This is a genomic window from Microbulbifer maximicatervae (SeqCode), from assembly GCF_052467385.1.
In genome coordinates, this window is the sequence record NZ_CP174311.1 from 4,266,414 (window position 1) to 4,324,084 (window position 57,671).

Annotated in this window: 53 protein-coding genes (1 of these 53 only partly in view); 35 read left to right on the forward strand and 18 right to left on the reverse strand. The window is 49.5% G+C overall.

Annotated elements, in window-relative coordinates:
* A protein-coding gene (locus ACJJIR_RS18215; protein WP_444906401.1) for a HupE/UreJ family protein crosses the window boundary here: on the forward strand, positions 1-1,028 show its 3' portion. It extends 25 nt beyond the left edge of the window; 1,028 of the gene's 1,053 nt are visible here — the last part of the coding sequence; its start codon lies off the left edge, out of view; it ends in the stop codon at positions 1,026-1,028.
* Positions 1,029-1,081: 53 nt separating this feature from the next.
* On the opposite strand, the gene ACJJIR_RS18220 is transcribed toward ACJJIR_RS18215, so the two are convergent.
* Both ACJJIR_RS18220 and ACJJIR_RS18225 read right to left on the reverse strand, forming a co-directional pair.
* Positions 1,082-1,558 carry an Lrp/AsnC family transcriptional regulator gene (locus tag ACJJIR_RS18220; RefSeq protein ID WP_108731811.1) on the reverse strand — a complete coding sequence of 159 codons (477 nt, stop codon included), beginning with the start codon at positions 1,556-1,558 and terminating at the stop codon, positions 1,082-1,084.
* A gap of 139 nt (positions 1,559-1,697) precedes the next feature.
* Complete coding sequence (locus ACJJIR_RS18225) at positions 1,698-2,897, reverse strand: pyridoxal phosphate-dependent aminotransferase (RefSeq protein WP_444906402.1); 1,200 nt, start codon at positions 2,895-2,897, stop codon at positions 1,698-1,700.
* 670 nt (positions 2,898-3,567) lie between these two features.
* On the opposite strand from ACJJIR_RS18225, the gene ACJJIR_RS18230 reads away from it, so the two are divergent.
* A complete protein-coding gene (locus tag ACJJIR_RS18230; RefSeq protein WP_444906403.1) occupies positions 3,568-4,497 on the forward strand; it encodes a S41 family peptidase in 930 nt (309 codons plus the stop codon).
* A gap of 190 nt (positions 4,498-4,687) precedes the next feature.
* A complete protein-coding gene (locus ACJJIR_RS18235) occupies positions 4,688-5,320 on the forward strand; it encodes a 2OG-Fe dioxygenase family protein (protein ID WP_444906404.1) in 633 nt (210 codons plus the stop codon).
* A gap of 127 nt (positions 5,321-5,447) precedes the next feature.
* On the opposite strand, the gene ACJJIR_RS18240 is transcribed toward ACJJIR_RS18235, so the two are convergent.
* Together ACJJIR_RS18240 and ACJJIR_RS18245 are read right to left on the reverse strand one after the other, a co-directional pair.
* Entirely contained in the window at positions 5,448-5,888 is a 441-nt protein-coding gene (locus tag ACJJIR_RS18240; RefSeq protein ID WP_444906405.1) for a YqaA family protein, read from the reverse strand.
* Positions 5,889-6,080: 192 nt separating this feature from the next.
* A complete protein-coding gene (locus tag ACJJIR_RS18245) occupies positions 6,081-6,554 on the reverse strand; it encodes a hypothetical protein (RefSeq protein WP_444906406.1) in 474 nt (157 codons plus the stop codon).
* Between the two features lie 139 nt (positions 6,555-6,693).
* Here ACJJIR_RS18245 and ACJJIR_RS18250 point away from each other — a divergent pair, with 139 nt between their 5' ends.
* Positions 6,694-6,894, forward strand: coding sequence for a CPXCG motif-containing cysteine-rich protein (locus tag ACJJIR_RS18250; protein ID WP_413664399.1), 201 nt, complete (start codon positions 6,694-6,696; stop codon positions 6,892-6,894).
* 21 nt (positions 6,895-6,915) lie between these two features.
* Here the strand turns inward: ACJJIR_RS18250 and ACJJIR_RS18255 are convergent, their stop codons facing one another.
* From ACJJIR_RS18255 to ACJJIR_RS18265, 3 genes are all read right to left on the reverse strand, one after another.
* Entirely contained in the window at positions 6,916-8,391 is a 1,476-nt protein-coding gene (locus ACJJIR_RS18255; RefSeq protein ID WP_444906407.1) for a cryptochrome/photolyase family protein, read from the reverse strand.
* Positions 8,388-9,263 (reverse strand): MerR family transcriptional regulator, encoded by an 876-nt coding sequence (locus ACJJIR_RS18260; protein ID WP_444906408.1) that lies wholly within the window; start codon positions 9,261-9,263, stop codon positions 8,388-8,390. Before ACJJIR_RS18260 ends, ACJJIR_RS18255 begins: the two co-directional genes overlap by 4 nt.
* Positions 9,264-9,337: 74 nt before the next feature.
* Positions 9,338-10,300 (reverse strand): YbgA family protein, encoded by a 963-nt coding sequence (locus ACJJIR_RS18265; RefSeq protein ID WP_108731802.1) that lies wholly within the window; start codon positions 10,298-10,300, stop codon positions 9,338-9,340.
* 242 nt (positions 10,301-10,542) lie between these two features.
* Between ACJJIR_RS18265 and ydiJ the strand changes: the two genes are divergently transcribed.
* The 3 genes from ydiJ (at position 10,543) to ACJJIR_RS18280 (ending at position 15,301) form a co-directional block, all read left to right on the forward strand.
* Positions 10,543-13,578 (forward strand): D-2-hydroxyglutarate dehydrogenase YdiJ, encoded by a 3,036-nt coding sequence (gene ydiJ / locus ACJJIR_RS18270; RefSeq protein ID WP_444906409.1) that lies wholly within the window; start codon positions 10,543-10,545, stop codon positions 13,576-13,578.
* Positions 13,579-13,652: 74 nt separating this feature from the next.
* Complete coding sequence (locus ACJJIR_RS18275) at positions 13,653-14,390, forward strand: tetratricopeptide repeat protein (protein WP_282934256.1); 738 nt, start codon at positions 13,653-13,655, stop codon at positions 14,388-14,390.
* Between the two features lie 506 nt (positions 14,391-14,896).
* Positions 14,897-15,301 carry a 3D domain-containing protein gene (locus ACJJIR_RS18280; protein WP_238152122.1) on the forward strand — a complete coding sequence of 135 codons (405 nt, stop codon included), beginning with the start codon at positions 14,897-14,899 and terminating at the stop codon, positions 15,299-15,301.
* Positions 15,302-15,393: 92 nt separating this feature from the next.
* Here ACJJIR_RS18280 and ACJJIR_RS18285 read toward each other — a convergent pair whose 3' ends face one another.
* Positions 15,394-15,927: a hypothetical protein gene (locus ACJJIR_RS18285; protein ID WP_444906410.1), complete on the reverse strand. Its 534-nt coding sequence runs from the start codon at positions 15,925-15,927 to the stop codon at positions 15,394-15,396.
* Positions 15,928-16,130: 203 nt separating this feature from the next.
* Complete coding sequence (locus ACJJIR_RS18290; protein ID WP_108731798.1) at positions 16,131-16,391, reverse strand: hypothetical protein; 261 nt, start codon at positions 16,389-16,391, stop codon at positions 16,131-16,133.
* Positions 16,392-16,588: 197 nt separating this feature from the next.
* Here ACJJIR_RS18290 and trhO point away from each other — a divergent pair, with 197 nt between their 5' ends.
* A complete protein-coding gene (gene trhO / locus ACJJIR_RS18295) occupies positions 16,589-17,590 on the forward strand; it encodes an oxygen-dependent tRNA uridine(34) hydroxylase TrhO (protein ID WP_444906411.1) in 1,002 nt (333 codons plus the stop codon).
* Between the two features lie 8 nt (positions 17,591-17,598).
* Here the strand turns inward: trhO and ACJJIR_RS18300 are convergent, their stop codons facing one another.
* Positions 17,599-17,991, reverse strand: coding sequence for a hypothetical protein (locus ACJJIR_RS18300; protein ID WP_282934259.1), 393 nt, complete (start codon positions 17,989-17,991; stop codon positions 17,599-17,601).
* Positions 17,992-18,583: 592 nt separating this feature from the next.
* Positions 18,584-19,735 (reverse strand): iron-sulfur cluster carrier protein ApbC, encoded by a 1,152-nt coding sequence (gene apbC, locus ACJJIR_RS18305; RefSeq protein WP_413664391.1) that lies wholly within the window; start codon positions 19,733-19,735, stop codon positions 18,584-18,586.
* Positions 19,736-19,946: 211 nt separating this feature from the next.
* Here apbC and metG point away from each other — a divergent pair, with 211 nt between their 5' ends.
* On the forward strand, positions 19,947-21,974 hold the full coding sequence (metG, locus tag ACJJIR_RS18310) for a methionine--tRNA ligase (protein WP_444906412.1): 2,028 nt from the start codon (positions 19,947-19,949) through the stop codon (positions 21,972-21,974).
* A 10-nt stretch (positions 21,975-21,984) separates the two neighbouring features.
* Here the strand turns inward: metG and ACJJIR_RS18315 are convergent, their stop codons facing one another.
* Entirely contained in the window at positions 21,985-22,887 is a 903-nt protein-coding gene (locus ACJJIR_RS18315; protein WP_444906413.1) for an EamA family transporter, read from the reverse strand.
* Positions 22,888-23,038: 151 nt separating this feature from the next.
* On the opposite strand from ACJJIR_RS18315, the gene ACJJIR_RS18320 reads away from it, so the two are divergent.
* The 4 genes from ACJJIR_RS18320 (at position 23,039) to ACJJIR_RS18335 (ending at position 25,255) form a co-directional block, all read left to right on the forward strand.
* Positions 23,039-23,986, forward strand: coding sequence for a D-2-hydroxyacid dehydrogenase (locus ACJJIR_RS18320; RefSeq protein ID WP_282934264.1), 948 nt, complete (start codon positions 23,039-23,041; stop codon positions 23,984-23,986).
* 260 nt (positions 23,987-24,246) lie between these two features.
* Positions 24,247-24,498: a hypothetical protein gene (locus ACJJIR_RS18325; protein ID WP_282934265.1), complete on the forward strand. Its 252-nt coding sequence runs from the start codon at positions 24,247-24,249 to the stop codon at positions 24,496-24,498.
* Positions 24,499-24,537: 39 nt separating this feature from the next.
* Positions 24,538-25,035 carry a hypothetical protein gene (locus ACJJIR_RS18330; protein WP_413664388.1) on the forward strand — a complete coding sequence of 166 codons (498 nt, stop codon included), beginning with the start codon at positions 24,538-24,540 and terminating at the stop codon, positions 25,033-25,035.
* Positions 25,013-25,255 (forward strand): hypothetical protein, encoded by a 243-nt coding sequence (locus tag ACJJIR_RS18335; RefSeq protein ID WP_413664387.1) that lies wholly within the window; start codon positions 25,013-25,015, stop codon positions 25,253-25,255. Before ACJJIR_RS18330 ends, ACJJIR_RS18335 begins: the two co-directional genes overlap by 23 nt.
* 125 nt (positions 25,256-25,380) lie before the next feature.
* On the opposite strand, the gene yghU is transcribed toward ACJJIR_RS18335, so the two are convergent.
* On the reverse strand, positions 25,381-26,259 hold the full coding sequence (gene yghU, locus ACJJIR_RS18340) for a glutathione-dependent disulfide-bond oxidoreductase (RefSeq protein ID WP_444895198.1): 879 nt from the start codon (positions 26,257-26,259) through the stop codon (positions 25,381-25,383).
* Positions 26,260-26,661: 402 nt separating this feature from the next.
* Here yghU and rsxA point away from each other — a divergent pair, with 402 nt between their 5' ends.
* From rsxA to ACJJIR_RS18375, 7 genes are all read left to right on the forward strand, one after another.
* On the forward strand, positions 26,662-27,237 hold the full coding sequence (gene rsxA / locus ACJJIR_RS18345; RefSeq protein WP_108731788.1) for an electron transport complex subunit RsxA: 576 nt from the start codon (positions 26,662-26,664) through the stop codon (positions 27,235-27,237).
* 9 nt (positions 27,238-27,246) lie between these two features.
* Positions 27,247-27,861 (forward strand): electron transport complex subunit RsxB, encoded by a 615-nt coding sequence (gene rsxB / locus ACJJIR_RS18350; RefSeq protein WP_444895199.1) that lies wholly within the window; start codon positions 27,247-27,249, stop codon positions 27,859-27,861.
* Between the two features lie 71 nt (positions 27,862-27,932).
* Positions 27,933-29,984 (forward strand): electron transport complex subunit RsxC, encoded by a 2,052-nt coding sequence (rsxC, locus tag ACJJIR_RS18355; RefSeq protein WP_444908434.1) that lies wholly within the window; start codon positions 27,933-27,935, stop codon positions 29,982-29,984.
* Entirely contained in the window at positions 29,984-31,036 is a 1,053-nt protein-coding gene (locus ACJJIR_RS18360) for an RnfABCDGE type electron transport complex subunit D (RefSeq protein ID WP_444906414.1), read from the forward strand. The genes rsxC and ACJJIR_RS18360 overlap by 1 nt, the downstream gene beginning before the upstream one ends.
* Positions 31,036-31,740 (forward strand): electron transport complex subunit RsxG, encoded by a 705-nt coding sequence (gene rsxG / locus ACJJIR_RS18365; protein ID WP_413664384.1) that lies wholly within the window; start codon positions 31,036-31,038, stop codon positions 31,738-31,740. The genes ACJJIR_RS18360 and rsxG overlap by 1 nt, the downstream gene beginning before the upstream one ends.
* Positions 31,740-32,453: an electron transport complex subunit E gene (locus tag ACJJIR_RS18370; RefSeq protein ID WP_282934271.1), complete on the forward strand. Its 714-nt coding sequence runs from the start codon at positions 31,740-31,742 to the stop codon at positions 32,451-32,453. The genes rsxG and ACJJIR_RS18370 overlap by 1 nt, the downstream gene beginning before the upstream one ends.
* 333 nt (positions 32,454-32,786) lie before the next feature.
* The gene (locus ACJJIR_RS18375; protein WP_282934272.1) at positions 32,787-33,494 is read left to right on the forward strand and encodes a TetR/AcrR family transcriptional regulator; all 708 of its coding nucleotides are present in this window, start codon (positions 32,787-32,789) and stop codon (positions 33,492-33,494) included.
* Between the two features lie 101 nt (positions 33,495-33,595).
* On the opposite strand, the gene ACJJIR_RS18380 is transcribed toward ACJJIR_RS18375, so the two are convergent.
* Both ACJJIR_RS18380 and ACJJIR_RS18385 read right to left on the reverse strand, forming a co-directional pair.
* On the reverse strand, positions 33,596-34,756 hold the full coding sequence (locus tag ACJJIR_RS18380; protein ID WP_444906415.1) for an SO2930 family diheme c-type cytochrome: 1,161 nt from the start codon (positions 34,754-34,756) through the stop codon (positions 33,596-33,598).
* The gene (locus tag ACJJIR_RS18385; protein ID WP_444906416.1) at positions 34,746-36,041 is read right to left on the reverse strand and encodes a parallel beta-helix domain-containing protein; all 1,296 of its coding nucleotides are present in this window, start codon (positions 36,039-36,041) and stop codon (positions 34,746-34,748) included. The genes ACJJIR_RS18380 and ACJJIR_RS18385 overlap by 11 nt, the downstream gene beginning before the upstream one ends.
* A 219-nt stretch (positions 36,042-36,260) precedes the next feature.
* On the opposite strand from ACJJIR_RS18385, the gene ACJJIR_RS18390 reads away from it, so the two are divergent.
* Complete coding sequence (locus ACJJIR_RS18390) at positions 36,261-36,773, forward strand: hypothetical protein (RefSeq protein WP_444906417.1); 513 nt, start codon at positions 36,261-36,263, stop codon at positions 36,771-36,773.
* Positions 36,774-36,775: 2 nt separating this feature from the next.
* Here the strand turns inward: ACJJIR_RS18390 and ACJJIR_RS18395 are convergent, their stop codons facing one another.
* The 3 genes from ACJJIR_RS18395 to ACJJIR_RS18405 all read right to left on the reverse strand — a co-directional run bounded on the left by ACJJIR_RS18395 (position 36,776) and on the right by ACJJIR_RS18405 (position 39,890).
* Entirely contained in the window at positions 36,776-37,804 is a 1,029-nt protein-coding gene (locus tag ACJJIR_RS18395) for an alpha/beta hydrolase (protein WP_444906418.1), read from the reverse strand.
* 76 nt (positions 37,805-37,880) lie between these two features.
* Positions 37,881-38,483 carry a Yip1 family protein gene (locus ACJJIR_RS18400; RefSeq protein ID WP_444906419.1) on the reverse strand — a complete coding sequence of 201 codons (603 nt, stop codon included), beginning with the start codon at positions 38,481-38,483 and terminating at the stop codon, positions 37,881-37,883.
* Between the two features lie 342 nt (positions 38,484-38,825).
* The gene (locus tag ACJJIR_RS18405; RefSeq protein ID WP_444906420.1) at positions 38,826-39,890 is read right to left on the reverse strand and encodes a branched-chain amino acid aminotransferase; all 1,065 of its coding nucleotides are present in this window, start codon (positions 39,888-39,890) and stop codon (positions 38,826-38,828) included.
* Between the two features lie 618 nt (positions 39,891-40,508).
* Here ACJJIR_RS18405 and ACJJIR_RS18410 point away from each other — a divergent pair.
* The 14 genes from ACJJIR_RS18410 to ACJJIR_RS18475 all read left to right on the forward strand — a co-directional run bounded on the left by ACJJIR_RS18410 (position 40,509) and on the right by ACJJIR_RS18475 (position 57,451).
* Positions 40,509-41,807 (forward strand): hypothetical protein, encoded by a 1,299-nt coding sequence (locus ACJJIR_RS18410; protein ID WP_413664377.1) that lies wholly within the window; start codon positions 40,509-40,511, stop codon positions 41,805-41,807.
* A gap of 548 nt (positions 41,808-42,355) precedes the next feature.
* On the forward strand, positions 42,356-43,150 hold the full coding sequence (locus ACJJIR_RS18415) for a hypothetical protein (protein WP_444906421.1): 795 nt from the start codon (positions 42,356-42,358) through the stop codon (positions 43,148-43,150).
* 17 nt (positions 43,151-43,167) lie between these two features.
* Entirely contained in the window at positions 43,168-44,388 is a 1,221-nt protein-coding gene (locus tag ACJJIR_RS18420; protein ID WP_444892784.1) for a hypothetical protein, read from the forward strand.
* A 101-nt stretch (positions 44,389-44,489) separates the two neighbouring features.
* Positions 44,490-46,046 (forward strand): tetratricopeptide repeat protein, encoded by a 1,557-nt coding sequence (locus ACJJIR_RS18425; RefSeq protein WP_444906422.1) that lies wholly within the window; start codon positions 44,490-44,492, stop codon positions 46,044-46,046.
* Positions 46,047-46,319: 273 nt separating this feature from the next.
* Positions 46,320-48,410 carry a PEGA domain-containing protein gene (locus ACJJIR_RS18430; protein ID WP_444906423.1) on the forward strand — a complete coding sequence of 697 codons (2,091 nt, stop codon included), beginning with the start codon at positions 46,320-46,322 and terminating at the stop codon, positions 48,408-48,410.
* 9 nt (positions 48,411-48,419) lie between these two features.
* On the forward strand, positions 48,420-48,629 hold the full coding sequence (locus ACJJIR_RS18435; protein ID WP_413664372.1) for a hypothetical protein: 210 nt from the start codon (positions 48,420-48,422) through the stop codon (positions 48,627-48,629).
* Between the two features lie 24 nt (positions 48,630-48,653).
* Positions 48,654-49,448: a MotA/TolQ/ExbB proton channel family protein gene (locus ACJJIR_RS18440; protein WP_282934287.1), complete on the forward strand. Its 795-nt coding sequence runs from the start codon at positions 48,654-48,656 to the stop codon at positions 49,446-49,448.
* A gap of 38 nt (positions 49,449-49,486) precedes the next feature.
* Entirely contained in the window at positions 49,487-50,791 is a 1,305-nt protein-coding gene (locus ACJJIR_RS18445; protein ID WP_413664371.1) for a hypothetical protein, read from the forward strand.
* The gene (locus ACJJIR_RS18450) at positions 50,781-51,863 is read left to right on the forward strand and encodes a VWA domain-containing protein (protein ID WP_444906424.1); all 1,083 of its coding nucleotides are present in this window, start codon (positions 50,781-50,783) and stop codon (positions 51,861-51,863) included. The genes ACJJIR_RS18445 and ACJJIR_RS18450 overlap by 11 nt, the downstream gene beginning before the upstream one ends.
* A complete protein-coding gene (locus ACJJIR_RS18455; protein ID WP_413664370.1) occupies positions 51,860-52,864 on the forward strand; it encodes a VWA domain-containing protein in 1,005 nt (334 codons plus the stop codon). Before ACJJIR_RS18450 ends, ACJJIR_RS18455 begins: the two co-directional genes overlap by 4 nt.
* 23 nt (positions 52,865-52,887) lie before the next feature.
* Positions 52,888-53,550, forward strand: a complete 663-nt coding sequence (locus tag ACJJIR_RS18460; protein WP_444906425.1) for a hypothetical protein — start codon at positions 52,888-52,890, stop codon at positions 53,548-53,550.
* A gap of 12 nt (positions 53,551-53,562) precedes the next feature.
* Entirely contained in the window at positions 53,563-54,225 is a 663-nt protein-coding gene (locus ACJJIR_RS18465; protein ID WP_444892778.1) for a hypothetical protein, read from the forward strand.
* A 30-nt stretch (positions 54,226-54,255) separates the two neighbouring features.
* Positions 54,256-55,719, forward strand: coding sequence for a M48 family metalloprotease (locus ACJJIR_RS18470; protein WP_444906426.1), 1,464 nt, complete (start codon positions 54,256-54,258; stop codon positions 55,717-55,719).
* 100 nt (positions 55,720-55,819) lie between these two features.
* Positions 55,820-57,451, forward strand: a complete 1,632-nt coding sequence (locus ACJJIR_RS18475; protein WP_444906427.1) for a long-chain fatty acid--CoA ligase — start codon at positions 55,820-55,822, stop codon at positions 57,449-57,451.
* The last annotated feature ends 220 nt before the right edge of the window (positions 57,452-57,671 follow it).

The following is a 57,671-nucleotide window of genomic DNA, read 5'->3' on the forward strand; positions in this document are numbered from 1 at the left end:
TCATTCTGCTCCTCAGCTTTACTCCAATACTATCTGCCCACGAACTGCGCCCGGCTTACCTGGGCATAACTCAAGTTGATGCACAATTATTTAAAGTACTTTGGCGATTGCCCGCACAAGGCGATCTTCGCCTCGCTCTGAATGTCCATTTGGACCAAGCTGCCTCCCCCCTAAGCCAACCCAGAGCGCAAATAAGTAAGGGCTACTACACAGAGCACTGGACCATCCATCACCCCAGGGAGCTACAACAGCTATCTATTCATATCGATGGCCTACAGAGCACAATGACCGATGCGCTAGTGTGGCTCTCCTGGCTAGATGGGCGCGAGCAAGTTATCCGACTGACACCGGACCAGCCAGAATGGACCCTTGACCAACCCACCAGCGAGTTCCAAGTCGCTCAAACTTACTTTGTGCTGGGCGTTGAACATATTCTTCTCGGTGTCGATCACTTGCTGTTCGTTTTGGCCCTGATCTTACTCAAACAAAACCTTCGCCAGCTGATCGGCACTATCACTGCTTTCACTATCGCCCACAGTATTACCTTGGCAGCTGCCGTACTGGGCTATATCCATCTGCCATCAGCGCCAGTGGAGGCGATTATCGCCCTCAGTATTTTACTGGCAGCCAGAGAGGCTGTACGCCAGAGGCATGGTGTTTTCAGTTTGACCAGTCGCTATCCATGGGCAATTGCCTTTGCTTTTGGACTTTTACACGGATTGGGTTTTGCCGGTGTACTGGGGGAAATTGGACTTCCCCTTGGGGCTATTCCCCAGGCATTACTGACTTTTAATCTCGGTGTGGAAGTGGGGCAATTAGTATTTATCACCGCAGCTCTTGCAGTGATCAACTTGTATCAAAAGCTCCTTAAACACTGGCCAGAGTATGCCATTCGGAACCGCGAACAATACTCTTTCGGGGAAGGTGGAGGTATCGGAATACCAGCCGCTACGGTGGTCGCCTATACGCTGGGGGGCATTGCCTGCTACTGGGTGATTGAGCGCAGCCTGCTTGTTGTTTTCCCATAACAGAGAACATTAACCGGCGCCCTGCAAATCACGGGCACCGGTTAATTTAAGGCTCAGTCCTGAAACAAGAGTTCCAGTGGGTAGCCGGTAAAAGGCTTGGTTTTCTCAATCACCAAATGAGAAGTCATACGGGAAATCGCCGCCTCTTCATTGGCCAACAACTGCTCTGAGACCCGATTAAAATCTGCTGCGTCCGGGCAGACGAAATGCAGCATATAGTCGAACTCACCAGACATCTTCACACAGGAAACAATCTGTGGAATATCGCTAATAATGCGGCGAAAGTTCTCACTGGTACGGGCATCCTGCCGCTTAAGCGCAACGTTTACATAAAACTCTGCATGCCGAACTTTATCCAGGTTTATCTCGGCAAAGAACTCGCGGATATAGCGCTCACTGGTCAGGCGTTTAACCCGGGCCAGGCAGGCACTTTCCGATAATCCAATTTTTTCACTCAAATTCAGGTTACTTGTACGTGCGTTTGATTGCAGGGCCTGCAAAATACGCAAATTATGCCGGTCAATTTTCACGGAGCTATTTTCTTTTGAATCTGAAAGGGGGCAAGGATAGCGGTATTCGCCGGTGGCATAAACATTACAGCCACCGGCATGGGAAACTTGTCATCACTTCAAAGGCGATTTTGGCGACAACCAGCCTCCCGGCAAAGGCCTAACCGGCCTGGCGGTTACCACTGGTGACGAACTGTTCAATGCGATCCAAGGCCCGCGACAACTCAGCCTCATCAGCCGCCAGGGTGAGGCGAACATGATTCACTGAACTGCTACCAAAGGGCGCGCCAGGCAGTACCGAGACCCGCTCAGCATCCAAAAGGGCTTCAGCGAAGGTTTGCCCGGAGCTGGATACCTTGGAGACATCCACCATTACAAACATCCCAGCCTCAGGGCTGTAGCAACTCAAGCCTGGTATCAGGCCAATCCTCTCAACAATCAGGTCTCGACGCTGCTGATAGGCATCCCGCATCTGCTTCACGAAGTAGCTATCAAACTCCAGGGCAAAGGCAGCGGCTTCCTGGATGAATTGCGGGCACCCAAAAATTGTCGCCCCTGCAAAAGCAATCAAACGATCTACCAGGGGACCACGAGCCACTGCCCACCCCAGGCGCCAGCCACTCATGGCGTGGGATTTGGACAAGCCATCAACCACAACAATATTATCCAGCGACTCCGCAGCCGTACGCAGAGAGGTGTGGCGGCGGGCAAAGGTGATCATTGAATAAACTTCATCACATACCAGCCAAATATTGCGCTCGCGGCAGTATGCCGCCAACTCGCGCAATTGTTCAGGGGTAGCCATCGCGCCAGTCGGGTTTACCGGCGTATTGATCATAACGACCTTGGTCTGCTCGCTGATCGAGGCCTTGATAGCCTCGACATCAAAAGCGAAATTGGTCTCCGCCGGGCAAGTCACTCGCTTTACGGAGAGGCGCAAGGCATCACAAATGGGGACATAGCCGATATACATCGGCTCGGGAATTACTATCTCCTCACCGGGGTTTAGCAGGCAGGCAAGTACTGCGTAGATAGCGTTGGTTCCACCGGGGAAAACAACAACATCATCCGGATTACAGGGGTGGGGAGAGACCTTGCTCTCGATGTCCGCGATAGCCCTGCGCAACATTGGCTCCCCGGCGGCAGGGGAATAGTGGGTGCGCCCCACTCCCAGGCGAGCGCGGGCAAAGTCGAGGATCGGCTCGGGGGTGTCAAAGTTGGGATCACCTACACAGAGAAAGATGACATCCTCCCCTTTATTGGCGAGATCGTGAGCTCGGTCACTCACAGCCCAAACATTGGCGTCCTCACCATTCAAAGCCTCACTTTGCAAGCTGAACCTGGGGGTAAAATTTGTCACGTTTTTCACTATTTAGCAGCCATTTATAGGGGCTAAGGTAACAACCATCTGGGTAATCGGTGCCGCTATATGACCGTCAATTTCGCATTAGAGGGAGCTTTTCTCAGGTATTCCCGCAGATAATGCGGGGGCCAGTGTGTTCGCGTGGATCGCGACTAGAAATAGATTTTTAGTCTCAGTTACTCAGGTCGATCCTGGCGCCCCAGAGAGAGCGAGTAATGAGTAAAACTTAAGCAAGGTATCACCCCATCCCACTGCAATTGAATACTATTAACCGGAGCCAGGAAAATCCCAGGGCTATGGACAAAGCTTCATTACGATGTTCTTTTTTGACATCCCGTCCGCGCCCCATACCCCTTTCACCTGGCTCGCAGCAATCTCCCTCAAGTTTTCGCTGTATTTAGATTAACTTTAATCTTCAAAGATGGAGGGCAAGCTCCAATCCCGGTATAGGTGCAAAACTGGCCCCTTAGCGCCTCTGGATATGCTTAATGTTAACCAGCTTTGGGCTTCCGAGACTATCTATTACGACTTGATTGCGTGTTATCGTTAACACCTGAAAACCAATAAGTAAATATAAATCATGGATAAGATGAAACAATTACTAACCTTACTTTTACTTTCCTGTTCACTTACGGCAATCGGCGCTGAAATTTATCAGTAAAGGAAGTTGAAGCTTATTAATTCTATCGAAAAAAAGATTGCCTCCAACTATGTCTTGCAAGAAAACCTAGGAGCTATTCACTCTTCATTAGATAAAGTTGCAGAATCAGAGGCATTCAGGCAAGCCTCTGATACAGAGTCAGTGGCTGGAATTATTAAATCCGCCTTAACAAAGCATGATAAACACTTTGGTGTAAGCTGGGATGATCCAGAATCTCCCCAACAGCAGCCGAAACACGAGGATTGGTTTAGTAAGCTCAGTAGAAAAAATTCTGGATTTACCCGAGTCGAAGTTTTAGAGGGTAACATCGGCTATATTGATTTCTGGGGGTTTGACCATGTTAACGAGGAGTCCCAAGGTCGAGTGGCTGCAGCTATGGCATTAATCCAAGATACCAGCGCTATTATTTTTGACCTGAGAAAGAATGGTGGTGGTAATGGCTTTATGGGCGGCCTTATCAGCGGTTATCTTTTTGATAAACCCACCCACCTCAATAGCATCCACTGGAAGCCCGCGGGCAATGTTACAGAGATATGGAGTCAGGAAAAGGTTCAGGGTAAAAAGGTAGCAGACACCCCGGTATATATATTAACCAGTAGCGATACCTTCTCAGCAGCAGAGGCCTTTGCGTACTATTTAAAGCACCTGGACCGTGCAACCATTATTGGAGAGGCTACCAAAGGTGGGGCAAATCCCTGGCAGTACTCCCCCCTTGGGAATGGCTTTAAAATAGCAATCCCTATCGCCAAGGCAGTTAATCCGATTACCAAAACTAACTGGGAGGGGACTGGTGTAAAACCAGATATCGAGACATCTCGGGAGAAAGCATTTCCAACAGCCTATAGGCTCGCCTTACAAGCGGCCAAAATTTCTACTGCACACCCGGAACATTTAAAAGAGATTCAACAAAAACTGCAGGATTTCGACAGCCTTTAAAATACCTTAACCCCTTTCAATAACTTTTCAGACTACTACTTCAGGAAGGGGTCCTAGTTATTAGCCACCCCTCCCAGATCAATTCAACACCCCATAAATAAAAAAACAGCCCTTAATAATTGTAAAAATCTTTCACTCACATTAACCTAAAATCATTCCCTTATCTTATTCGTGTAGCAGGGCGAATTGGATGTTTCAATTTACTCAAATCCTAAAGTACATTCCTGAAGAACTTGCGGACAGCTTTGCCCACCTCCCTCCAGATGAATACCTAAAATCCCAAAATCCATATCGCTACCGAACATATAGTTCAGGACTCTATAGTGGCAATTCAATTGAGTGGAGCAACAATACCATCTTCATACAGAGTAAAACAATCAACACGTACCTTGGGGATATAGAGCGTCACTACCCCTCATTAGGAGCAATCGCTCGAACATTCTCACAAAATATTGTAAGACACTTAATTTTCCAACAATATATACCGGCAAAAAAATATCAGGTCGGGTGCCACCAGATAAGAGTTCGTGCTACAGATGAATTCAACGCTTACCCCACCCCTGAGGGTTTTCATCAAGATGGGTTTGACTATGTAGCGATTAATTGTATTAATAGAAATAATGTCAATGGAGGCGAATCATTCATCAGCAACTTGGATGAAAATGAAATTATATTTCATGGCACACTAACCCCTGGAAAAGCTTTGGTTTTGAACGACAGGTCGCTCAAACACTACGTAAGCCCCATCACTCCTCTTTTTCCCGGGGAGGCTTTAAGGGATGTTGTGGTAATTACATTACATAACGATAGAAACACCACATGAAAACATGAAGCTTACCCAAACCAGATCCCAAAGAATTTTTTCAAGCTTAAAAAGATGACCGCCTAAATCAAACTTCAAATCCTCTCAAAATACCAAACCAAGATCTTTTATTAACTTAATATCCATATCAAGATGCTTGCAATACCATATAGCAAATCACCAGATAGCGTAGACATTTACCCATGGCAACCAACAACAAAAACCAAACCAAGCGAATTCTTAGAATACCAGCCATTACGGTAAGGGGATCACCAATAATAGGCACCCAGGAAAAAAACAGGGAGAATACCCCATATTTTTTAAATCTCTTTTCAGCCTTTACAAATTCCTCTTCAGACATTCTCAACCATTTCTTGATCATGCCCAAGCTGGCCCAGTAGCCTAATGCATAATTGAGAAGAGAGCCCGCTACATTCCCAGTAGTGGCGACTATTATCAGGGCCCAAGGGGAGAGCCCCTGGAGCAATAGACCAGTCATTACAATTTCTGAGCTTAGCGGCAGAATGGTCGCTGCCAGGAATGCTGATACGAAAAGCCCCAAAAATCCAAACTCAAGAAAGTTCCCCATAATGACGACTTATGCCTAGCTAAACTCGGCATTCCTTCTATCTATACTTATAATTGCGCCACTATAATCGAAAAAAGGGGGACATCCCAACAACCCCCCTCATCAGTGTTATCGATACTAGTCACAAGCCTCTACTTTTTATACTCACCCTTGTTAACACATTTTGGAATTCATAACCTTACACAGACTTACTTAGGCCCAAGTACAGACCCGCTCATCCGAAGTCGAAATCAGTGTCCACCCCATAATCCTCCAGCCACCTTCCAGTTTTGCTATCGACAAGATATTGCAGGCAGCTTTCCTACTCCTTTCTTTTGATTTGGATCGCTGAAAAACAACAAGCGATGTTGCTGAGCCATCTTCTGAAACATAAATTTTCTCTATATATAATCCAGAAAATGGATATGTCTCTAGATCCATAGTTTTACGCAGCTGGCCGATAATTACGGGGATTAAATCGGGATGATTAGACAACCCCGGCTGCTCACCGATAAAAAACAAAGGGGATTGAGCAAAGTACTTCTTCAAACTACTCGGCGGAGATGAACTATTAAATGTGCTGTAGAAATTTTTAATAAGATCAGAGACTTCACTACGCGAGCTTGCATACATCTCAGATGAAAAGACAATAAATACGACAACCAACAGCGCCATAGCAATTTTCATGGCTACCACTTCCTATTTTAAGGAGTTTCTGAGTAACTCTGCAATTAGAGGGGACTGACTAAAGGTTGAAGTATAGTTATGCTATTAACTCGCATGGACTAAAGAAGGAAATCTGACAATCACCAGACGGAGTTATCCTGTGCCAGAGGTAATAGTTGAGAGAAGTATTTACTGCCCTTATTGTGGTGAAATCATAAAAATACTGGTTGATTCATCAGTTTTGCCTCAACAGTACACTGAGGACTGCCAAGTTTGCTGTAGGCCTATCGTTTTCTCTGTGGAACTCGATTTAAATGGCGAGCTATCTATCGTGGCTCATACTGAGGATGAAGCGTTCTAAATCGCATTGTCGCACTCAAATTCACTTCAAATTGGCAAAAACTTCAATCGCTCGCTTCCGTCCAGCCCCCACATCGCAAATCACTTGAGGATAGCCTTGAGTCGGCGGTGGATCGTGTATGGCTTTGTCGCTTAGCTCCTTTAGCTCAGGTATAAATTTGCGGATAAAATCTCCATTGGGATCAAAACGTTGCGACTGACTATAAGGATTAAATACACGAAAATAGGGTGCAGCATCAGTACCCGTGGAGGCAGTCCACTGCCAGCCCCCATTGTTGGAAGCAAAGTCTGCATCAATTAAGCGCTGCATAAAGTAGCGCTCACCCCAGCGCCAATCTATCAGCATATTTTTACTGAGAAATGAAGCTACTATCATACGCAATCGATTATGCATCCAGGCAGTCTCATTTAACTGTCGCATCGCTGCATCAACTATCGGAATCCCAGTCTCCCCCAAAGTCCAACGCTCAAACTGATCCTTATTGTAGGACCAGGGGATTTGGTCAGTTTCCTGCTTGAATGGCCTCCCTTTACTCAGACGGGGAAAGTCCACCAACAAATGGGTATAAAACTCCCGCCAGATTAATTCGCTAATCCAACAGGCCGCCCCATCATCTCCATCCAGCCAACGTCCCTCGTTCATATCCAGCGCCATAGCTATACATTGGCGAATCGAAACAGCGCCACTATTTAGGTAGGGGGATAAACAGGAGGTACTATCGAGTGCTGGAAAGTCTCTCTCTGCCTGATAAGCAGATATTTTTCCACTGAACTTCTTGAGCCGTTTCAGTGCCGCCTTTTCTCCTGCTTGCCAACCTTTAATCAGGCCTTCATTGTCGATCTTATCTATCGAGTATGTCGACAGTTGCGCTGGAATCTTTTGGCTTAATTTCTGCCCTTCAGATAAAGAAAACCACTTTGGCCAATGTGCTCCATTTTCCCGGTTAGAAATTTTCCGAGGCTTAGGTAAGGTTTTTATTTCACTATCGGCACACAATTGAATCAGTGCACGCTTGAATGGGGTAAACACCTTGTAGGGTTCCCCTCCGCCGGTTCTTACTGCTCCCGGTGGAAGCAGGGTGCGGTCACTGTAGAATTGAACCTGAACCCCCTCTTTTGTCAGTAAATCTTTTACTGCATTATCACGGCGCAGCTCATTGAGAGGATATTCAGCATTCGCATAGAGAGCATTGATATTCAAGCGTTCAGCTATTTGCTGAAGAACCCCTGGAACCTGAGCAAAAGTAGGAACTTCAACGAAGTACAGCGGTATATTGCGCTCCTCTAATCCATCTTGTAATTCACGCAAACAGGCGATACGAAAAGTCACCAATGGATTGCCTTCATCCTGGCTCTGCCAGGTACCCGGACAGGCAATAAATACAGCAGCCACCTCCTGACATTGCATACTGGCTTGGTAAAGTGCTGAATTATCATTGAGGCGTAAGTCACTGCGTAGCCATACCAGGCCACGTGGCAAAGTCACTGGGCGACTCATAGCTTTAAAGACTCCCGCAATTGTGTAACTGCGCTCTCTGTATTTCCGGCAAGTACCCTTGTTAAAGGGAGTTGCTTTAAATCAGCCAAAGCCAAGCGCTGCACCTCAATAAAATCACCCGCAAGCCACAGAGGATCCGTCATCCCCTGAACAGCACTTGGTAGCTCACGTTCAAGAATATTTTTGGGCAGAGCCTTGTGGCTATAGCAAAGCACTCCCTGAGCACTCAGTTTTTTGACTGTACTTCCCAGCTCCAATAATCCCGCAGGATAAGCCAGGGTAACGACCTCTATTCCTGCGGCAAGGAGTACCGCAATAAACATCTGTATAAATGCCTGTTGGCCCTGAACGCCAATGTCCAGTAAAAGAATACGGGGCTTCGCCTGGGACTTGTCTTTGTCCAGGTTTTTCCTGGCAATACCATTAGCCAGGAGTAGCTGTTCATTTAACAGAGGCCAGAAAAATGTCTGTGCTCCATGGGCTTCAGGTAGGCGAAACCGCTCAAGCCGCACATGCAAAGGTTTTAACCAGTGCTCCAATAGCAAAGCGGCAGGGAATGAGGAAAACCACTGATCGAGACGGCGGCGCAGCTGGGGTTCTGCAAAGTCTCTGAGAAGACTGGAGGTTTCATCCAGTATCGCCTGCCAATTGTTTTTTCCATCGCCTGTAGTCGCTGGCAACCCCAATTTGTCCTGCTCTCTCGCTAACAAGTTTCGCACTTGACCAATGGAAACGCCCCTGGCGAGGCATTGCAGGACCTTTTCAATCTGCTCGACTTCCTCTTCACTATAAAGGCGATGCCCTTTGCTGGTGCGCATGGGTTTTAGTAAACCATAGCGGCGCTCCCAGGCCCGTAAGGTCACGGGGTGCACCCCGGTCCTCCGAGCTATCTCACGAATCGGAAAATAGTTTTTTTCAACAACTTCTGGGTCGGACATGACGCTCATTATCGAAATTCACATAAACCTAATTCAGCCGGCTCGGCAGCGAGCAAGACCTGGCTGTGGATAAAGTGGTGTGGGCTTCTCGGCAAGTAATGACGGAGCATAGTAAGCACCGCCGAAATCGGTTTATGCCCTTGCCGGTACTCCTCGATAAGCTGGGCCAATTCAGCCCGCTCTTCCCGGCTTAAATAGCCCTTTAAATGCCCCTGGCTGTGCATCAGTGCATTGGTTCGATCCTTGCGCGATGCATGTTGGGAGAGAATATCCATAATCCGCCCACGAATTTCATAAGCGAACTCTTCGGGGGTCACCGCACGAGAGTTGGAAACAAACTGACCCAAGGCACGGGTTAGAGGCTGGCTATGGGCTAACAAGAGGTACTTATAAGCGGTGTAAAACTCAATAACTTTAGCGGGTCGAGGATCCGGCGATACATAGCGATGCCAGGCATCGTAAGCGAATACTCGGGTTAAAAAGTTCTCGCGAATATCGCTGGCATTCAGTCGCCCTACTTCCTCCATAGGGAGGTGGGGAAAATTCTCTCTCACACGCGCAGCAAATAGACCTGCCGAATGCGCCAGTACACCGCGACCATCTTCTTTGTAATGGGGGGTAGTACGCACACCGCAGCTGGGAGACTTTTGCATCAGGATAAAACCGCGCAACTGCTCAACCTCCGGGCTTATCTCATCTGCGTAAGCCTCAAGGTCCTCTGTCACATCGATATTGGTGTCATCGCGCCCAACTGCGCGCAGGCGATCACTGACAATCAGGTGAATTGGCGGGCGGGGCACTCCCAAGCCTATTGCCACTTCCGGGCAGTAAGCTTGCAGATCAAAGCAATTACCCAGCAGCTGAGTGCAGACTTTGCTGTGCTTATGGCTACCGTTATATCGAACTGGATCACCCACGGCACAGCGGCTGATACCAACGGGAATCTTATGCGGCAGGAATTGAATATTCATAGTCACAAGGTGAGCAGGTAATGGCCTACCTTTTTTATAGCCCGCCACTAAAACTTATACAAGCTCTGCCTTTGTATAAGTTTTTGAAAATCTCCTGCAAGGTCGCCGTGGCTTGCGCAAATGCAAACCAAAGCTACAATGCAAAGCCGCGTTCATTCCGAGATTTAGCGCTGCGCGCACTCTTATCGCCAGTCCCCGGTCTGCGATGCGGCCCACACCTCCCGGAAAGTACGGATTAGCTCATGATTCCAGCATTGCGCGAAGTCGACGAGGTTCAGGCGCTCTATTTGCAGTTCTTGCAGGAACTGAAGGACGCAGGTTTCCGTGGCGATACCACCCCCAGTTATGCCAGCCGCACGGTCCTGGCTACCGATAATTCGATATACCAGGTCCTCCCCCAGGCCGTTGTTTATCCCCGCGACAGTCGTGACTTGCAGCTGCTCGCTGAGCTGGCTGACAGGGAGGAGTTTCACTCGGTAGTGCTATCCCCCCGTGGCGGTGGTACCGGTACAAACGGCCAGTCCCTGACCGATGGACTGGTTGTGGATATCTCCCGCCATATGAACCAGATCCTCGAAATCAATGTTGAGAAGCGCTGGGTCCGGGTACAGGCCGGTGTGGTCAAAGATCAACTGAATGCAGCACTCAAACCCCACGGCCTCTTTTTTGCTCCGGAGCTTTCCACCAGTAACCGGGCCACCATTGGCGGCATGATCAATACCGATGCCTCGGGCCAGGGTTCATGTGTCTACGGCAAAACCCGCGATCACGTGCTGGAGTTACACACCGTATTATTGGGCGGTGAGATTTGGCACTCGGCCCCGATCGACGATGAGGAGCTGGCACAAGTTAGTGTCGGGGATAAACGCTCTGCACAGGTTCACCAAGTCTGTGACTCTATCGCGCGTACAAAAGCAGAGTTAATCACAGCAAAATTTCCCAAGCTCAACCGCTGCCTCACCGGCTACGACCTGGCTCATATTCGCGACGATAAAGGCTTTAACCTCAATAGCGTTCTCTGTGGCTCAGAGGGAACCCTGGGTTTTATCGCCGAGGCAAAACTCAACCTGTTGCCAATTCCCAAATGTGTCGCTTTGGTCAATTTAAAGTACGACCATTTTCAAGAGGCGCTACGCGACGCCAAAGACCTGATGCTGGCCGGTCCCATGTCTATCGAGACAGTAGACAGCAAAGTGTTGCAGCTGGCGATGGAGGATATTGTCTGGCACAGCGTCAGTGAATTTTTCCCAACAGACGATCGCCCGGTCAAGGGCATTAATTTAGTCGAGTACGCCGCCGATAGCGAAGAGGAATTGGAGCAGGCACTAGCTCAATTTACCGCTCATATTGATGAAGCTATTGGCCAAGCAGGTAAAAGTTTCGGCTATTCCATTGCCCGAGGCCACGCCGAGGTCAATCGAATCTGGGCCATGCGCAAACGGGCCGTGGGCTTACTGGGGAATGCCCAGGGAGAAAAACGCCCAATTCCCTTTGTCGAAGACACGGCAGTACCACCGGAAAACCTGGCGGATTTTATCGCTGAGTTCCGCGCGGTATTGGATGAGGCCAATCTCGACTACGGTATGTTTGGCCATGTCGATGCGGGCGTGCTGCACGTGCGTCCGGCAATTGATATGAAAGACCCCCAGCAAGCCGCACAAATTCGTCCGATCACCGATCAGGTGGTCGCCCTCACACAGAAATATAAGGGCCTTTTGTGGGGGGAGCATGGGAAAGGTGTCAGGTCTGAATACGCACCGGAATTTTTTGGCGAGCTCTACCCAGAGCTGCAAAAAATCAAAGCCGCCTTCGATCCTCGCAACCAACTCAATCCGGGGAAAATAGCTACCCCCAATGATGACAGCCAGCTGCTGAAAATTGACGAGGTATCCACCCGAGGCGAGCGGGACCGGCAAATTCCAGCCCAGGTCTGGGAGGGCTATGAGGAAGGTGTGCACTGCAACGGCAATGGCGCTTGTTTTAACTGGAACCCCGACGATGCCATGTGCCCTTCCTACAAGGCCACTCGCAACCGTATTCACTCTCCCAAGGGGCGCGCCTCTTTAATGCGCGAATGGCTGCGATTGCTCAGTGAAAAAAATGTCGATGCGGTCTCCAGTGCCCAGCGCCTGCGGGAACGCTCCTTTTTTGTCGGACTCCCCAAGCGCATTATCAATTCCCTGGCAAAAACCCGGGGAGAGTACGATTTCAACCACGAAGTTAACGAGGCGATGCAAGGCTGCCTGGCCTGTAAATCCTGTGTAGGGCAGTGCCCGATAAAAGTGGATGTGCCGGAGTTTCGCAGCAAATTCCTCGAACTCTACTACAGCCGCTATTTGCGTCCGCTAAAAGATTACGCCGTCGGTGGGCTGGAATTCCTGATGCCACACCTGGCCAAGCTACCTCAGTTATACAACTGGCCACTAAAACTCAAGCCAGTTTCCTTCCTGATGGAGCGCCTGTTCGGCATGGTGGACAGCCCACTGTTATCGGAAAAAACCTTGAAAGCGACTATGGCGGAGCTGGGTGTGCCTGTCGCCAGTGCCGCCTGCCTGGAGTCCTTGGGCCCGGCACAGCGCAGTCGCGCAGTGGTGATAGTGCAGGATGCTTTTACCAGTTACTTTGATGCCCAAGTGGTTGCCGACATCGTGCGCTTGCTAAAGCAGCTCGATTTTGTCCCCATGCTGGCGCCCTACCGCGCCAACGGCAAACCCCTACATGTGCACGGTTTCCTGCGCCAGTTCCAGAGGGTCGCTGAATTAAACAGCCAGATGCTTAACGACCTCGCCGCCAGCGGTATTCCCCTTGTGGGCATCGACCCCTCAATGACCCTGACTTATCGCTCCGAGTATAAAAAGCTGATGGGCGATGAGGCACCCAAGGTCCACTTGTTACAGGAATGGCTGGCTTCCCAGCGGGAGCACCTGGAACAACAGCGCCACCGCATAGCGCCCGCCAACTTCCAGCTTCTGCCCCATTGCAGTGAACAAACCAATGCCACCGCCTCGGTGAAAGACTGGCAAAATGTTTTCACTGCCCTGGGCCTGGAACTCGCTACCGAGAGCCTCGGCTGCTGCGGTATGGCCGGTACCTATGGCCACGAAGCAGATCACAAAGAGACCTCACGAGTCATTTTCCAGCAATCCTGGGCGCCCCGATTGAACAGTGGCGAAAACCAGTTGGCCACCGGCTATTCCTGTCGTTGCCAGGCCAGTCGCTTTGCAGGCGTATCCTTGCGCCATCCGCTACAGGGGCTACTGGCACAACTGGATAAATAGGCATTTACTGACGTAAGAGGCCCATATCTCCGGGTCTCTTACCGTCCACCCAAAGTAGCCTGCGGGAAGTGCCTATGCACAAACATCTCTCAAACCTGCTCATGCTGTTTTATGCACTGCTTGGCATCGCCGTATTGCTAGCAGCAATATCCATAAGCTCAAACTCCGGGAAACAACAATTAGGGCACCATCTATCCCAGGCCCAACACTCCCTGGCATTGGTTACTGAGGCTGAAACCTACGCCCGCACGGGCAACTACGCCGACGCACTGCCACTTTACGAAAAGGCCATCTCCTCGCTGTCCGACTATCCGGATCAACAGCAGGCCCTGCGCTACCGCTACGGTATTGTGCTCAATGCATTTAGCGCCCAAGCGCGACCTGACCTCTACCCCCTTGCCCGCGCACAGTTCGAATCGGTCCTCAATTACCTGGATGAGGGCGCGGTGCTACCGCAGTCCACCGCGAGAGTGCGGTCAGCCATGGCACACACTTACCATCAGCAAGCAGCAACGGAGAAGGAGCACACTCAGCGAGCTCATCTTTTACGCTCGGCTTACCTTCTATATAAGAGTGCAATCCAAGGCCTGCGCGAACAGGCGGAATGGCAGAACCTTGCCATCACCTATTTCAACCTAGGGCAAGTCTGTGAATGGCAGGGAAACCTGGAGGAAGCCATCATCTGGTTGGAAAAAACGGTGAAGCTGGACATGCAGCACAAGCTGCCGGACCTCCAGGAAGACAGTGACTACTTATCCGCATTGCGCAGCCAGGTGGAACCGATACTGGAAAACCCCGAAACCGCGCTGTAAGTACTGGGGATTCCCTGCACTTTTTAATGTGACGCACCGGTTTTTCCGCTAAAACCTGCTGTTTTTTGTCATATCAGCAATATATGGAGAATAAGTCACAAATAATTTATAAGGAATTTTTTACTGTTCCAGTCATGCTAAGCAATGCCCTCCACCACTCCTAGCACGACTCTTTAGAATGACATCGCTGTCACGCAATTTTTCTCTTTTGAAACCATTTACCAAGGAGCTGGGTTCTATCCGGCCATTTCCTTCTGTACAAAATATATACAGTGCAATTTTATTGTTCTTTATATCTGAAAATTAAGCCATTTTTTTATTTTCTGTAAATAACCCGCCAATTCATACGGCTTTTTCTCGCTTTGCAGGAAAAAGTTGATACCTCAGGAATCGCCGGTAATATAGCCAGCGTTGATTAAATATTGATCAACGATTTCCAAACAAACTTGGAAATTTCACAAGCAGCCCTTGGCTTGTGACCATTTATGACCTGGAGGTAATGGGACATGATGAAACAGACTCTGCGAAATACTGCCTTTTTTATTGCTGCCTTGCTCGCTATCGGTGTAAGCGTTAATGCCTCAGCAGCACTTAAGAAAACCATGATTGTTGACGCAACTGCTTACAACTCTGTACCCGGACAAACTGACAGTGATCCCTGGGTAGCAGCTTGGAACAACCGCCTGCGCCCCGGTGACAAAATTATCGCCGTATCCCGTGACCTGGAAAAACACGGTCTGACTAACGGCGCCAAAGTTAAAATTGAAGGTCTGCCTGGCACCTATACCGTGCGCGACCGTATGAACAAGCGTTTTACTAACCGAATCGATGTTTGGATGGAGAAAGACATTAAGAAAGCCCGCGCCTGGGGCAAGAAAAAACTGAAGATTGTTTTTGAACCCGTAAAGTAATTAGACCTAATTTCAACAGAGCTTGTGACCCCGCCCTCCAGCGGGGTTTTTTTATTGTTAAAAGAATTTATATCCAATCCACCAAAAAGCAATCAGGGTTCCATCTCCATTAAAAACCCTTCTAGCTCTATACAATTTGAATTTCCGATATAAAACAGGCTCGGCTGCTGGTTCTCGGTATAGCGATGTTTTAATCCATCCTCGCCAATTAATATTAAGTATTCTGATTTTACCCAGCGCTCACCCTCCCTGTATTCCGTTAGCCATAAAAGCGACGGCTGCCCCTCGTGACAGAGCCCATAAAACATGCGGGTTTTTTCCACCAGTTTCTTGGTCATGTAATCTAGATAGCGGCCGGGATAGGTATAGCGATCAGCCTCAATACCAATTTTCTCTGGGTTTATCCCCATATTGGCGCGGCCAACTCTCTGTATATAAATTGCCAGGTTCTCGTCGCAATCGAGACAATGGCGCCCGGCAACGATGGCATAGCCACTCAATTCGGAGATAAGTCGGGCTTCTTTCAGGTCAGTGGTGAGCAGCTGTCGATTGGAAAGGCGGATGCTCTCTGCGGATACCAGTGGACTTAATACAGTCACCAGCAGAATAAGGTAGCGCAGGTTCATGGGGAGGGTAACCGCAGGTTAGGTAGTACCGCCGGAGACCTGGATTCCACCATTGTCTCGCGGCGGCACTGTGATTGGGTGTGCTGTTACACAGTCGCGATTCCCTTCTCACATTAACCATAGCAGTTTGAACAAATGTCAGCCGACTTTTGCCACAACTCCCGCTGGGAATTGCCAGTCAGCCGATTCATTCTGAAGAGGGCTTACCAGCTGCCATCAGCTTCCTGAACTGGCCCAACAAAGGTAGCGATCCCCTCCTCTTTAAGAGCATCGAGCGCTTCATCCAGCGCTTCCCGCTCAGTCTCAAACGCGTCTTCCCAAACGGTTGAGTTGTTGTGTTCATCGACGATTTCAAGCAGCCAGCCGCCCTCACCATCTTCATAAATATCGATCTGGACGGAAACCTCGCCCTCCCGATAGATCTGGCTCAACTCCGATTCTTTCGGTGCAAACTCTTCGCCCATGGGATTCGCCTCGCTGTGACCTTGAAATTTCGGCCAGAACTTTGACAACTTGCGGCCCGACGGTCAACTACAAATCCCTTTTCTTGCAGGTGCGGACCGCCTGCTTACTGTACGACAAGCTCCTTTTTTTGCGATAAAATGCGCGGCGATTTTTTCTGCTCCGGATTTGCGATCCGGCCCGCAACTGAGGAAGTACCATGAACCATTTTGTTGTCTGTGCACTGTATAAGTTCGTTACCCTTGAGAACTTTGAAACGCTTCGCGCCCCACTGCTGGAGGTGATGCAAGAAAACAGTGTTCGCGGCACCCTGCTGTTGGCCCAAGAGGGCATCAATGGCACTGTAGCCGGCTCCCGCGAAGGTATCGACGCGGTATTAGCCCATTTGAAGTCAGACGAGCGCCTCGCCAACCTGGACTACAAAGAGTCCATCACCCAGGCAATGCCCTTCCTGCGCAGTAAAGTGAAGCTAAAGAAAGAAATTGTCACCATGGGTGTAGAGGGCATTGATCCACTGCGCACCGTCGGCACCTATGTCAAACCCAAAGACTGGAATGCCCTGATCAGCGACCCAGAGGTTGTTGTCGTGGACACCCGCAATGACTATGAATTCCAGGTCGGTACTTTCAAGAATTCCATCAACCCGGAAACTGAGACTTTCCGCGAGTTCCCGCAGTACGTAAAAGAGAATATGGACCCGGCCAAGCACAAGAAGGTCGCCATGTTCTGCACCGGCGGTATCCGCTGCGAGAAGTCCACAGCCTATATGAAAGAGCAGGGCTTTGAAGAGGTATATCACCTCCACGGCGGTATTTTGAAATACCTGGAAGAAGTCCCAGCAGAAGAATCCCTGTGGGAAGGCGAGTGCTTTGTTTTCGATGAGCGGGTGACAGTCAACCACAACCTGGAACGCGGCAAATATGATCAATGCAATGCATGCCGCATGCCCATCACTGAGGAAGACCAGCAATCTCCCCTGTTCGAGCAGGGTGTAAGCTGCCCGCACTGCCACGACAAGGTGCCTGAAGCCGACCGAGCCCGTTTCCGCGAGCGCGAAAAGCAAATTCAGCTGGCCAAACAGCGCGGTGAAGTACACATTGGCCAGGACGCCCGCGCGCAAACCGTCTCCCGCCGCGAGCAAAAGAGAGAGGAGCGCCGCCGCCAGGCTGAAGCCCAACAGGCGCGCAACCAGCAGGCCTAACTCCTCCCCTAGAGAGCAAGAGGCTGAGGTACGACCTTTATCTGGGCTAGCCAGGCCTCTGCCTCGGCCTCCACAACGAACTCCCTAGAACTGAGCCTGCACAGGCAGGAGCCATGGCTGGGCAGCGGACAGGTCCAGCGCCCTCGCGGATGTAACACCGCGATAAATGCCCGTCGCAGCACAGGGTTCTCAGCAATAAAGTGAATAAACTTCTGGTGTTCCTCCAGTGTGGTTTTGCTGCGCGCATAACGCAGGTCAAGTAGTACACGTAGGGGTTTTCGGTGGCGATACTTTTCCACCAGTAGTGCAATGGCTTCTATTTTGTCCTTATACCCCACCGGACCAAAAAAAAGCACACGCGCTATTCCACCCGCCGGCCGATAGCTAATATGAAAATTCATTGATAACAGCACCCGTGCGCTTGTCTTTTTTATTTTTATCGACTACAGCTTCCGCAATGCCTCTTTTTATTGTCTTACCTGTACTGAAAACGCGAAATAAGGCAGACTTTTTTCTCGTACACTCCTGATATTTACTTCTACCTCAACGGCAATCCAACATCCGTATAAAGGGTTTGACGTTTGTCGGCGAAAATACTGCACCTGTAAACCCGTTTTAATACCCTCAACCCCAACTACATTTAATAAGCGACAAAAAACCTGCAAATACTGCCACCTAAAAATCATAAGCGGTCTATATCGCAAAAAAATATCGGCTTTATGATTTTTAAAACAATAAGTAACTAGTACGATCAAAATACCCCTGTTTTTTACCAGGTAATTCTGTGAAATATTTTGAAAATTCTAATTTACCCAGGGCGCGACAGAAGTGGGCTATCGCTAAAAGGAAATCTGTACCATAAAACAAGGAACAAACTAGTACGGCTTACTTCAATGAGGGACACCGGGCTGCATCAATATAGAAATATTGGAGCCCGGTAAAAACAGAAAAACAAAGAAAATTATTTCTTTGTGATCAATATCGCGAATGGGTTCAACTTATTTCGATTTCCGGCATATCGCTGTCATCACTGCTGTTTAACCAGATCTGGGCAGCAGCCTTGCGGGCAATTTCGCAATAAAAACCAGCAATTTCACTATCTGGATCGGAAATAACACTGGGTTGCCCGCTATCCACATCGGCGCGGATTTTCTGTGCCAGCGGAAGCTCTCCCAGTAAATGGGTATCGTACTCTGCAGCGATTCGCTCACCGCCACCGGTACCGAAAATTGGCTCGCTGTGACCACACTTGGAACAAGTATGCAGCGCCATATTTTCCACAATACCCAGCACAGGTACCGATACCTTGCGGAACATCTCCACGCCCTTAATGGCATCTTTTAGTGCCAGGTCTTGAGGGGTAGTTACAATTACCGCACCGGCCAAGGTAGTTTTCTGTGCCAGCGTCAATTGAATATCCCCAGTACCCGGGGGCATATCCACAACCAGGTAATCAAGCCCATCCCGACTTTCCCCCCACAGGGTTTGACTGAGAATCTGGTTGAGCGCGCCGCTGGCCATAGGCCCGCGCCATACCGCAGGGGTCTCCTCGGTCATCAGGTACCCCAGAGACATTGTCTCTATTCCGTGAGCCTCTACCGGCACAAAGAATTTCTGTTCTTTCACATGCGGGCGCTGGTCTTCAGTTCCCAGCATGGTGGGCAGGCTCGGGCCGTAGATATCAGCATCCAACAAACCAACCCGGGCACCTTCCGCCGCCAGGGCCAGGGCCAGATTGACAGCAGTCGTGGACTTGCCAACCCCGCCTTTGCCCGACGCCACAGCAACAATGTTTTTTACCTTCGCCAGAGTTTCCGGCGCCCCGGAAGTCGGCGTAGCGGGAATATCGCTGAACAGCTCAAACTGCAACTTGGAGCCTTTGAGGGGCCCGGCTTTCAACAGCGGCTGACAGCTCTCCTCCACCCGCTGGTGCCAATCTGCCTCCTGGCTCGCACACGGATATCCCAGGGTAATCCCGGCGAAAACAGTTTCGTCCTCATACCCAACTTCAATTTCTGCGTCCAAATCATCCAGCGGCAAGCCACTGGCAGGATCATGCAACTGGCCGAGGCACTCCGCCAGTCGCTCCAGTTCAGCCTGAACTTCCTGTGACAGCTCGTCATGATCGTGATGATGATCGCTCACGGTATCTCCCTCTCAGCGCTTCTAGATTGGCTCGCATTGTGTCGGATGACGCGGCCTAACACCAGCCACAGCAGCCAAACAAGGATTCACATAAGCCAGCTTGATCCCTCCACGACATAGTGCAAATCTGCTATATTCCGCGGTCTTTTGACGATCTTCGGCCCACTCTCCGTGAGTCCTTGGCCGCAACCCCACAGCGATGGAAAAACCGATGTCCGATACGCGCAACATTCTCGTCACCAGCGCACTGCCCTATGCCAATGGCTCCCTACATCTGGGCCATGTGCTCGAATATATCCAAACCGATATTTGGGCCCGCTTCCAGCGTGCGCGCGGTAATAACTGCCTGTATATCTGTGCCGACGATGCTCACGGCACTGCAATTATGCTGAAGGCTGAACAACTGGGCCTGACCCCGGAACAGCATATCGCCAATATGCAGGCAGAACACGAGCGCGACTTCGCCGACTTCCTAATTGGTGTGGACAACTACCACTCCACCCATTCAGAGGAAAACCGCGAGCTGTCGGCAATGATCTACCGCCGCCTCAGCGAAAACGGCCACATCGCATCGCGCACTATTACCCAGGCTTTCGATCCAGAGAAACAGCTTTTCTTGGCGGATCGCTATATCAAGGGAACCTGCCCCCGCTGCAGCACGCCCGACCAGTATGGTGATAACTGTGAAGCCTGTGGCGCCACCTACAGCCCTACCGAACTGATCGATCCGGTATCAGCGATCTCTGGCGCCACTCCGGTAGAAAAGGAGTCCGAGCACTTCTTCTTTACCCTGCCTGCATTCACCGAATACCTGCGCGAGTGGACCCGCTCCGGCACCCTCCAGGACGAAGTGGCTAACAAACTGGCCGAATGGCTGGAAGAGGGCCTACAGGAGTGGGATATCTCCCGCGATGCCCCTTACTTCGGTTTCGAAATCCCCGATGCGCCAGGTAAGTATTTCTACGTGTGGCTCGACGCCCCCATCGGCTATATGGCCAGTCTCAAAAACTACTGCGACAGCAACGGGCTGGATTGGCAGGCCTACTGGAAAAAAGACAGCGATGCCGAGGTGTATCACTTTATCGGTAAGGATATCGTCAACTTCCACGCACTCTTCTGGCCGGCCATGCTGGACTCGGCGGACTTCCGCACCCCCAACAAAGTTTGCGTACACGGCTTCCTTACCGTAAACGGCAAGAAGATGTCCAAGTCCCGCGGCACCTTTATCAATGCCCGCAACTACCTGGATCACTTGAGCCCTGAGTATTTGCGCTACTACTTCGCCGCCAAACTGACCGGTGGCGTCGATGACCTGGATCTGAACCTGGACGATTTTATCGCCAAGGTGAACTCTGATCTGGTGGGTAAAGTAGTCAATATCGCCTCTCGCACCGCCAAGTTTGTCAGCAAGTCCGGTGGCAAGCTGGCCGACGGACTGGCCGACAAACAATTGTGGAACCAGTTTGTAGAAGCAGCTCCACGAATTGCCGAGTATTACGAGCAGCGGGAATATGCGCGCGCCATGCGCGACATTATGGCTCTGGCCGACGCCGCCAACGCCTGGATCGCCGACAAGGCTCCCTGGTCCCTGGCCAAGCAGGAGGGCACCGAAGCTGAGGTTCTGGCTATTTGCTCCCAGGGTGTGAATATGTTCCGCGCCCTGATCACCTGGCTCGCCCCGGTATTGCCCAACACTGCACAAAAAGCGGCGGAGTTCCTCAACAGTGAGCTGGACTGGAACAGCGCAACCAAACCGCTGACAGATCACGAAATCAAGAAGTTCAAGCCGCTGCTGCAACGGGTGGAGAAAACCCAGGTAGATGCGGTTATGGATGCGGCTGCGGAATCCCTGGCCCAGCTACAAGCGGAAACCAAAGCTGCTACCGGCCCTCTGGCGGAGGACCCCATTGCTGAGGAAATCCAGTTTGATGACTTCGCCAAAGTAGACTTGAGGATCGCCCTGATCGCCAAAGCTGAGCATGTTGAAGGCGCCGGTAAACTGCTGCGCTTAACCCTGGACCTGGGCGGCGAAACCCGCCAGGTATTTGCCGGTATTAAAAGCGCCTACGCCCCTGAAGACCTGGAAGGTAAGCACACCGTTATGGTCGCTAACCTGGCGCCGCGTAAAATGCGCTTTGGTGTCAGTGAGGGTATGGTTCTGGCAGCGGGTCCCGGAGGTAAGGACCTGTGGATACTGGAGCCCCACGAGGGCGCCAAACCCGGTATGCGCGTAATGTAATTTCCCTGCGCTAACGCAGGGAAACTGCAATCAAGCCGGCACACACCAGCCCCACTCCCAGCAGCTGGGGCCTGTGTGCCGGCTCCTTGAGTAACCAGACCGCCAAACCCACGCCCAGGGGAATACTCAACTGCCTTAGGGCGACTACATAACTCACATTTTCAGTCATTGTCATCGCCAGCAGTACCAGGCCGTAAGTCGCTCCCATCATGGCACCGGTCAGAGCCCCGACCTTCAAATCCCGAAAACTTTGGATCAATGGCGCAGTGCCACTCTGCCCCAGGCACCCCAGAAGCAGCCATACACCACAGGCGAGAAACTGCATCCCCAAATAGCTGTAGGCCAGAACAAGCGCAGGGATAGTGCCTCCCGCAGCATCCCCCAGGTAAATCAGCGCCCCTTTATCCGCCAGTGAATAGCCCACAGTGCCAATGGCTGCTACCAGCGCCCAGGCGCAGTCCGCGCGCCAATAAGCTCTCCAGTGCCACTCGCGGAAATACACCAGCGGTACCAGCAGGCAGCCAATTGTCACCAACAGCATTCCCACCCAGGCGAGTGGAGGCAACGATTGCCCCAACAATACCGTTGCCAGTGCAACCAGCAATACCGGCAATGCTCGAGCAACGGGATAGACCAATCCCATATTGGCTCGCTGGTAGGCGAGGGATAAGCCCCCCATATAAATCATTTGAAAAAAACCACTACCGATAAGGAGGATCCAAAAACTTCGCGGGAGTGAATCAACCTGATATAGCAACCAAAAATTTAGCGGTAAAAGAAAAATTCCAACACTGAGAGTCGCGATACAAAAAAAGGCGGGAGTTGGTGTGCGGGACTTCCCCAGTAAATTCCAACCCGCGTGTAGAAATGCAGAAATTAAAACAAGACTGGCAGCGGTAAACGATATTCCCATAGAGGCCCTCTTCAATTGCGACAGAAAGGCCCCGACAAACCAACCGTAGCCACGAATATGCGCAGTTAAGGCCGCTGGCCAGCAAAGTTTTGCATTCCTTCTTCACTGCCGTAGCATGTCCACCACACTGCAAATCTATCGAGGAGATGTCATGCGCGGCGTATTTCTGGACACTTTGACAATGAAGCTTGAGGAGCTGGATACCTCGGCCCTAACAAATAGTCTAGACCAGTGGGACTTCTATGAAACGACTCCCGCCGAAAAAGTCGCGGAGCGAATCGCCGAGGCCGAGGTGGTAATAACCAATAAAGTCATAATAAGCCGCACATTATTGGAGCAGGCCAGCAAATTAAAAATGATTTGTGTTTGTGCAACCGGTACAAATAACATCGATCTCGCCGCCGCACAGGAATTAAATATTCCGGTGTACAACGTTAAAGGTTATGCGGGGGCTTCTGTACCACAGCACACTCTTGCCCTGATCCTGGCTCTTGCTTCCAAGTGGCACCGCTATCACAACGATGTTTTTGCCGGACGCTGGAGCCAATCTACAATTTTTTGCCTGCTCGATCACCCAGTGGTTGAACTCGCAGGAAAAACACTCGGTATCATTGGCTTTGGTGCCCTCGGGCAGAAGGTGGCAAAACTGGGGGAAGCCCTGGACATGCGGGTACTGGTGGCTGAATCATTTAGCGGCACACCCGCTGAAGGCAGGACGCCACTGCAACAATTGTGTGCAGAGTCCGATGTCATCAGCCTGCACTGCCCGCTCACAGAAGAAACCGATCAGCTGGTAGACGAGCAATTCATCGCCGCGATGAAACCCGGCGCACTCCTGGTCAATACGGCTCGGGGAGGGCTGGTCAATGAACAGGCACTGGCGGATGCTTTGCGCAGTGGACACCTTGGGGGGGCGGCGCTGGATGTCCTCAGCCAGGAGCCCCCACCCGCCAGTCACCCACTATTGGACAGAGATATCCCCAATTTGATTATCACCCCCCACAACGCCTGGATCAGCCGTGAATCACGCCAGCGCCTACTCAACGGGGTCGTAGAGAATATTGAAACCTGGAAAAGTGAGAGTACCAGCCATCCATAAACAACTCGCTTTTATCTAACCCAAGCCATCTCAGGCATCTGCCGGTCCGAGGACTAATCCCCTCGGTGAACTCAGGCCGGCTTTTGCCGTTTGAAACTACGACCGGGCCCGAACAGCTGCCAGCCATAGTCCAAGATCAGTAGCAGAGACAGGGACTTTTTCCTGCAAAAATCGCGTGAAAAAAACCCCTTTTTCAAGTGGGAATTACCACGCGGGACTATAGACTTCCTCGGCAATTAAACCCCGAGAGGAGAAACCTGATGGCAACCGCAAGATCTCCACATACGAACTCCAGTAGGGAGAAGCTGCAACAGGCCTATAATCTTGCTGGAGAGGCCGCTTCACAAGCTGCTGGCAGCTTGAAAGAGAGGGCCCGGACCTCTGTAGAGTCCCAGAGACAACGTGCCACCGATGTAATGGAAAAAGCGGAGTCCTCACTTCGGGAGCGCCCCATTCTCGCTGTTGGCTGTGCATTCGTTGTTGGCTGGGCAATTGCGAAGCTCTTTAAGTAACGCTTCTCTCTTTTTTTCGACTGGTAAGGACACCCCCTGATGGGCAATGAAAAAAAGTCCCAAGCGTCTGGCGAGAATGCCGATTCCGCTGCGCAGGAGCGCAGCCCGGGTCAGTCTTCACCTTCTCCCTCAGGGAAAGACTCTGATGGAGAAGGTGAAAATAGCCTTGAAGCTACCCTTGCTCGCGCCGAGGCAACACTGACCCTACTGACTGCCTGGTTGGCTAATATTCAAAAGCTATTCCAGTTGGAGTTGGATAGAACGATTGCAGCCGGCAAGCGTATTGTTGCCCTGCAACTGATGTTACTGCCTCTAAGTGCGGCCCTCATCGTCAGTCTCTGTGGAGGCGTTGGGCTGATTGCCTACTATTTTTCCCAGTCTATTTATTTGGCATTTCTGGTATTTATTCTTATCCAGGTCGCTATTTTGGCGGGAGCTATCGTTTATCAAAAGAAGCTGGTGCCCCTACTGGGTTTTGAAGAGACCAAGCGACAAGTTAAAGAGGCTTTAAACGATGTCACTGAAGTCTTTAAATAAACAGATCGAACAATGCAGCCGGGATACGGAGCGACAGCGGCTCAGTGTATTGGCAATCGTAAATCAGCAACAGCAAGATGTTCAGCAGCGTTTACAGGGAATTCCCCTGCCACTGGTTTTAGGTCTGGCTTTAATCGCCGGCTTCGCGGCGGAAAAATTGTGGCAATTGCCCCGCACCTCACAGGTGGTTCAGTTTATGCTGTCTATGAGGGCTTTTTAGCCGACGCTACTCTTTATATAAATATTAATTAACGGCCACTTTTAAAAAGAGGGGCACCGGAAAATAACCATAGAAAATAGATACTGGCACATCCTTGTGCCAGCCTTACCTATTAATACCCTGTATTAATCAACATCCTTATCGGTCACTTTATCTTGGGTGTTATTGTCAAAATCACCAGCGCTGTGGCGCTCATGTAGTTGTTCGCTAGGCTCACCCCAGGTTCGATTGACCATTCGTCCGCGCTTTACTGCTGGCCGCTCTGCAATTTCCCCCACCCAACGATTGAGATTTTTATAACTCTGGGTATCGAGAAATTCCGCCGCACTATAAGCTTCATTACGCACCAGAGCCCCATACCAGGGCCAGATCGCAATATCGGCGATGGTATAAGTCCTTCCCGCCACATACGGATGCTTTGCCAGCTGTTGGTCCAATACGTCCAACTGGCGCTTTACTTCCATAGCAAATCGGTTGATCGGGTATTCATATTTTTCCGGTGCATAGGCATAAAAGTGTCCAAAGCCTCCCCCCAGGTAAGGGGCCGAGCCCATCTGCCAGAAGAGCCAATTCAAAGCCTCGGTGCGCTGCTCGGGCGTATGAGGCAAGAGGACATTAAACTTTTCCGCCAGGTAAAGCAGTATGGAGCCACTTTCAAATACCCGGATTGGTGGCGTAGTGCTGTGATCCACTAAGACCGGAATCTTGGAATTTGGGTTTGCCTCTACAAAACCACTGCCAAACTGCTCTCCTTCAGTGATACGGACTAAATGGGCATCGTATTCGGCTCCCTCAAACCCAAGTTCCAATAACTCTTCTAACATCACCGTCGCTTTAACCCCGTTCGGCGTGGCCAAAGAATAGAGCTGCATCGGGTGCTGCCCCTGCGGCAGCGCTTTATCATGGGTCGCACCCGCTACCGGCCGATTGATACTGGCAAAAGCGCCCCCGCTTTCCTTATCCCACTGCCAAACCTTGGGGGGAGTGTAGGTTTCGTTCGACATTAAACTGCTCCAACTGAATTTAAGGTTGCTCTCAAGCAAAAACACGCATGCCGGGTCAATATACTGTATTGCCTCTACCCCACGCTTAACACCAAGTACCAAACTGGGTTACCCATCTTGTACCTATCGTTTCAAATTGACAAAGGTACTGCAAATAGTATCCACAAAGGCCTCCACCTTTACTCCAAGTGGAGGCCTTTTGATCCAAAGGTGTCCCTTTGTCGGCCCTTTTCCCCTGCCACCCTCCTCACGAGTTGAAGCCCCCAAGCGACTCAACCATAATAGCCGCCCTGCGCGGCATTCGACGGTGATCACAAGGAAGGTGCTAGTCTCACCTTAACCCTGCCGACGCCATTGCCGCTGTTCGCGCCACTCCGCCCTCGGGCTTTAACCGGACCTGTTATGACCGAATTTGCCGTCATTCTGCTCAGCACCATCTTGGTCAATAATTATGTGTTAGTGCAGTTTCTCGGCCTGTGCCCGTTTATGGGAGTTTCCAATAAACTGGAGACCGCTGTGGGTATGGCCGGCGCTACCACCTTTGTACTTACTTTGGCCTCTATTTGTTCATACCTGGTCAACACCTATCTGTTGGCCCCTTTTGGTATTGAAGATCTTCGCACCATCTCATTTATTCTGGTGATTGCTGTTGTCGTACAGTTCACGCAGATGTTTATCCAGAAGACCAGCCCCTTGATGTACAAAGTGCTAGGCGTTTTTCTACCGCTGATCACTACCAACTGTGCCGTGTTGGGTGTCGCTCTGCAGAACACTATGAAAGCGCACACTTTTATACAGTCCACTCTTTACGGATTTGGCGCAGCAGTGGGTTTCTCCCTGGTGTTAATCTTGTTTTCCTCGATGCGCGAGCGCCTTTTTGCCGCCGATGTCCCGCTGCCATTTCGCGGCGCCGCAATCGGAATGGTCACTGCCGGACTGATGTCACTGGCATTTATGGGCTTTAGCGGTCTGGTATAGGATTTCGAAATGCTGGACTGGATTTCACAAATTTCTTCTCCCCTGCTGGTGCTCGGTGGCATGGCATTGGTATTCGGTGCCCTGCTGGGTTTCGCCGCCGTTCGCTTCCGGGTGGAGGGTGACCCACTCGTTGAGCAGGTCGATGCCCTGTTGCCACAGACTCAATGTGGCCAGTGTGGCTACCCCGGCTGTCGCCCCTACGCAGAAGCGATAGTGCACGGCGATACCATCAACAAGTGCCCCCCCGGCGGGCAGGCCACTATCAATGAGTTGGCCAATCTGCTGGATATAGAGCCCATGCCACTGGACGCCGAGCACGGCGTTGAAGATGTAAAAAAAGTGGCATTTATCCGCGAGGCAGAGTGCATCGGTTGCACCAAATGTATTCAGGCCTGCCCGGTAGATGCCATTGCGGGCGCCGCCAAATATATGCACACGGTGATCACCGACGAGTGCACAGGATGCGACCTTTGTGTCGAGCCCTGCCCCGTTGACTGTATCGATATGGTTCCCCTGGAAACCGCTTTACAGGATTGGCATCCACACAAACCCAGCGATAGCTCGGTGCTAATTGCCAGCGATCGCCGCACTATTCAAGAACATACCGGGGGAGGCGCGGTTTGAACCCCGTAGATAGCAAGACCAAACAAAGAGAGGCCGTTCAGGAGAGACGCGCAGCCCGCGAGGCACAACTGATTGCCAGTGAAAAAGCGCGCGAGCTGCGCCCCAACGACTTCCCCGGCGGAGTGCACCCTCCCGAGAACAAACACCAGAGTACCGGTGAGCCTATAGGAGTGATCCCCCTCGCCGAGGACTTGATCGTACCACTGCTACAGCACTCCGGTACCACCGCCATACCGCTGGTGAACCTCGGTGATAAGGTATTAAAGGGGCAAAAGATTGCCGAAGCCGACGGTTTCATTAGCTGTCCAGTGCATGCTCCCAGCTCCGGCAGGGTTATGGCTATTGAACCCTATCCAGTTCCCCACCCTTCAGGTCTGCTGGAGGACTGCATTGTCATTCGCACAGACGGCGACGATGCCTGGTGCGAACTCACCCCCTGCGAAGATTACCTCCAGATTTCACCGATAGAGCTTCTGGACAAGATCCGCGACTGCGGTATTGCCGGCATGGGCGGTGCCGGGTTTCCAACCGCTGTGAAGCTAGACCCTCACGGCGGCGCCGAAATTGATACTTTGATTATCAATGGCACAGAGTGTGAACCCTATATCACTGCCGACGATATGCTTATGCGGGAGCGTGCCGACGAAATTATCGCCGGCGTGGAAATTCTTGCCCATATCCTCGACCAGCCCGAACGGGTATTGATTGGTATTGAAGACAATAAGCCCAAAGCTATCCGCGCGATGCGCAAAGCTGTCGAAGGCACCCGTTTCGATATCGTGGTATTCCCCACAAAGTATCCGTCCGGCGGCGAAAAACAGCTGATTCAAATCCTTACCGGCCGAGAAGTGCCCAACAAAGGGCTACCGGCCAATGTGGGGATTGTATGCCAGAATGTCGGCACTGCTCGCGCGGTATATCGCGCGATTCGGTTTGGCGAACCCCTGATCAGCCGAGTGACGACTGTTGTCGGCAAAGCGCTGGAGCAGCAGCGCAATATCGATGTACCTATCGGCACTCCCATAGAACATATCCTCAAATATCACGGTATCCATCGCGGCCTGATGCAAAAGGTGATCATCGGCGGTCCGATGATGGGTTATACGATTGACGATCAACGCGCTCCGATTGTGAAAACCACCAACTGCCTGCTCGTACCGACCCGTGAGGAGCTACCGCCAGCACCGGTGGCCCAAGCTTGTATTCGCTGCGGTTTTTGCGCAGAGGCATGCCCGGCTTCCCTGCTGCCGCAACAACTCTATTGGTATGCCCGCGCCGACGAACGGGAGAAGCTACAGGCCTACAACCTGTTTGACTGTATCGAGTGCGGTGCCTGCTCTTACGTCTGCCCCAGTATGATTCCCCTGGTTCAGTACTATCGCGCTGCCAAAGGTGCAATTCGCACTGCTGAAGCGGAAAAAGAGAAGTCCGATCGCGCACGCGATCGTTTCGAATTCCGCAAGTTGCGCCTTGAAAAAGCTGAAAAAGAGAAAGAAGCGAAACGCGAAGCCCGGCGCAAAGCCGCTGAACAAGCTCGCCAGCAAAGGGAACAAAACCCTGAATCTCCGACTGCCAAAGCTGAGAAGCAGGAAGCAGATGTTGTCGCCGCCGCCCTGGCGCGAGTTAAGTCCCGCCAGGAGGATCCTAAGCAGCTTTTAGCCCGCGCCCAGCGTACTTTCTCCAGTGCCGAGAGCCGGGTGGAACGCATGCGCAATAAACTGGAAGCTGCCGATGAGAGCCAGCGCGACCAATTGGCAGCGCAACTCAAAGCTGCTGAAGTGAAATTGCAGGAAGCACAACACAAGTTGACCCTTGCCGAACGACGCGCCGATAGGGATACCGCCCGGGAGCCCAACCAGGAAGAAACCAATGCAGCTGTGCGGGCAATTACCAAAGCCCGTGCCTCCGCAGAGGCGCGGGCCCAGATGAGTGACGCCGACAGACTTGCTGCAGATATCGAGGCACTGCGCAAGCGCGTCGCCAAAGCTGAGACTCGCCTGCAAAAGGCTCGGGATGAAGATGATGCTAATCTGGGCGCATTCGAAAGCGCCTTGGAGAAGCTACAAAAGAAACTGGAAGACAAAATGCGCGAACACAAAGCAGCACAGGACGGAAAGCAATAATGTCTCTGATGCGCGCCACCTCCCCTCACGCCCGCTCCGGCAATGACACCACTAAAGTCATGCTACAAGTCGCCGCGGCCACCATACCCGGTGTGCTGGCGATGGTGATTTATTTCGGTATCGGAGTACTGATCAATATTGCCCTGTGCACAATCACAGCGCTTCTGTGTGAAGCAGCGGTAATGAGATTACGCGGCAGGCCGGCAGCATTCTATCTGCGGGATTGCAGTGCTTTTGTAACTGCACTGCTGCTCGGTATCGCGCTTCCAGCCTACTGTGCCTGGTGGCTGCCGATAGTGGGCACTGCGGTGGCTATTGTCCTGGCCAAGCATCTTTATGGCGGTATGGGGTACAACCCATTTAACCCCGCAATGGTGGGCTATGTTGTCCTGCTGATTAGTTTCCCGGTAGATATGACCCGCTGGGTGGGAGCTGCAGAGGTTATCGGCGGGACACCTAGCCTGGAAGAGGCCTTCTCTCTGGTAATCGGTACCTACAATGTCGATGGTTTTACCCGCGCTACACCGCTGGAAATCGTGCGGTTAAACGAGTCAGTGCTTCTCTCCCAGCTCTATGAAATGGAGCCGGTCCTCAATAAAGGCACATTTGCTGGAGTCGGTTGGGAAACCGTCAGCTTCGGATTCCTATTAGGTGGGCTGTTCTTACTATTTCGCGGCATTATTACCTGGCATGCACCGGTTGCCATGCTCGCCACCCTCACTCTGATTTCCCTGTTTTTCTACGACAGCGGCAGTTCCTTGTCAGAGGGATCCCCCGTACTGCATTTATTTTCTGGGGCCACCATGTTTGGGGCCTTCTTTATTATTACCGACCCTGTCAGCGGTGCCACCAGTAACCGGGGCCGCCTGATTTTTGGGGCCGGTGTGGGGCTGCTCACTTATGTAATCCGGGCCTGGGGCACTTACCCCGATGCGGTGGCTTTTGCTGTATTGCTGATGAACTTTGCAACACCAACCATTGATAACTACACGCTTCCACGGACCTATGGCCACAAGGGCTCCCGCCGCGCTACCGACCTGGAGGAGAGCTGATGCTTAAACAGTCAATGGCCTCCAATGCCGCCGTTCTCACTCTTATCGCCCTGGTCACTGCAGGTACACTCGCAGTGACCCAAATTACGACTAAAGAACCGATTGAGAGAGCTATCCGGGAAGCTTCGGCGAAAGCGCTACTGGAAATTATTCCATTGGAACGCCACAGTAATGACATGTTGGTAGACACCTATCCAATTCCAAAACCTTACTGGAATCAGCTAGGCCTGCAACAAGGTGGAGATATCAATCTCGCGCGGGAAGAGGACGGAAAAGTCTCCGCAGTCATTGTGCCCGCAGTCACACCGGATGGATATTCCGGCCCGATAAAAATACTCGTTGGTGTGAATCGCGATGGCACTATTGCTGGCGTCAGGGTAACAAGCCACACAGAAACTCCGGGGCTGGGCGATAAAGTCGAGCTGAAAAAAAGTAACTGGGTGCTCCAGTTTGACGGCCTGTCACTAAAAAATCCGCCCTCAGCCGATTGGAAGGTACAAAAGGATGGCGGCGTTTTTGATGAATTTACTGGCGCAACAATTACTCCTCGCGCTGTTGTCAATGAAGTGCACCAGGTGCTTGAGTTTGTAGCCCAGCACCACGAACAAATATTTAATGCGCCAATGTCCAAGCGAGCGGTAGAGATTGAGAACTCTGAAATCGACTCGGAACAAGTACCTGCGGCGGTTGAGGAGCAGAACTGATGGCAACTCCCGGCTACACAGAAATCGCCCAAAATGGGCTGTGGAAAAATAACCCCGCGCTGGTGCAATTGCTTGGCCTCTGTCCCCTGCTGGCGGTCACCGGTTCCGTAGTGAACGGCATCGGCCTCGGTTTGGCCACTACCGGAGTTCTCACCTGCTCCAACCTTGCGGTCTCCCTAATCCGACGACAAATTCCGGATACTGTCCGTTTACCAGCCTCCGTTATGATCATCGCCACCTTCGTTACCTGCGTTGAGCTATTGATGAAGGCTTATACCTACGAGCTTTACTTGGTGCTAGGTATTTTTATCCCGCTAATCGTAACCAACTGTGCGATCCTCGGGCGAGCAGATGCTTTTGCCAGTAAAAACCCCGTGCTTCCGTCCTTGGCAGATGGATTTATGATGGGTATAGGTTTCACTGCAGTACTCATCGCCATTGGCGCAGTCAGAGAAATTCTTGGCCAAGGCACGCTATTTTCAGATATGGACTTGTTATTTGGTTCAATGGCAAAAGATTGGGGTATTTCCATTTTTGGCAGTGACTATCCAGGCGTTCTTGTTGCCGTGCTTCCTCCCGGTGCATTCCTTGTCGCCGGCTTATTGATCGCAGCAAAAAACGCCATTGATATCGGTATTGAAAGACATAAAAGCCAGAAAGTTAAGATCATTCCAGGCTCAAAGCGCGTACGTGTTACCGGAAAAATCTCTTAAGATAAGCAGCAGCTAACCAATTTAATTCTGCAATTGAATGGCTATTTATCCTGCCAATCGATTGCAGAACTTAATTTTTTCACCAAAAGCCAAAATGTGAACCCCCTCACTAATCTGTATCTTGCGGATTTTTCATCTTTCACTTTTTCAGTATGATGAGATACATCATCAAATCCCCACTTTTTTACATTTATTGCGCTGTACCAGTGCAATATTCGTGTAATCGAATGTAATAGCATTATTCCCTTTTTTTAATTTTGTTTGGCTAGAATGGCACGGCCGACCAGCTTCACCTTGCTATCGGCGCCAACGCAATAAGACAGGGATAATGCTATGACTGTAGACACTGGAAAGTCTGAATTGGTCTACCACGGCCGCCGGGCCCAACGCGCAGATAGCCGTCTGCGGCGCAAGGCGATTCTAGAGGCCACCCTGAGACTGATCGTTAAAGAAGGTATCCGCGGCATCAGGCACCGTGCAGTCGCCCGCGAAGCTAACGTTCCTCTCGCGGCTACTACTTATTATTTCAAAGACCTGAATGACCTGATCAGCGATTCATTTACTTATTTTGTTGAGCAGGGACTCGAGGCTACACGCCAACTGCATGAAGAGAGTTTTAGTGCGGCACGGAATTTATCCGCACAAGAACGGGCGTCACATAGCAGTCGTAAACTGCTGATTCAACAATTGACCCGTTTTATTCTTACTCATGTCCGCACCCAGGCTGAAGACCGGGATCGCAGATTGGTTGAACTGGCATTCCGCAATGAAGCGCTTCGCAATGAGCAGCTGACCCGCGCGGTGCGGATGGCCAATCACGCCAGAGAGTCAATGATTAAGGAATTCTTCCAATTACTGGGTCTGGCTGATTCTGAAGCGGCTGCACAAATTGCTCACGGTACGATCCTGAACCTTGAGTATGAAATTTTGAGCGGTGCTATTGCTATCGACTCACCGCTGTTGGAACGCACCGTCACCTTGATGATCAACGGATTAATTCCAGCTGCAACAGTTGTTGCTGAAACTGCAGCATACGGCTGAATCTTTCTGAATTACTCGTCTCCAGGAAACGGGTATGGAGTTGTCCCCTCCATACCCAACTCCTCTTCATATAGCTCTTTCCAGATAGCTTCCAATAAAGATTAAGTGCAGCTTCCCGGTAGGGAGCTTACCCACTGCTTTAGTAATTCAACGCCCTCTGTATGCACCATGCTTCTACCTAATTCAGGCATCATGGCCCCAGGCGCGGTAGACTCTACACGAAAATTCAAAATAGAATTTTCAGGCTCTCCCGGTACTATTGCAAATAAATGCCCTCCACTGCCTGTACCCGCAGCAATAGGCGGTTTACATAGCCCAAGTTTGCGCCAATCAGTTTCGCCATGATGCAACATAAGCCCTGAGGTATCTGCCGGCCCAGTGGGATTGTGACAGTGGCCACAATTGATATCCAAATAAGCCCTGGCGCGATCCTCGAGCGACACAGTCGCATCGTAAATATTGGCATTTCTCGGCAAACTTTTCAGATCAGGCAGCCCACGTAAATAGCCGGCCTTCTTCCAAAACAGCAATTGATTCTCTACTCCGCTACCGTAGGGATAGTCTTTATTCAGATGTCGAGCTTTTGGGCCGAGAGGAGAAATGGCTTTTGCAGTAAACTTTTCTGCATGGCAACCAGCACATTGATTGGCGTCAGGTACTACATAACTAAGGTTTTCCTGTTGTCCGTTCAGGCCAACCAACTGAAAATTTTTCACATCTCCAGCAATCTCAAGAGTTGCCTCAGTCTGCTCTTTATTCCAGACATAGGGCAGCGCCTGCCAATTTTCCTTCCTGCGGATTAAAAGCCGCGTCTCAACGAGACGGACTCGATTTAAATCAAGTGCCTGCCCAAAGCGCCCCTCAACATAATCCGCAGAGAAGTCATCGGTACGGCGAACTACACCACTACTCTCCTGTGGATAGTAAAATGTCTTGCTTAAGATAGTTCCGACAGGGTAATTAAACTGTTCTTCTCCGTAGGTTACAAACGCCCCCTTAGGCAGCCAGATGGTTCTGAACTTATGAGCATAATCGGTAAATAAACCCGTATTTAAATCGTAGGGTAATGCTCTTTCCGCAGGGAAGAGCACACCTTTCTCCAGTCTCAATAAATTCCATGCACTGAGATTTTCGGGCACCTCTTCTGCCGGGAATAAATGAACATCCTTTTTGTATGAATCACATCCCACAAGGCCAATCAGTAATACAAGGCTCCAAATAGAATAGATAAGCTTCCTACTTATTTGATTGTTATTCTTCATTAGCTACCTCTATCACTGCCAAATGGTCTTCATTTTCCAGCTTTGAATCAAAGTCTAAAACTACTTTGGCAAGCTTTTCCAAATGACACTGATGAGGTGCTATATCCGTGGATATATTCTTATACTCATTTCCAAAATCTATGTTGAGAATTCCTGCAGGTTCGTTATCAATACATAACTTTAATGCCTCAGCTAATTGACCATCCACCAGTTTACTTTGATCAACAACCCCATCCCAAAGAATATCCGGCAATGTACCTGATATTCCAAACATAGCTAACTTCAGAGCTTTTAACTTAAGATGATCTGGCGATGTACCACCGCCAGAAAAGTTATTGGCATAGATATAGATCCCCTCTGGGTATGGGTCAAAATCAGCTTGCGTAGACTTATCACTATAGTATCCAGCCGTAAAATAGCTGCTGATCAATATGTTAGCAGTATCATTATCAGAAATATCATTTTCAAAAATCTCCACCCGATCATTCGAGTTAATAACCACCCCAGATCCTGCTGGCACGGCAGCAACCGGCGTGCCCTCATGACCAAAATTTCCAGTATTATTATTCTTTATCTGGTTATTGTAGATACGTGTACTGTGCCCTGGCTGCGGAAGATTAGGCATATTAAAAACAAGAATTCCCCCAGTATTATTCACAGCAATATTGTTGTAAACATCTGCACCGATCGTATTCTCTACCTCAATACCCGCCACATTAAATTCTGCACGGCTATTGCGAACAATAACATTCCGCGACTGACCGACATAAATTCCTGCATCTGAAGCACCAATAGCTACCACACCATCGATTAAAGTATTTTCAGTCTGTACAGGATAAATACCATAGGCACCATTTTGGGTAGACGGGCCATTGGTCCATTCAACACGAACATCCCTGATGATAATGTTTTTGCCCTCATTAATTTTCAGGGCATCGCCTATGGTATCCTCAATAGCCAACCCCTCAATAGTAAAGTTACTGGCATTAACTAATATCCCCTCAGCACCCTGAATTTGCCCCTCAAAGGAGAGGACAGATTTATCCATGCCAGCTCCACGTAGCGTTACCCCATCAATATTCAGGGATAAACTACGATTAATATGGAATTTACCCTCAGGAATAGTAATAACATCCCCGGTCTTTGCAGATATCAGTTTTTTTAATAGTTGCTTTTGAAAATCAACCTTACTGGAACTGTCCTCAACTCTGGATTCAGGCCGTTCAGAACATCCAACGGATACTATTAAAGCCAGAATTACTCCCATATACGCTAAAGTCTTCATAGCCACACCTTTTATATAAATTATTGTCAATTGAGCTACTCAAACCTCAAATTGGTACTCATGTACCAATTTAAAGATGAAAACAGGACTAAATACACACTTTGATACTATCCAACCAACACCTCGTTATCAAGGCGCTATTATTAATACAGAAGACAACCCTAGAAATTCATTTAAGCGCCATACTCCCAAAAACAAAAACCACTTATTGAAATCAAGATGGCCAGTACTTCAATCAAAAAAAATCAGTTTTTGTGTTTTCTTATTTACATATTCTGCTCACTTGACGCTGCTGCCGAAATGATAGCGATACAGATCTCTGCTCCTAATGGATCAAACCTCTACACAGAACAACCTATCGATAAAAGTACAGATATCAAAGGAAGCGAGCCTATCTATATCAAAATATCATCAACTCAATATCAAGCAATAAAGTGCAAAGGCCCGTGGGGCGCTACAAAGTACAAAAAATGGATGACGGAGGGGCCTGGTTTCAAGCTCTACCAAAGTGATAAGCAGCTGCTCATTCAGGTTGTTGAACACCGGGTAATTAGCGCTGACATGGCCATTAACTCCATGAGCATACATTGCATGGACGCAGAACCTAAACAAGTTATTAAATCAATAGCGGAGATAGTGATCGAAAGATCAATAAATTCAGAAGAAATACTAGAGTTTGATAACGGGTATAAATTATCTTACCAGTACTCAATTACAAAAGGAAAACCGTAAGTTTAGTCATTCAGGAAACTATTCATGCCGGCATAAACTTTTGCGCACTCCCCTTTCACTAAGTCTTCAAGAATCAAAAATGGATGAATCATATCGGAAAAATGAACATTTTCAGACCTAACACCCACCTCTTCCACTTTCCGGTAGTAAATATCCCCAGTATCCCGGTGCGGGCAAAACTCCACGGTAAAAACTAAGGTTTCAGGAAGAGCTGCCGTAAAATCCATAAAAAGAGGGGATGCTTTTTTTCTACACTGCCCCTCAGCAAAATATTGCCCCAAGTACCAAATTGATTTTCGTGCCTCTAAAAAATAGCCTACCGCATTCTCTTCATGGGACCGTAAATGCATGGTGTAATCGAGAACCGGATAAATTAAAACCTGCTTTTTAATCTTAACGCTGTAGTCAAATTGAGCCAGGTGAGACATTGTGGCGGCCAGAGCGCCACCTGCAGAGTCCCCAGCAACCGACAAACTCGGTTGATAATATAAGCCCAATCTATCCAGTGCCGCCCAAACCCCAACAACTGCGGCATAGCAATCTGTTACTGCGCTCGGATAGCGATTCTCAGGGGCCAACCGGTACTCAGGCGCAACAACAATATGTCGAGTCTCCCGGGCAATCTTTCTGCAAATCGGGTCAAATGAATAAACGTTTCCAGCTACATGACCACCGCCATGAAAATAGACAAGAACAGGTAGAACTTCATCGGGATAGGGGACAAAGACTCTTACAGGTACGTCATATCCAGAGGCATAGATAATGCCATCTTGTACCGAGGCAACATCTGGAATATCGGTCACATACTTATCTATAAACTTTGTGGTCGATTCCCGAACATTGATGGGGTTGAACTCAAAGCCCTTCGAGTAGAGCTCTTTCATAGAGCTGTTGAATTCTTCGAGAAACCCCGAAAGGCGGTCATTTACTTTACGCATTGTCGTTACAGCCAGGATAGAAGAGACTTCGCCGTACCCGTGAATATGAGCCCCTTCACCGGGTACGACGTCGATAGCTTGTATCCCCACCACAACAACAGCCCTAAATCTCCTGGCGAAAATGCCTGAAACGACATTTCATCTAGTGATAGCTACGAGCCCAAACTACTCAAGAGGAGTAAAAGACCGGTGCGGATACATAACTCCAGAATAGAACTGTAGCAACCATAATAATGACTGCCATGACGAGTGACACCGTAATAATTGCACTGGCAAAAAGGAAGCCACGCTCTTCAGAAACACCCATCACAATAGGAATTCCCAAATAAAGCAGATAGACGGCGTAAGCAACCGCCAGAGTTGCGAGCAGTATGTCCAACCACAACACAGGGTAAATCCCTGCAATACCTACAATAAAAATAGGCGTGGCAGTGAAACCCGCAACAACAACACCTTTAAGGGGGTGAGTTTCAGCTCCGTAAGTCTTGGCCATCCAATGGATGAAATAACCAATAGCAGTAACAGCCAAAACCATTGTGCAATAAAATACGGCGACCAATTCCAAAGCACTTTGGCCCGTAATTCTCACCGGAGTACCAGTGCCAATCGTCCAGCCAACTTGTGTCGTGCCAAAATACCACGCAGCTGCAGGAAGTAATGCCAGAACGATGACATAAGGAACCTGTCTACGCAGATTACGTTCAGAGAGACTGCCAATAAGCTGCCACTGTCTACGTGGTTGCAGCATAAGGCCAAGCATATGGGTCAACATCTCGTTATCCTCGACTGTGCAAGGAACTATAAGCGAGACCTATTAGCTCAAATTGATCTTGGAACTGCTTGTCAAAATGAGGTGTACCGCAATCAGGCCACTCTCAAGCTCCAATTTATTTCTTATTTAACCCCTTCACTTTTAGGTGTTAAGGTCGCACAAGTCAACAAGCTCAATTAAATTGGCGGGAATGTTTACGCGAGCGTTTCGCTTGGAAACAAGTAAATAGAAAATACTGCTACAAAAAAACCCGCGAAGGATAAAGCAGGATTTATGGTGGGGAAAAGCTGGTTACTAGACCCAGGCAGCCTTGGAAACTGCCCGGGCACGAAGATTTAGTACTTAAACTACAGGCTCAACAGAGTGCATCCACCCGTAAGCATCCTCAGAACGCCCCTCCTGAATATCCAGCAGTGCTTGTCGCAAACGCTCTGCAACAGGACCTGGGGCATCGGCTAGTTCGTACTCCCTATCGCCATCACCGATTACGCTGATAGGACTGATTATTGCAGCAGTACCACAAGCAAAAGCTTCGCTACAGTCTCCAGAAGCTATCTGCTCTAACAGCTCATCAATCGGGATCGCCCGCTCAACAACCTTGTACCCCAATCCCTCCGCAAGCTGGATCAGAGAATATCGTGTGATGCCCTCGAGAATTGAGCCGTTCAACGCTGGGGTATATATAGTGCCATCAATGACCGCAAAAAAATTCATCCCTGACAGCTCATCGATACTCTGCCGATTAGAGGGGCTCAACCAAAGTGACTGATCATAACCTCGCTCTTTAAGGCGGCCGATACTAAGTAGAGAACTGGCATAATTTCCGCCAACTTTGGCATCCCCAGTTCCCCCTACTGCAGCTCGAGCATCTTCTCTCTCAACCCACAAACGCATATTGCCGGAATGGTAGGCTTCCGAGGGACTAGCTATTACATAAAATTCATAGGCATTACTGGCTGAAACCGTTAGGTCCGGCTGGGTTCCCATTAGGAAAGGACGCAGGTACAGGGACTCACCGCTGTTGCTCGGGAGCAGGCCAGCGCAGTAAGCAGTCACAACACGAACGCCATCCAGGAACAGGGACTCAGGAACCGGAGGCATACATAAGCGCTTCGCTGAATATGCCATTCGTGCAGCATTCATTTCGGGCCTGAACAGTGCAGCTCCCCCCTCGGAAGTTCGATAGGCCTTCATTCCTTCAAAGCATGACTGCGCGTAGTGAAGTACCTTAGCAGCAGGGTCGACGGTCAGAGGCGCATAGGGGATCAACTCTCCACTACTCCAGCAACCATCCTGCCAAATGGCGCGAAACATTACTGGGGCCATGGCGGTTCCAAAGCCCAGCTTCTCGGGTGCTTCATAGCCCCGAAGGCTTACCGCGATCTCTGGATCGATATAGATACTCACTGAGCTCTCCTCTGAATTCGAATCAGCTGATTATGGCGCTTGTTACGCTGCAATCCAAATAGATCAACCTCTGATACAGCAACAGCAGCAATCTAACCCCAAATTCAGCATACTTGTTAGGACGATGATCCACCTATTTAGCTTCCACCATCCTGATGTGGCACCAGCGCCAACCAAGCCACTCGCTACACTTCGCTGCCAAGTCGCGATATCGGACGTAATCAACAAATTTTTGGCATCTACTTACAGTCCCTCACCCCTAATTTGCACTCCCAACTGCTAAACCAAAAGGGTGGTCACAGGCATGCTGGCGCAATGGGCATTAAGTGGCTGAAGTACCCGCCGCAGCTTCCTTCTTGGCACATAGTGCTAGCTATACTGACTAATACGCGGCCAGGCAGGCACTTATAAGCATCCAGTCGCGCCGTCACTGTGAGCTTGAGGATACCCCCTCAATGCGCTCAGGGTCGAGAGAACCACATTCAGGAGAGAACTTCCGCCGTATTCGCTGTTGCAGTGGGCGAGCGGAAATAAGACCCGAAAACTGACAGGTGCAGGTTCCAACCTCAGCTGTTTGGTATTCGGTGAAGCCAAATATGAAACGGAAGTGGTTCAATCGTGACACAGATAGATACCAGCAATTCCTTTGCTATCGGCTTGATGTTTACAGCCACAGCACTGCTGTGTAATGGCGCCCTGGCCGACGATGGCGCACCTGTGGCAGTCCAAACTAATGCACCTCCAAAAGCCTTTATTGAAGCCGCCTCGAAACCACTCAAGAAAACACCTCGACAGCTAAGGCCCTCCGAGGCTGTAGAAAATTACCGTGAACGTATAGAGGAGCTCGAAGCCCAATATGGTGCTTATGGCGCCGGTATTGATGAACAGCTTTTGGGGCTGGCCACCGCATTACAGAAAGCTGGCGATCATGAGCAGGCTGTCACTGAATTTCGTCGTGCAATGCTGATTAGCAGAGTCAATGAGGGGCTCTATTCACTAAGCCAAATCCCTATGATCAAGCGCTTGATCGAGAGTCAAATAGCGCTCAATCAGTGGGAAGAAGCTAACGACAACCAGCAGTACCTCTACTGGCTCTACCAGAAAAATTACGGCGAAAAAGACCCCCGTATGCTGCCAGTAATCAACAACTTGAGTCGTTGGCATTTACAGGCTTATGTGGAGGAAAAAGGGGACACGCTATTTGAGCATCTAATTAGTGCAACCAATCTTTACAGTTTGGCGGTAGATATTATTACAAAAAACTTTGGTTCCACCGACCTTCGCCTTGTTGATGCCCTGCGCGGATTAAAAGCAACTAACTATTATCTGGCCACCTATAAGGGTGAACCCAACTCTCCAGTTTTTGTTAACGCCAGCTTTGGTGGTAGTGGCCCCGACTCACATCAGCGAACCAAATTAGATCACTACCGGATGAAGAGTTTTAACACCGGGAAAAAAGCCATTACCCGTATCGTTGATGTCTACCAAAGAAACCCCAAGTCCCCCCCGGCAGCCTCAGCCAAAGCCAAAGTTGAACTCGGCGACTGGTACATGATGTTTAACAAGTGGCACTCCGCACGCCAAACCTACGGCGAGGCCTACAAGGCACTTTGGGATAACGGTGCCTCTAACGATGAAATTGAGGACATATTTGGACGACCTGTGGCTTTACCCGCACTCCCCGTTTTGGAGTCGGACAGCAAAGCCCTAGCCAATTCCCGGATTACGGTCTCCTATGATGTCACGGCTTTTGGCAAGGCGAGGAATATAAAAATACTCAGGGCTTACCCTTCAGATAAAGTGAAGATCCGCTCAAAAGTTAGAAACATTCTAAAACGCGCTAAATTCAGACCAAGGTTTGAAGATGGAGAGGCGGTGGAAACCCGCGGAATTGTGCAACGCTTTATATTCGACTGAGAAACCTATCACCACTGACACCAGCTCGATGTGGAATCTACGCAAATAATCAAATAACAACTATTTTTAAAGTTCCACATTGAGCATTTGCTAGTACCGGAAAAACACTTCATGTGTCTCACGCGGTCACACCGGCAAACAGTCTAGGAGAGAAAGAGATGACACCTCGAGCAGCGGTAGAAAAAATTCACCGCCACAGCTGTTTGTCAAATGTACTGGTACCAATTGCTTTGGCGGCGATCTTAACCGGTGGGTGCAAGAGCCAACAAACTCAGTCACAGCCACCAGCAATGCCATCTCTACCATCCTCCAGTTCATCTTCCAGTTCTGCATCGCAATCACAATCGCAATCGCAATCGCAATCTAGTAGCAGCAGTAGTTCGCAAAGATCTGGCCAATCAACGGCTTCGAGCAGTGGGCAGCCTAGTAGCAGCTCTTCCAGCCAGCCCAGTGCGAATATGCCTACAGCGAGATCAGAACAGAACCAGTCCTCCAGTAGTGGAAGTCGCGGATCAGAGTCGAGGGATCAAAGTTCACCTGGGGATCAAATGCCGGACCCAAACGGTTCAAATGATCCATCGTCACCAATTTATACGGATCCCGAACAAACCAGCCAAAATGGAGAGAAACCTACTGATCCTTCGTCTGGTGAAGATGGAACGCCTCCCGAAGAAATTGATTTTTCTGAGGAGGAGCAATCATCCTCGTCTTCCAGCGCATCATCTAGTAGTAGCTCAGCTTCTAGCAGCAGCTCATCCAGTAGTAGCTCAGCGGCCAGCGGCGCGCCTGCCAGCAGTTCAGCTTCTGGGCAACCCGGCGGTGGTTCGCCACGTTCCGGCAGTGCCCCCAATGAAGCTCCCACTTCATCGGCAGATCGCGTTGCAGAACTTGAGGGCCAGTTTGAATCCACTATGGTCAGCTATGACGGCATGATTTTGCGGGAGCGTGACTTTGTAAGAAACAGACCGGGGTCAGCCTCCGATGAAAATAAAGAAGAGGCGATGGATGAGGCACCACCAGCAGGGGAATCCCTAGAAGACTTAATTCAATCTGCAGAAGCCGAAATTCCACCTCCCCCCAATGCAGGCCCAACATCAGGTAACGGCCCCAAAAATAATAACTCCAGTGGACAAATAACCGGTCCCGGACTGCCCGCCTCTGGACGTAAAGGTGATTTTAATCACGGTGGTTCACAGGCAGTTGTGCCCGCCGATATACCCAGTGGTACAGATGATGACGTCGTAGCTCGACAGATTCGTGAAGCTGCCACACGCGAGACTGACCCCGAATTGCGCGAAAAGCTTTGGGAAGAGTATCGCAAGTATAAAAGTGCAACGCAGTAGTCTTGGAGAACGCCGATATGTCGACCAACCAAAAAACCCGACCGGTTAAGTATCAGTTCATAACAAGAGTCGCAGCATTTTTTCTAACTCTTGTTGTTATCAATGGTTGTACCACTACCGAAGTCAGAACTACCGCATTTACTCCGCTAACAATCGAAGATAACAATGTTCCCGAAGAGAGACTGCTGGATGTCGGCGTTATTCAATTCAATCCAGGTCTCGATACAGCACAAGCAGATGAAGATGAGCTTGTTTTTCCCGAGCTTCGTCAAGCTGAATCCCGCTATATGGCTGTCACCCTTGCCGATTCATTGCAGTCCAGCCTGGGGTGGGGAGCTGTAAGGGTTATTCCATCGAGCCGCACCAATATTGATGTGACCGTATCCGGGCGTATTTTGCAATCTGATGGAGAAAAGCTGACGGTGGAAATCACCGTATCCGATTCCCGGGGGCAGTTGTGGTTTACCAAGCAGTATTCAGAGAACGCATCCCACTATGCCTACGACCGAAAGCACCCTACTGAAGGAGATGCTTTTCAGGGAATCTATAACCGTATTGCTAACGATATGCTGAATTACCGACAAAAGCTTTCAAATCAGCAAATCGTAGAGCTGCGCACAATTTCTGAGATGCGGTTTGCACGGGATTTTTCTCCCCAGGCATTCAATCGCTATTTAACTCAAAGTGCTGAGGGTGTCTATTTTTTAAGTGCTTTACCCGCAGAGAATGACCCCATGTTACAGAGGGTAAGAAAAATACGGGAAAGAGATTATCTGTTTGTCGACACTCTGCAGGAGTACTACGGCACCTTCGCCAAAAGTATGGAAGTTCCCTATCAGGAATGGCGAGCCCGCAGCTATGAAGAAGTAAGGGAGATGCGAGAGTTAAAGCGCAAAGCCCGCAATCACACAATTATGGGAGCAGCAGCCATTATTGGAGGTATTGCGGCTGCTGGCGCTGGTACTGGAAGCGCCCAGGCAGCTGGGCAGGTTGGGATCGGTGCCGGGGGCTATCTTGTTAAAAGTGCATTTGACCGAAAATCCGATGCCAAGATGCATTTGGAAGCTCTGCAGGAATTAGGAGACTCCATCGAGGCAGAGGTAGAACCGCAAATTGTTGAGCTGGAAGATCGCACTATTACCCTCACAGGTACTGTAGAAAATCAGTATCGGCAATGGCGGGAAATTCTAAAGGAAATCTATGAAGCCGAAACTGGCGCAGTCAGTAACAGCATTTAAATCACGTTAGAGGTACCCAAAAGCACGCTAATCATTGTGATTAGTTATTACTGAATACCCAACATCTTCACTGGGTCATTGAATAACACGGCGGAATCACTATGCAGCACCGCGATAACTCCAAGGAAGATACAGTTCATATAGAGCCCGCAGAATTCACATTCGGCGGAGAGGAAAGCTCTAAATCCCCTAAGTCAACGACTGCCAACGCTATTCATCAACGGGAGCAAAGGTCCTACTGGCCCGCCGTTCTTGGGGTGATAATGGTAAGCGCACTGGTCGGTGTATTTTGGGGGCTTCCTCAAGTTGTAAAACCACCAAAGCGTTCAGCCGATACAATTGTCTCCGTACAAGCTGGAAACAGCGCACCTGTGGAGAGCAACCAAAAATCTCCTTATAGCGATGCAGAAATAATGCAGCAGCGCAGGGAGGTTCAAAAGGTTCTCCAGGAAATTCTTGAAATCAAAGAAGAGCTCAAAGATCGAAAGGTAGAAGTATGGGCTTTTGAAGAATTCTACTCTGCTGAAGACTTGGCTCTAAAAGCTGATGAAATTTATCGCAAACGCAATTTTATGGCAGCGCTCGAAAAATACCGGGAATCACTCCAGGCATTAGAGTACCTAAAAGATAGTATTCCCGAGCGTATTGAAACGCATATTAGTGAAGGTAATCGAGCTCTGAGTCAGGGGGATAAGGATTCCGCCAGCGATGCTTTCAAGATGGTATTAACCATATCCAATAACCATCCCAGAGGTATTAAGGGTATTGAGCGAGCCGACAAACTCCCCCTCGCTTGGTGGCACTTAACTCAAGGAACAAAGGCATTTAAACAGGCCAAATTGGATTTGGCTCAGGAACAGCTCAAGAAATCTCTCGCGATCGACTCAGAAACAGCCGATGCTCAGGATCTATTGGCAAAGGTTGAGGGTGCAATTACAGAAAGGGATTATCAAAGCGCGATGTCATCTGGATACGGTGCAATTGCCGAAGAAAAATTTGAATCGGCAAAATCCTATTTTCATCGAGCAAAGAACTTAAAGCCAACAGCAAAAGCTCCCGATATCGGCTTAGCACAAGCACAAAATGAAGCTGACAGAGTGCAGATAGAAAAACTCCTCCAACAAGCCCGCATGGAAGAAACCAAGGAAGAATGGCACAGAGCTCTAAAAAGTTATACAGACCTGATCAAGAAGGACTCTAGCCTGGTGGACGCAATAACAGGCAAGGCTAGAGCTGCTGCCAGAGCAAAGCTGGATGACCAGTTAAAAGACTTAATTCAAGATCCATTAACCCTTGGCGAAGGTAAAAGGAACTATTTTGCCCGACAAGTACTAACAGACGCTCGCAAACTCAATACTAAAACCCCAAGGCTACAAAGACAAATTGAAGACCTTGAAAATGCCCTGACACAAGCCCTGATCCCCTTACCGGTTAAATTCAAGTCGGATCGAACCACCAGTGTCACCATTTACCATGTAGGGAAATTAGGTAATTTTGACCAGAGAGAAATCGCGCTGAAACCTGGGCGCTACATCGCCATTGGTACCAGAGAAGGTTACCGAGACGTTCGCCAAGAGTTTGTTGTAAAACCAGGTAAACCCACAACGGAAGTTGTTATCCAATGTGCCGAAAGAATAAACGGTGCCAATAATAGTTAAATGAGAGAACCCAGACAGCAGCATAAACTCTAAAAATAAGATTTTCCGTAATGAGCTGCGATGACAACAGACACCTCGTTGAGCTGAGCGAAACGAGGTGTTCTGTGACAAACACCCTATAAATCCCCATGCAGATTACGCCAGCAAGCTAAGCTTTCTGCAGATAGAAAATTGTGTACCCACCTTTGGTCAGGCTGCCTGAGCATAAAGCGACGCGTGCCAAACCAATGCCATTGCGAAAAATCTATAAGTACCAGCAATAGGGAAACATAAATGACAGTGAAGGAAGCAGTACCTGTCCAGGATGAAAAGCCGCCAGTTCAGGAACAAAGCCTGATTGAGCCTGTTGGATTCACCCCGGTACAAATAAAATCTACCCGCGCGCGACTCTTTCTTTCCAGACGAGCATTGATTGTCGCAGGTTGCCTTTTACTCGCTATTTTTGCACTCAGCTATCTGATTATGGCGCGGTCATTAATCTTTGATACCAACCCGGTTGATGCCCGCATCAAGGTCAGTGGGTTCGCCATTCCTCTGGGCGATGGACATTTGGTTTTACCTGGTAATTATCAATTCACGATCAGTGCTGAAGGCTATTTACCCCAGAGCGGCGAAGTCGAAGTAAAACGTGACGGGCACAGTCGTCACTCCGTTTCCCTGGAAAAACTTCCAGGCCACCTACAGGTTAAAACAACGCCCCCTGTACCAGTAAAAATCCTTATTAATGGACGGGAAGTACCCAATAAAAATGGTCTTGTGGAAGCAATCAACGCAGGTCCTATGCGTGTGACTGTCCTATCAGACCGATACTTGCCGTTCACCCGTGAAATCAATGTTGAGGGGCTAGACAATACCCACACACTGGAGGCCGCACTTCGACCGGCCTGGGCCAATATCACCGTCAGCAGCAACCCTCCCGGGGCCACGGTCACGGTTGAAGGAAAAGTTCTCGGCAGAACACCACTGACCACTGAATTAGTTCAGGGCGACAGAACCGTATCCATTTCACTGCCGGAACATAAAACTGTCGATATTCCTGTCGCTGTTACAGCCGGTGTCGATCAAACGCTAGCAACCGTCAGCCTGGGACCCGCTGATGGACTTTTACGTGTTGTTACCACCCCAGAGGGAGCGGGAGTGACGGTCAACGGAGAGTTTCGCGGTCATACCCCGCTGGAACTGGAATTGGCCTCCGGCCACAGGCATAGACTTCGCTTCTTCAAGGATGGCTACGCCTCTATTGAGCACACAGTTGACCTCGGTGCTGGAACACAGCGGGACCTGAATATAAACCTAAATGCTGTGTACGGCAGGGTTCACGTCAGTAGCGTCCCTCCAGATGCGGAAGTTTACATTGATGGTCAATACGCCGGGAACAGTGGACAAACTTTCAACCTGCCAGCCCGCAGCCATAACATTGTCGTACGTAAACAGGGCTATCAGGAATTTGACACTCGTGTCATTCCCAGCACCAAACTGGAGCAAACTGTCAGAGCGGTACTGCTTACATCCGAACAAGCGCGCTGGAGAGAAACCCCATCAACTTTGCGTCACGCAGCTGGCGGCACCATGAAACTCATGCGCCCCAACGCCGTATTTACCATGGGATCATCCCGGCGAGAACAGGGGCGGCGGGCAAACGAGGTTATGCGTCAGGTATCTCTAAATCGGCCTTTCTATATTGGGACCACTGAAGTTACTAACCGGGAATATCGGCGTTTCAAGCGCCTGCATACCTCAAGCCATATAAATGGTGTCAGTCTCGACAATGACAATCTGCCAGTTGTAAATGTCAGTTGGGTAGAGGCAGTGCTATTTTGCAATTGGCTCAGTGAAAGAGACGGTCTCACACCGGTCTATTTGACGGAAGCCGGGCGTGTTGTCGGCTTTGATGGCGCAGCCAACGGTTATCGCTTACCGACTGAAGCCGAATGGGCCTGGGTTGCACGATACGATCAAGGCACCATGAAAAAATTCCCTTGGGGAAATGAGCTACCAATAAAGAGCAATTCCGGAAACTACGCAGATACTACTGCCACAAAACTAGTTCCTGCAGTCCTTCGCACCTACAGTGATCGTTACGCAGCTACCTCACCGGTAGGTAGCTACAGTCCTAATGCTTTTGGTATTTATGACTTGGGTGGAAATGTCTCTGAATGGATTCACGATCTATACACGATAGGGACCGGGTTATCCCGACGTATCGAAGAAAACCCTGTCGGTCCAGAGGATGGGGACTTCCATGTAATACGTGGTTCCAGTTGGCGTCATTCGGGGTTGACTGAGTTACGCCTCTCCTACCGTGATTACGGAGAGTCCGCTCGTAATGATATTGGCTTCCGCCTTGCCCGCTGGGTGAATTAGGAGACTAGTGTGAAATTTTTATTACTTACTTTACTGCTTCTATTTATCAACTTCGCGTACGCAGAAGATGAAAACAAGCCGGAAGAGAACCAACAAACAGCGGCAGTAATCCCCAAGAAAGAAGCACCAATAACTAGGAATAAAAGTAATTCAGATGACTATAAAGCCTCGGAAGAAATCTCCGAAGACTTATCGGTTTCCTTTCCCGTAGATATATAGAAATAGCTTCTAGCGAGTATCGCCATGAAATTTAAATCATCAGATTTTGTCTTCCAGGTCTTTGCTCTTCTGGGGTCTATTATTTTGGTCCATGCGATTTATGTCGCCATTATTCGCCCTAATGCAGATGCGCTAATTGAGGAGCAACTGGCGAGGGAGGCCGCTGGGGAAACCTACGTTCAACAACGCTCTATCTACATTGTGATGCGCGACTATGAGCAAGAGGCCTGCTTTGTTCTGATGTTGTGGGCAATGGCCATTATGGGACTAAAGGCACAGAGAAGCATTCGCGAGCGAAAATTACTGGACAAAGCTCTACTTAATATCAGCGAGGGAACTCCTATTCTTCCCGAGGATACCCGTGATTTATCCCGCCCGATACAAGCCCTTCCTGAAGAGGAACGACGATATTTAGTTCCCAGGGCACTACTCACCGCCCTGCAGCGATTCGGTTCTACCAAGAATGTCGCCGCCGTTTCCAACTCTGTAAAAGAGGTTTGCGAAACTGAGGGAGACAGACTCGATTCTGAGCTGGCAATGGTTCGCTATATTACCTGGGCTATTCCATCTATCGGCTTTATTGGCACGGTACGAGGTATCGGCGAAGCATTATCACAGGCGCATAGAGCCGTAGAGGGGGATATAGCTGGCGTGACGGTAAGTCTGGGGGTCGCGTTTAACTCTACCTTTATCGCCCTGGTAATTAGTATCGTCATTATGTTTTTCACTCACCAGCTACAACTCATGCAGGAGCGCCTGGTGTTGGATACACAAAGTTACTGTGACAACCGCTTACTGCGTTTTCTGAAAATCAGCTAGCGGTTTTACCTGAATAAGTCGTAGCGAGGAATAAACCCATGGGACAAGGCGTCCTGGAAATAAATGACTGCGGATTACGTGTATTTTCAAATACTAACGAAGTACTGGAAAGTCCTGGAATTGCAGTTATTGAACACAATAAAATTCATATTGGTACCTCAGCTCAAATGCGTGCCAGGAGCCATCCGACTCAGGTTAACAACCAGTTTTGGAGAAGACTGAGCCTCGAGTCGCTAAAGTCAGAAAATCAACGCTGCCGCCACCATGCCGACTTGGTCTACTGCCACCTTCAGGAAATAGCGGAGCACTGTGACCTTCCCGATGAAATTGTTCTCGCTGTTCCCGGCAATTTTACCCACGAACAACTGGCCTTACTTCTGGGAGTTATTAAAGTCAGCGATATCAATATCGTAGGCATTGTTGATGCAGCAACCGCGTGCCTGGGTAATTTGGCTCCTGCAGGAATCCAACTGCATATCGACCTACAACTCCACCAGACACTGGTAACAAAGATTGCTGTGGATAAGCAAGCCACGGTGAAAACGGTAGAAACTGTTGCCGACGCAGGACTACACAACTTCCAGGAATCCTGGGCTCGCGTATTTACCGATGCATTTATTATGCAGTGCCGATTTGACCCTCTCCATTCAGCTGAATCAGAACAGCAACTCTATGATTTGATGCCCCAGTGGACTGATCGAGCGATGCGTCACGGAGAAGTTCTAGCTGAACTTGATGATCGAACAGCAAAGATCAGCCTGCGGCAGCTTCAAGATGCAACAACCCCTCTCCTTTCTCGTATACGAGCAATGATTGAAAACCTGGAGGAAAGTCAAAGTGTGAGTTTTATCTCCCATCGCTGGGCTGATATCCCAGGGGGAATTCAATTGGCCCAACGTGTACATCTTCTATCAAGAGACTCCATTGCACATGCAATAAATCACCGCTGGAAAGAATTACGCAGTGATAGCAGTACATTGAAACTGATCAACTCTGTCACTGCCCTCCCCCCCAACGAGGTCAAGGTGCATGTAGAGAAATCCTCAGAAACCGTAGCGACACATTTACTTTTTGGCCACAAGGCACTGGCCGCCCAGGAACCTCTATTCGTTTTCTGGCATGACGAGAAATTTCAAGTCACCCCAACACCACCGGAGCACCCAGCCGCAACAGTCACAAATCATGCCGGCAGACTTGCTTTGCGGGTGGATGCTGGAATTCAGCTCACACTCAATGGAAAAGAGATTGAGTCACCCGTTAATCTCAATGCCGGCGATACAATTGGAGTTGCAGATTATCAAGATGTGATAACTGCGATTAGCGTGGAGCGATATGGGGCGTAAAAAGCGTCGTTTTTCCACATTTAGCCTGTCCTTCCTCGATATCATGTCCTGTGGTTTTGGGGCAGTAGCGTTAATTTTTCTTATTATCAAACACGGCTCCGATCACCAGGTTGAAGTAGAGACTGAAGATCTCACTGCCGAGGTGAACCTTCTGGAAGAGGAGGTGGAATTTGGACAGGAACACTTAGTTCAAGCCAGAAATACTCTGGATGTCGTTAGTGATGAACTGGTTGAGGCTCAAGGGCTTGCCAGACGCATTTTGGAGCAAATAGAGGAAACCAAAGGCAATATCGCTGAAATCAACAGTATCGATGAAGAAGAGGATATCAAGAGGCTACAAGATAAACTCAAAAAACTGGAGCAGGCGAAAAAGAACCTTGAGGAAGAAAATAAAAAGCTGGGAAATAACGTTCGTAAATTTGTCGGTGATGGGGACCGTCAATACCTCACCGGCCTGCGCCTAGGCGGTAATCGCATCCTGATACTATTGGATTCATCTGCGTCCATGCTCGGCGACGAGCTTATTAAAATAATACGCGCCCGTAACATGTCTTCACCGGTCAAACGCAAAACTGAAAAATGGCGCAGGGCCGTCAGCACAGTCTCCTGGCTTACTGCTCAGTTTCCCAGGGATAGCCAATACCAGATCTATACTTTTAATACCTCTTTTCGTGCCGCAATCGCCGGTACAGAAGATCGCTGGCTCAATGTAGATGACCGCGACCAGTTGGACCAGGCTATCAAAGGGCTAGATGAAGTAGTGCCAGAAAATGGTACCAGTCTAGAGAGAGTATTTAACGCTATTAACGCTATGACGCCACTGCCCGACAACATTATTCTCATTACCGATGGGTTACCGACCCAAGGGATGAGTGCGCCCAGAAAACCCACTATTTCTGGTAGAGACAGGCGCAGTCTATTCAAGCGCGCGGTCAAAGTGCTCCCCAAGAATATCCCCATCAATGTCATTCTTGCCCCTATGGAGGGGGACCCATTTGCGGCTAGTGAATTTTGGAAGCTGGCGATGCAAAGCAAAGGCTCTTTCCTTGCACCTTCGAGGGACTGGCCATGATAGGAGCACAGAAAAAGCGTCGCCAGGAGGAGTTCAGCATTTCCTTCCTGGATGTTATCTGCTGCGGATTTGGCGCAATTGTTTTGCTGCTGATGATCGCCAAGACTGCAGAACCGATTGTATTAGAGGAAGCTGAAGTAGACCTCGAAGGGCAGGTATTGGAACTACAGCAACAGCTGGCAGAAATCCGTGGTGAGACCACAGTTATCAACCGGGATCTAAATTCAAAGCGAGAACAAATCGATATCGAGCGCAAGAGAATTGCCAACCTGCGCGGTGAGTTGGAAGCGCTCCAAGCGGAATTTGCCAGTAAAACCGAGGGGCAAAGTGAGGATGGCAAACTCAAAGGTGAGCTGACCATTGCACTACAATCCATCACTGATGAAATGCGTCGCCTACTGGGCGAGAACTACCAGCGTAAAAACAATGTTATTGGCGGAATCCCTGTCGACAGCGAATACATACTCTTCATTATCGACACCTCCGGCAGTATGTTTAATTACGGCTGGGACCGAATGATGGCGGAGATGGTCAATACTCTAGACCTTTATCCCAATGTTAAAGGTATCCAGGTCATGAATGATATGGGGGACTATATGTTCTTCAATTATCGAAACAAGTGGATACCAGATACCCCTGGGCGCCGCCAAGCGATACTAAAGCGGTTGAAGTCCTGGAATCCTTTTAGTAACTCCAGCCCTGTTGAAGGTATCCAGAAAGCTGTCCGCAGCTTTTATGATCCCAGTAAGAAAATCAGTATTTATGTGCTTGGCGATGAATTCACCGGAAAATCAATCCGCAGGGTTATGTTAGCTGTCGAACGGGTAAATGCTAAGCACGGTGAGGGAAAACGAAATATCAGAATCCATGCAGTAGGATTCCCTGTACAGTTCTCTCGCCCTCCACACCTACAAACCACAGGACTGCGCTTTGCGGCCCTTATGCGCGAACTCACCTATCGAAATGGCGGCACTTTCGTGGGGTTGAATGACTTTCGCTAGTTAAATGATTCAAGGAGGAACATATGAGGTATAGGTCGACTTCCTTTGGACACCTAAAGGTACTTATTCTTGTAAGTTTCTTCCTGGGTGCTTGCAGTCATACAGTACAGGTGGATGGCAATTACCCATCCCCAATAGGCGATCAATTGCCAATAACCGTAGGCTTCTACCTCAGTGAGGACTTTAAAAGTTTCACTTATAAAGAAGACAGTGAAGATCGTGAAGAATGGAATATAAGCACAGGCAGAGCACAAAAAAATCTGTTTGAAACAGTATTGGGCTCCATGTTTACCGATACCGTATCTCTATCCAGTTATCCACAAGAAGTCCCCGCCAATGTCGAACTGGTGATAGTTCCAGAAGTGCGAGAGCTGCAGTTCACAATGCCCAGAGAGACAAGGGTCAATATTTTTGAGGTATGGATTAAATATAACATGACCGCATTTGACCCCAGTGGCGGACAGGTTGCCAACTGGGTAATAACCGCATACGGAAAAACCCCTACCGCATTTTTACAGTCCCAGGAACAGGCATTAACTCAGGCGATAAATATCGCCCTGCGCGATGCCGGAGCAAATCTTTATACCGGGTTTGGGAAAGTCCCTGAACTACAGGCCTTTCTCTCTGGGAAGCGCCGATCGCTATCACTGAGAGAAATCAAGGTGAAAGCCAAAAAGGCTGAATAAGAGGAGTAAATCGTGTTCAAGCCACTTCTAGTTGCAGCGATAGTCTTTATTAGCGGTTGTACCACTGTCGTAATTGATGAGTATCGACGCTCCGATGGTGAGCTTGCCGAAGGAGATTCCGTCGTCATCTTGGGCCGCCGTCATTCCAGTGAATATGAAACAGAGCCTGATTTAATTGCCTGTGTTGGTAGAGAACTACACAATCCTGAGTTAGGTGTAAACATTATTCCAGAGCAAGACTTTGTCGATCTTATGTACCCCTGGTTTGAACCCAGGACAGCACCTATGCATGTTCGCTCCCTAGATCGCCTGATGGAAAATGAAAGTGTGCGTGAGCGAATGGAAACCTATGGAGTGAAGTACATCGTCTGGATTGATGGTTCAACAGAGACCACAGCCAGTGCCGGCTCTATCAGCTGTACCATCAGTACCGGCGGTGCAGGGTGCTTTGGCTTTGGGACCTGGGATAAGGAATCTGACTACGAAGCGGCAGTATGGGATTTCAGGGACCGCGAATTATCTGGGAAACTTAGTGCAGATGCCAAAGGAACCTCCTATATGCCCGCGATCGTGGTTCCAATACCACTAATCGCCAGGGTCCAGAATAATGCCTGTAAAGGAATGGCGCTGCAGCTCCAACAATTCTTGATGCCAGCAGTAACACCCAGTTCATAAAAATTAAGACGCTACGGGAGGCCAGGGGTAATGAAATTTATCGAGCGTGTTTTTGCCAGCGCTATCCTAATACTCAGTGCAGGCTGTGCATTTAACCCTGCCACCAATAAGCCTGACCTTGTTCTAATGTCAGAGGACAAGGAGATCTCCATTGGTAAAGAGATGCATGAGAAGCTAATAGAGAGCACTCCGATCTATAAAGACCCAGTCCTAACCGCTTATGTTAATCATGTCGGGCAAAAAGTTGCCGCCGCCAGCGACAGACCGGATATCAAGTACCAATTTACGATCATCGACAGCCAGGATATCAACGCATTTGCCCTTCCCGGTGGGTATATCTACATCAACCGAGGCCTTCTAACTTACCTGCACTCTGAAGCTGAAATGGCGGCTGTACTAGCTCACGAGATTGGCCATATCACCGCCCGCCATGCGGTAAGGCAAAAAACAGCTGCGACCGGAGCCAGCGTTGTATCAGTATTGTCAGTTTTGGTTACCGGTAGTGGTGTAGTCGGAGATGTTGCAAATTTATATAGCACCGCTGCTGTGAAGGGCTACGGCCGTGAGATGGAACTGGAAGCGGATCGCTTCGGCGCCCAGTATATGTTCAACGCTGGTTATGATCCCCAGGCCATGATCAATGTTATTGGGCTATTAAAGGATCAGGAGACATTTGCCCGGCGCCGTGCCCGAATTGAGGGCAAGAAACCGCAAACTTACCACGGTGTTTTTGCATCTCACCCGAGAAATGACCTTCGCCTACAGGAAGTTGTAAACGCTGCGGGCCAGCTTCCCGAAGATAACAAAGAAACCAAAGTAGAATACTATCGGGAAAAAACAGATGGCCTTGTGTATGGACAAAACACACAGCAGTCCACTAAAAATCGCTACAACCACAAACGGCTGGGTTTCTCCCTTTTATTTCCCGATGGCTGGTTGGTAGAAAATCAACGTTCAGCCATTGTTGGCTCTGCACCTGATAAAAGTGCACAAATTACCATTACAGTTACCCAACGCGATGGCAACCAGCCCGCTGATATGGCTCTGCGCTCAGAGTTCGATCTACGACAACTGGAAAAAGAGGAGAAACTCAATCAATATCGACTTGAAGGCCATACCGGAAAAATTCCACCGCTTGAAAAAGAGGATGCAGATCCAGACAGAATTGCGGTAATTTTTTATGGTAGCAGACAATTTGTACTGCAGGGGAAAGTCACAAATGATGAAGACTCAGATCCAGAAGCTATTGATAAATATGACAATTTATTCCTGACCAGCATTAGAAGCTTCAGGCCGCTACGACAAACTGACATTGTAGAAGAGAAGGACATCAAACGCTTGCGCTACGTCCAGGCCAATGAAAAAACTACTTTTGCCTCCCTGGCAAAACATATGGAAATCGGCGAATATGCAGAGGAGCAATTACGCCTCTTAAATGGTTATTATCCCCGAGGAGAACCCAAGCCCGGAGAATGGATAAAGATCGTTCAATAATTTTATAAGAAGCAGCCCCTAATCCTTTTTCTATCACCCCCCAAAATTTTGGAGGGTTAGTGTCTATCTGAAAATAAAAGATAATAATAAGGAGTAAGTGATGAATGGCATGATGATGCAATCCCAGCTCATCCTCACCGGTATTATGAAGCATGCTCTAAGCAACTCACCGGATAGTGAGATTGTTTCAGTTACTTTGGATAACCCCGATTTTCGTTATAGCTATCAACAAGCTTTTGAGCGGGTCTCGCAATTGGCAAATGCACTACAAAAGCTTGGAGCCAATGATGGAGATCGAATTGGTACTCTTGCCTGGAACGATCACCGGCATTTTGAACTCTACTACGCAACTTCTTGCAGCGGGCTCGTTTGCCATACCATTAACCCCCGGCTTTTCCCTGAGCAAATATCTTACATTATTGAGCATGCCACAGATCGATGGCTGTTTATTGATCCACTATTTATGCCCCTAATCGAATCTCTGGCAGAATATCTAGATTCGATTGAAGGCATCATTGTGCTAACTGATAAAGCACATATGCCCGCCACAAGCCTGAGCAATGTTTACTGCTATGAAACATTGATTGCAGCAGAGCCCACTGAGTTTCAATGGCCTGAATTAGAGGAAGAGAGTGCAGCAGCACTCTGTTATACATCAGGCACAACAGGCAATCCCAAAGGGGTGCTTTATTCCCATCGCTCTCTGATGCTGCATACCTACGGCGTATTGATGCCAGATGTCTTTGCGATTAGAAGGGACGAAGCCATATTGCCTGTTGTTCCCATGTTTCACGTCAACGCCTGGTCAATACCCTATGCGGCACCGGCTGTTGGAGCAAAACTCGTGTTACCTGGCCCCCAAATGGGGTGTGGAGAAACGCTCAGTCAATTAATTCAAAAGGAAGCCGTTACTATCGCTGCCGGCGTTCCAACCGTTTGGCTCGCCCTGCTCAAGTACCTGCGGGAAAGTGAAGAGACCCTACCCAGCTTGAATCGAGTAGTCGTGGGTGGATCGGCTTGCCCCTGGAGTATTATGGAGGAATTCGAGCAAAAGCATGGGGTATACACCCATCACGCCTGGGGCATGACTGAAATGAGCCCACTGGGAACCTACAATGCCCGCATACCTGAGAACCTCTCTAAAGACGAAGCACAGGCCCTCAGGCTCAAGCAGGGCCGAGCGGGCTTTGGGGTCGAGATGCGTATTGTAGACCCCGAGGGAAATACCTTGGCACAAGACGGGCTGGCTTTTGGAGCCCTTCAAGTGCGTGGTCCCTGGGTCTGTGAGCGCTACTACCAATCCAAAGAGTCAGCACTTACCGAAGACGGCTGGTTTGATACTGGTGACGTTGCCACGATCGATGCTGACGGCTACCTGACAATCACTGATCGCACTAAGGATGTTATCAAGTCCGGCGGCGAGTGGATTTCCTCTATTGAGCTGGAGAATTTTGCTATGACACAGGCGGGAGTAGCCGAAGCCGCTGTTATTGGGGTTGCCCATGAAAAGTGGGCTGAGCGGCCTCTCCTGATCATTGTTCCCGCTGAAGGCAAAACACTAAAAACTGAGGAGATTCTGGCATCCTTTAAAGGGCATTTTGCCAACTGGTGGATTCCCGATGACTGTGTCATTGCCAAGGAAATCCCCCATACGGCTACAGGCAAAGTCAGCAAAAAAGACCTTCGGGAAATCTATGCCGACTATCTATGGTCTCACGAAGCCACTGTGTGAAGGGGATTAAGACGCTTTTGGCAGGCATCATCGCGGCATAGCAAAGCGTTGCACTGTAATAACGCAATTTTACCTGCCTCAAGTCTTGATTAAATTTTGACGGCGCTGAAATAGCGCCGTTTTAGAATGCTTAACTTCCTGTTAATACCTAAACCAGCGGTTCCTCTGTAGGCGACAATCTTTGCTTGCTGACTATTAACCCTTATCGATTCATGGTTTC

Excerpts from the sequence above, each read along its gene's own strand:
- ACJJIR_RS18380 (WP_444906415.1), bottom strand. The coding sequence starts at position 34,756 with ATGAAGAATAACAATCAAATAAGTAGGAAGCTTATCTATTCTATTTGG.
- ACJJIR_RS18360 (WP_444906414.1), top strand. The coding sequence starts at position 29,984 with ATGTCTCTGATGCGCGCCACCTCCCCTCACGCCCGCTCCGGCAATGAC.
- ACJJIR_RS18240 (WP_444906405.1), bottom strand. The coding sequence starts at position 5,888 with ATGGGGAACTTTCTTGAGTTTGGATTTTTGGGGCTTTTCGTATCAGCA.
- ACJJIR_RS18415 (WP_444906421.1), top strand. The coding sequence starts at position 42,356 with ATGCCGGACCCAAACGGTTCAAATGATCCATCGTCACCAATTTATACG.
- ACJJIR_RS18430 (WP_444906423.1), top strand. The coding sequence starts at position 46,320 with ATGACAGTGAAGGAAGCAGTACCTGTCCAGGATGAAAAGCCGCCAGTT.
- ACJJIR_RS18300 (WP_282934259.1), bottom strand. The coding sequence starts at position 17,991 with ATGAATTTTCATATTAGCTATCGGCCGGCGGGTGGAATAGCGCGTGTG.
- rsxG (WP_413664384.1), top strand. The coding sequence starts at position 31,036 with ATGCTTAAACAGTCAATGGCCTCCAATGCCGCCGTTCTCACTCTTATC.
- ACJJIR_RS18245 (WP_444906406.1), bottom strand. The coding sequence starts at position 6,554 with ATGAAAATTGCTATGGCGCTGTTGGTTGTCGTATTTATTGTCTTTTCA.
- trhO (WP_444906411.1), top strand. The coding sequence starts at position 16,589 with ATGAACCATTTTGTTGTCTGTGCACTGTATAAGTTCGTTACCCTTGAG.
- ACJJIR_RS18375 (WP_282934272.1), top strand. The coding sequence starts at position 32,787 with ATGACTGTAGACACTGGAAAGTCTGAATTGGTCTACCACGGCCGCCGG.
- ACJJIR_RS18370 (WP_282934271.1), top strand. The coding sequence starts at position 31,740 with ATGGCAACTCCCGGCTACACAGAAATCGCCCAAAATGGGCTGTGGAAA.
- ACJJIR_RS18235 (WP_444906404.1), top strand. The coding sequence starts at position 4,688 with ATGTTTCAATTTACTCAAATCCTAAAGTACATTCCTGAAGAACTTGCG.
- ACJJIR_RS18255 (WP_444906407.1), bottom strand. The coding sequence starts at position 8,391 with ATGAGTCGCCCAGTGACTTTGCCACGTGGCCTGGTATGGCTACGCAGT.
- ACJJIR_RS18320 (WP_282934264.1), top strand. The coding sequence starts at position 23,039 with ATGCGCGGCGTATTTCTGGACACTTTGACAATGAAGCTTGAGGAGCTG.
- ACJJIR_RS18455 (WP_413664370.1), top strand. The coding sequence starts at position 51,860 with ATGATAGGAGCACAGAAAAAGCGTCGCCAGGAGGAGTTCAGCATTTCC.
- ACJJIR_RS18280 (WP_238152122.1), top strand. The coding sequence starts at position 14,897 with ATGATGAAACAGACTCTGCGAAATACTGCCTTTTTTATTGCTGCCTTG.
- yghU (WP_444895198.1), bottom strand. The coding sequence starts at position 26,259 with ATGTCGAACGAAACCTACACTCCCCCCAAGGTTTGGCAGTGGGATAAG.
- ACJJIR_RS18290 (WP_108731798.1), bottom strand. The coding sequence starts at position 16,391 with ATGGGCGAAGAGTTTGCACCGAAAGAATCGGAGTTGAGCCAGATCTAT.
- ydiJ (WP_444906409.1), top strand. The coding sequence starts at position 10,543 with ATGATTCCAGCATTGCGCGAAGTCGACGAGGTTCAGGCGCTCTATTTG.
- ACJJIR_RS18285 (WP_444906410.1), bottom strand. The coding sequence starts at position 15,927 with ATGAACCTGCGCTACCTTATTCTGCTGGTGACTGTATTAAGTCCACTG.
- ACJJIR_RS18315 (WP_444906413.1), bottom strand. The coding sequence starts at position 22,887 with ATGGGAATATCGTTTACCGCTGCCAGTCTTGTTTTAATTTCTGCATTT.
- ACJJIR_RS18450 (WP_444906424.1), top strand. The coding sequence starts at position 50,781 with ATGGGGCGTAAAAAGCGTCGTTTTTCCACATTTAGCCTGTCCTTCCTC.
- ACJJIR_RS18470 (WP_444906426.1), top strand. The coding sequence starts at position 54,256 with ATGAAATTTATCGAGCGTGTTTTTGCCAGCGCTATCCTAATACTCAGT.
- ACJJIR_RS18475 (WP_444906427.1), top strand. The coding sequence starts at position 55,820 with ATGAATGGCATGATGATGCAATCCCAGCTCATCCTCACCGGTATTATG.
- ACJJIR_RS18385 (WP_444906416.1), bottom strand. The coding sequence starts at position 36,041 with ATGAAGACTTTAGCGTATATGGGAGTAATTCTGGCTTTAATAGTATCC.
- ACJJIR_RS18275 (WP_282934256.1), top strand. The coding sequence starts at position 13,653 with ATGCACAAACATCTCTCAAACCTGCTCATGCTGTTTTATGCACTGCTT.
- ACJJIR_RS18325 (WP_282934265.1), top strand. The coding sequence starts at position 24,247 with ATGGCAACCGCAAGATCTCCACATACGAACTCCAGTAGGGAGAAGCTG.
- ACJJIR_RS18445 (WP_413664371.1), top strand. The coding sequence starts at position 49,487 with ATGGGACAAGGCGTCCTGGAAATAAATGACTGCGGATTACGTGTATTT.
- metG (WP_444906412.1), top strand. The coding sequence starts at position 19,947 with ATGTCCGATACGCGCAACATTCTCGTCACCAGCGCACTGCCCTATGCC.
- ACJJIR_RS18400 (WP_444906419.1), bottom strand. The coding sequence starts at position 38,483 with ATGTTGACCCATATGCTTGGCCTTATGCTGCAACCACGTAGACAGTGG.
- ACJJIR_RS18265 (WP_108731802.1), bottom strand. The coding sequence starts at position 10,300 with ATGAATATTCAATTCCTGCCGCATAAGATTCCCGTTGGTATCAGCCGC.
- ACJJIR_RS18420 (WP_444892784.1), top strand. The coding sequence starts at position 43,168 with ATGTCGACCAACCAAAAAACCCGACCGGTTAAGTATCAGTTCATAACA.
- ACJJIR_RS18440 (WP_282934287.1), top strand. The coding sequence starts at position 48,654 with ATGAAATTTAAATCATCAGATTTTGTCTTCCAGGTCTTTGCTCTTCTG.
- ACJJIR_RS18425 (WP_444906422.1), top strand. The coding sequence starts at position 44,490 with ATGCAGCACCGCGATAACTCCAAGGAAGATACAGTTCATATAGAGCCC.
- ACJJIR_RS18330 (WP_413664388.1), top strand. The coding sequence starts at position 24,538 with ATGGGCAATGAAAAAAAGTCCCAAGCGTCTGGCGAGAATGCCGATTCC.
- rsxA (WP_108731788.1), top strand. The coding sequence starts at position 26,662 with ATGACCGAATTTGCCGTCATTCTGCTCAGCACCATCTTGGTCAATAAT.
- ACJJIR_RS18335 (WP_413664387.1), top strand. The coding sequence starts at position 25,013 with ATGTCACTGAAGTCTTTAAATAAACAGATCGAACAATGCAGCCGGGAT.
- ACJJIR_RS18390 (WP_444906417.1), top strand. The coding sequence starts at position 36,261 with ATGGCCAGTACTTCAATCAAAAAAAATCAGTTTTTGTGTTTTCTTATT.
- rsxB (WP_444895199.1), top strand. The coding sequence starts at position 27,247 with ATGCTGGACTGGATTTCACAAATTTCTTCTCCCCTGCTGGTGCTCGGT.
- ACJJIR_RS18460 (WP_444906425.1), top strand. The coding sequence starts at position 52,888 with ATGAGGTATAGGTCGACTTCCTTTGGACACCTAAAGGTACTTATTCTT.